We start from the raw sequence: 56,302 nt of genomic DNA, 5'->3' as shown, positions 1-56,302 counted from the left end.
ACGCCGCGTCGAACGGCGTGGCCATCGGTCTGTACGCCAGTTCCTGGGTCGCACGGGGCCGCGGCAGGCCGGCGTTCGGCCGGCTCCTCGGCTTCGCCGGGCTCACCGTGGCCAGCGTCGGCGGAATGCTCGGTGGTCATCTGGCCTTCCGGCAGGCGGTCGGCTCCAACAAGACGGAGCCGATCGACCACCTGGTCGAGCCCGGGTGGCACGCCGTGGGCACCGCCGCGGAATTCCCCGAAGGGAAGGGTGTCCGGCGGATGCTGGGCGCGGTCCCCTTGCTCGTGGTGCGTGAGCCGGACGGCGGGTTCCACGTTCTGGTCGACCGGTGCAGCCACATGGCGGGCCCGCTGTCCCAGGGCGAAGTGGCGGACGGCTGTGTCGAGTGCCCATGGCACAAAAGCGTGTTCCGCCTGGCGGACGGGCGGAACGTAGCGGGCCCGGCCACAGCGCCCCAGCCCACCTTCGAAACCCGGCTGACACAGGAGGGTGCGCTGGAAGTCAGGCTCCCCACCGCTGTCTGAGCCGCTCAAGGCGTGCGGGGCTACGCGACCCTGCGTGCCGTGCTGCTCGGGCTCGGGGCGCGCCCACCGTGCCCGGAGCAGGTCAGGCCGATCAGGTCTCTCCTGCGCCAGGCCCGCTTCACAGGCCGACGGAGGTCACGGGCCGATCGCTTCCTCGATTCGGACAGCGCGCAGCGGGTAGGTGCAAAACGGTATGAAATGGTCCGTGGAGCGGCGGGTGCACGGGGCGGCGCGAGACGTTCCGTGAACCACCCCTCGAACGGCTGTGAGCGGCAAGGAGCTGTCGACTGCTCGACGTCCACCAGGAGGTGCCCACCATGGCGGCGAAGGACGCGCTGAGCGATTACCGCCGCAAACGCGACTTCTCGAAGACACGGGAGCCCAAGGGCCACGCCGCACGGAGCAAGGGCCCTGCGCCGACCTTCGTGGTGCAGATTCACGACGCGAGCACGCTCCACTTCGACTTCCGCCTTGAGGTGGACGGGGTGTTGAAGTCGTGGGCGGTCCCCAAGGGCCCGTCCGGCGACCCGCACGACAAGCGGCTCGCGATGCCCACCGAGGATCACCCATTGGCGTACTCGGATTTCGAGGGTGTCATCAGTGAAGGCGAGTACGGCGCGGGGACGGTGATCGTCTGGGACACGGGCACGTACCGCAGTCTGGCCACCGACCACCACGGCCACGAGATCCCCTTCGCCGAAGCGCTCGACCACGGTCACGCCTCGTTCTGGCTGGAGGGCACCAAGCTGCACGGAGGCTATGCGCTGACCCGGATCCGTACGAGCGCGGATGGTGACCGCGAGGCCTGGCTGCTGGTCAAACAGGACGACAGACACGCCTCCGCACACAGCGCGACCGAGCCCACCCGCGCCCGCTCTTCGCTGAGCGGCCGCACGCTCAAGCAGGTCGCCGACGAAGCCGCGGGGAAGACGCCGTGATGGCCCCGGCCCTCAGCGGCGAGCCCGAGGCGTCCGTACGCCTCGACGACGGGATCCGGCAGCGGGCCACCCACTGGGTACGCCCCGAACTCGTCGCGCAGATCGGCTTCACCGAATGGACCCGCGCGGGCCTGCCGCGCCACCCCCGCTTCCTGGGGCTGCGCGACGGCAAGCGCCCCGCCGACGTGGTCCGCGAACACCCGCAGGGAGGCGGGAAATGAGCTCCGCGGAGACGACGACCATCCGGGCCGGTCGACGCACGGTACGACTGAGCCGCCCCGACAAGGTCCTTTTCCCCGATGACGGCATCACCAAGAGCGACCTCGCGGAGTACTACCGGACCGTGGCCCGGCGCATGCTGCCGCACCTGCGCGGGCGGCCGCTGATGCTGGAGCGCCACCCGGACGGCATCGACGGCGGGGCCTTCATGCAGAAGGACACCCCCGACTACTTCCCCGACTGGATCGACCGCGCGGAGCTGCCGAAGGAGGGCGGCACCGTCACCCACGTCCTGTGCGGCGACACGGCCACCGCCGTCTACCTCGCCGGCCAGGGCTGCATCACGCTGCACCGCTGGCTCTCCCGCGCCGACCGGCCCGACCACCCGGACCGCCTCGTCTTCGACCTCGATCCACCCGAGGACGACTTCGCGGCGGTGCGGGCGGCCGCCCGGCTGTTGCACGACCTGCTCGACGAACTGGAACTGCCGTCCGCCGTGATGACCACGGGATCCCGAGGGCTGCACGTCCTCGTACCCCTGGACCGGCGCGCGCCCTTCGACGACGTCCGCGACTTCGCCCTCGGCACCGCCAACCTCCTTACGGCCCGGCACCCCGACACCCTCACCACGGCCCCCAGGAAAGAGGCCCGACGAGGCCGGCTCTACCTGGACACCCAGCGCAACGCCTACGCGCAGACGGCCGTCGCGCCCTACTCCGTACGAGCCCTTCCGGGAGCGCCCGTCGCGACGCCGCTGGCCTGGGCCGAGATCGACGATCCGGATCTCGACGCCCGGCGCTGGACCCTGGGGACCATTGCCGACCGGCTCGACAACGACCCCTGGCGGAACGCCCTGCGCCGTGGCCGGTCCCTCGCCGCGGCCCGTCGGCGGCTCACCACCCTGCGCGACAAGCCCTGACTCCCGCCAGGGCGGCCTTCCATCGCGCGCCGACGGCAACGTGGCTTGCCACCACCGACCCGCATGAGGAGCGAGGCCCTGATGAACACCAAGGACACGACGGCCGCGCTGCTGCGTGATCACGGCCGCAGCTACGCCGAGGAAGCGGGCATCACCTTGCGCGACAAGCCGTCGCCGCTCTACCAGTTGCTGGTCCTTGCGGTGCTGTGCTCGACGCGGATCAAGGCGGACATCGCGACCGACGCCGCACGCGAACTGTTCCGGGCGCGCCTGCGGACCGCCCGCGCGATGGCGGAGACGGACTGGCAGACGATCGTCGACACACTCGGCCGGGCCCACTACCGCCGCTACGACGAGAGCACCGCGACCGCCCTGCTGGAAGGAGCCGACCTGATCCTGCGACGCTGGCGCGGTGACCTGCGCCGACTGCGGGACGAGGCGGACGGCGACCCCGAACGCGTGCGAGAGCTGCTGCGGGACGTACCTCGGATCGGCCCCGTCGGAGCGGGCATCTTCTGCCGCGAGGCACAGGGAGTCTGGCCCGAACTCCGCCCGTTCTTCGACGACCGGGCCCGGGAGGCCGCCTCCGCGCTGGGCCTCCCCACCACCGCGAAGGGCCTGGCCCGGCTGGTGCCCCCGGACGAGCTGCCGAGACTCGCCGCCGCACTGGTCCGGTCAGGGCTTGAGCACTGAACCCCGGGCCAGGTGCCAGGCCGTGTCGGCGATGCGGCATCACGAGGCCGGCACCGTCGCCGTCGACGTGTTCCACCCCGACACCCGCAGACGCGGCGCGGAACCGTGCAGATCCGCCGTGCGGTACGTCGCCGTCAGGGTCGTCGACTCGCCGGGCCACAGGCTCACCTGGTTGTCCGACCAGCGCACCGGCAGGACCGGGGCGCCGTCCGCGTTCACCAGGTGCACGTCGGTGAGCAGTGCCGGTACCGCTCCCGAGCCCGTGTTCCGCACGGTCACCGTCGTCGTCGACATGCCGTCCGGGCCCGTCGTGGTCGTCGCCGACACAGACACCTTCGCCTTCGGCATCGAGGCCAGGCCCTTGAGGTCGGCGTAGGCCGTCGTCGGCGTGTGGTACCAGTCGGTGCGGGCGTAGTCGAGGACGTCGGCCCTGGTGGAGAGCCAGTACACATTGCGGCTCACCTCCTTGCCGGACGCGTCGGTGAGGACCAGCTTGGCCAGGTATGTGGGGGACAGGCCGCTCACCGACGCCGGGACGGTCAGCGCCGTGGTGCTCGCGCCGTTCCCGGCGACGTTCACCCCGCTCACCGTCCGGTCGTACTTCTGAGTGCCGTCCGTGGTGAAGAGGGTCACCCGTGCGGTGAGCCCGGAGGCCGCGGCGGGCCGGCTGTTGACTACGGACACCGCGCGGTTGTCGTAGGAGTACTGGACGTGCAGCGGCTCGTTCGCCTTCTTCGCGCCGAAGTAGGCGCCACCCTGGTCCAGGTAACGGTCCGTCAACTGCCAGTGCAGGGAGGTCCATCCACTGTTGAACATCCAGTGGACGACTCCGGTCGCCGGCTTCGTCGCGTCCTTGGCGTTGCGGCCGTACGCCTCGAACTGGGCCCGCACGTTCTCGTACTGCGCGAGCTGCGCCTTGCGTACGTAGTCGTCGAGGCCGGTCGGGGTGCCGTAGCGGCCGGCCAGGGCGTCGTCGTACAGCTTGAGCGTGGCGAAGGTGGAGGAGGGGGAGCGGTGGTACTGCTTCGCGGAGGGGGACTTCCACAGGGTGTCGAGTTCCGCCGGTGACATCATGCGGCGCAGGGTGTCGAGGGTGGGGATGTCGGGGCCCGCGCTGGTCTCGGAGTTGAAGCCGGTGGCGCCGCCCTCCCGCTTGTCGTACCAGTAGTACGGCGGCACCCAGTCGTACGGGCCCGTCATCTTCATGCCTGAACTGCCGGTGATCGGCGAGGACTTGTCGGACGCCGCAGCCACGACGGGAGTCGGCCAGTCGGCCGCCTTCAGCGCGTCCACGTAGTTCTTCTCGATCGTCTTGTCGGGGGCGAAGTCGCTGCCGATCAGGAACGAGATCACGCTCGGGTGGTCGCGCAGGCGGGCGGCTTCCGCCGCCATGGAGGCCTTCGCCACCGGGTAGTCGCCCGCGGTCCACTTGTCGCCCGACTCGCCGCCGTTGACCTGGCCCTCCCACTTGTCGCAGCACTCCCAGCCGGGCAGCGTCAGAATGCCGTGGCGGTCGGCCAGGTCGAAGAACTCGTCCGGCTCGATGTGGCCTTCCAGGCGGATGGTGTTGAGCCCGAGGTCGAGTGCGTACGTGAGCCGGTCCTCCACATAGGTGCGGTCCCAGCGCAGATACTCGTCGGGGGACCAGCCGCCGCCCTTGATCAGCAGCGGCCGCCCGTTCACCGAGTACTGGCGAGCGCCGTCGGAGTTCAACGGGGCCTTCACATCCCGGATGCCGAACGACTCGTGTGCCGTGTCGGAGGGGGTGGCCGAGACCGATGCCGTCAGGTTCAGGTCGTACAGCGGCTGCCCGCCCATGCCCGCCGGCCACCACACCTGCGGTGATTTCAGGCGGAGTTGGGGATACGCCGCCGGGGTGAAGGCGACCGGCTTCGTCTCGTGCGCCTTGAGTGTGACCTCCTGGCTGAAGGAGACCTGCCCGATCGTGCCGGATACGGTCGCGGTGACCGGGGCGGCCGAGTCGTTGCGGGCCCGCGCCTTCACGGTCAGGTCGGCGGACGCCAGCGACGGCACGGCGAGCGATGTCACCACGTGCGCGTCGCGCAGCGCGACCTGGCCGCCGCGCCTCACCACCACATCGCGGACGATGCCCATGTTCTGGTCGGGCGGCGGCTGCAGCCAGTCGATCCAGCCCATCGTGAGGTTCTTCCTCGGGTCGTTGGGCTGGATCCGGAAGGCCACCGCGTTCGTGCCCGCCTTCACCAACTCCGTTACATCCAGCTCGTGGTGGGTGTACGCACCGGTGACGGCACCCCTGTCGGCGACCTGCTTGCCATTCACGTACACATCGGCGGCCGAGACCACCCCGCTGAAGTCGAGGTAGGTGCGGGAGGAGGTGTCGGCGACGGTGAAGTCCGAGCGGTACCACCAGGGGACCGTGAAGTCCGCCTTCGGGATCTTCTCCTGGTTGGTCGAGTAGAACGGGTCGGCATACCTTCCGGCCGCGAGCAGCGCGGCCAGCACCGTGGAGCGCGGGCCGGCCGCGACCCAGCCGGTGGCGGGATAGCCGGGGCTCGACACGGCGGCCGGGGCGTCGGCGACCTTGGCCGTCGACTGGATCGCGTATCCGGCCAGGGCGGTCGCGCTCCCCGGCGCCGAGGCGATGGGGGTCACCCGGCCGCGGGCGGGACGGGCGTCCGGCGTCGCCGACGAGGTGCCGGCGGTGAGGGCGAGGATCAGGCCGAGTACCGCGACGGCGGCGGTCCTTCGGCGCGCGGGGGCGGGGCGGTGGAACACGGTGGTCTCCCAGAGGGCTGGTCGGAACATCCGCGCATCGCTACAAGTAAAGAAGCCTTACTAACTTGTGCCAGCAAGCTAGAGGGGATGGGAGAGGCATGTCAATCGCGGGACCCCGCGCACCCGGGCGGGGTTCAGACACAGGCTCTGAGGCGTGACGCGGGGTCCTCAGTGCGCCGAGCGCCGCTCGAAGGCCACGTCCCGTGCCGTGCCGAGCGCCGTCGCCACCGCGCCGAGCAGCACCGCGTCCTCCCCGAGCGAACTCGGCGCCACCTTCGGCCGGAGCGGCGTGAGCGCACGGAGCGTGTCGCGTACGGGGCGAAGGAGTATGTCCGCGCTGTGGCCGACGCCTCCGCCGAGCACCACGAGATCGGGGTCAAGGACGGCGGCGACCACCGCGACGGTGTGCGCGATCCGCTCGCCCTCCAGCTGAACCGCCTCGACGGCGGCGGCGGTTCCGGCCCGGGCCGCGTCGAAGACGTCCTTGGCGGAGAGCGGTCCCGCCATGCCGAGCGAGCGTGCGGCGGCCACGACCGCGTCGCCGGAGACCGCGTCCTCCAGGGTGTCCGGCTTCTGGCGGCCGGGCCACGGCAGGAAGCCGATCTCGCCGGCGCCGCCGTGCGCCCCGGTGAAGAGCTGGCCCTCGCTGACCACGCCCATGCCGAGGCCGGTGCCGATCATGACGTACACGAAGAGCCTGCTGCCCGCACCGACGCCGAAGGTGTGCTCGCCGAGCGCCGCCAGGTTCGCGTCGTTGTGGACCGCGAGCGGTATGCCGAGCCGCTCCCGCATCTGGTCGAAAAGGCCCGGCCTGCCCCAGCCCGGAAGGTGCTGGGCATAGCGGACGCGCCGCTTCTCGGCGTCGTACACGCCGGGGGTGCCGACCACCGCCTGGGCGACCTTGTCCGCGTCCACGCCCGAATCCTCGACGAGTTGGTGCGCGCTGGTGACGACCAGGTCGGCCATCGTCGCCGAGGTGCGGGCCTGGTTGCGGACCTCGGAGCGGGCCACCACCGTGCCGTCGAGGTCGGCCAGCGCGATCCGCAGCCAGGCCCGGCCGATGTCGATGCCGAGCGCGTAACCCGCCGTCGGGTCGGGTGCGTAGAGCACGGCGGCCCGGCCCCGCTCGGGGGTCATCGTGCCCGCCTCGCGGACCAGGCCCGCCAGTTCGAGCGAGGCGAGCGCGCTGGACACCGTGGGTTTGGACAGGCCGGTGTCCCGCGCGAGCTGGGCCCGGGACGCGGGGCCCCCGGCGCGCAGCCGGTCGAGCAGCAGACGCTCGTTGGAGCTGCGCTGCCGCTGCGGGTTCCAGGGCAGGCCGCCACCCTCGTCGCTGCTGGTCATCGCATCATTCTCACGCATCGGTCCGCGCTGGTCACTGACGACCCCTTGACGGTCAAAGTAAAGGTACTTAACTTAAGCACGTCCAACGCCGGGGGAATCCGAACACTGGCGAATCGGCAGTAGCTTCCTCTTCTCGCCCCTCAGCCCCGGGAGGACCCCAGTGTCCGGAACCCCTCCGCCGGCCGGCGGCTTCGTCCGCCGGATCGCACTCTTCCAGGCCACCGCCATCAACATGAGCCAGATGTGCGGGATCGGCCCGTTCGTGACCATCCCGCTGATGGTCGCCGCGTTCGGCGGGCCCCAGGCCGTCATCGGCTTCGTCGCGGGCGCGATACTCGCCCTGGCCGACGGGCTGATCTGGGCCGAACTCGGCGCCTCGCTGCCCGGATCCGGCGGCAGCTACGTCTATCTGCGCCAGGCCTTCCAGTACCGCACGGGCCGGCTGATGCCGTTCCTCTTCGTGTGGACGGCCATGCTCTTCATCCCGCTCATCATGTCCACCGGCGTCGTCGGCTTCGTCCAGTACCTCGGCTACCTCGCCCCGGACCTCGGCAAGACCTCCGGTGACCTGATCGGGCTCGGCATCATCGCCCTCGTGGTCCTGCTGCTCTGGCGCGGCATCGAGCACATCGCCCGGATCACCGCGGTGATGTGGGTCGTGATGATCGCCTCGGTGGCCCTGGTGATCATCGCTGCCGCCACCGACTTCAGCCCGCATCTCGCCTTCAACTACCCCTCGGGCGCCTTCGAGTTGACGAGCAGTCACTTCTGGACCGGATTCGCCGCGGGCCTCACCATCGGCATCTACGACTACCTCGGCTACAACACCACCGCCTACATGGGCGCCGAGATCAAGGACCCCGGACGCACCCTGCCGCGCTCCATCATCTATTCCGTCCTCGGCATCATGGCGATCTACCTGCTGCTCCAGATCGGCACCCTCGGCGTCATCGACTGGCAGCGGATGCTGGACCCGAACGACATCGCCTCCACCTCGGTCGCCTCCGCGGTCCTGGAGAAGACCTGGGGCAAGGGCGCCGCCGACGTCGTCACCGTCCTCATCCTGGTGACCGCGTTCGCCTCCGTCTTCACCGGGCTGCTCGGCGGCTCCCGGGTCCCGTACGACGCCGCCCGCGACAAGGTGTTCTTCCGCCCGTACGCCAAGCTGCACCCCCGGCACCGCTTCCCGATGCTGGGCCTGGTCACCATGGGTGTCATCACCGCCGTCGGCTTCATGATCGGCCGCCACACCGATCTGACCACCCTCATCCAGCTCCTCACCACGGTGATGGTCATCGTCCAGGCGCTCGCCCAGATCCTCGCCGTGACCGTACTGCGCAAGCGGCAGCCGGGCCTGCGCCGCCCCTACCGGATGTGGCTCTACCCGCTGCCGAGCCTGATCGCCCTGTTCGGCTGGCTCACCATCTACGGCTACGCCGACAAGAACTCGCCCGGCCGCCACCCCATCGAATGGTCACTGGCCTGGCTGGCGCTGGGCTGCGTCGCCTTCGTGCTGTGGGCACGCTTCGAGCGGGTCTGGCCGTTCGGGCCGCGCGAGATCCGCGAGGAGTACCTCGACGAGCCCTCGGTGGAGACGCTGCCGGCCTGAGAGCCTGTGCCCGAGTCGGGCGCGCGGGTGGGCCCCCGCCCGGATACCGGGACGGGGGCCCACTCATGTGCCGCGTACGCCATGTGGGTCCGCGCTCACGCGTGGCGTGGTCAACGGCACGTCTCCGTACGCTACGTGTCGCCCCGGCGAACCTCCTCCGTGATCGGGATCGACTTCGAGAGAGGCGAACTCGCGGCCGGAGCCTGCCCGTTGGGGGAGTCGCCGTTCTGGTTCATCGACGCGAGCAGCTGGCGCGCCAGGCCCAGACCCGTGCCGCCCATCGTCAGGGCCTTCGCGAACATCTCCGACATGCCCTCGGCGCCGTTCAGGAGCACCATGTGCTCCACATTGCCGAAGGCCGAAGCGCCCGCTTCCACGATCTGCGGCCAGTTCTCGGCGAGTTGCTGGGCGACGACCGCCTCCTGGTTCTCGGCGAGCGCCGCCGCGCGTGCCTTGATGGCCTCGGCCTCCGCCAGACCCCGGGCCTTCGCCGACTCGGCCTGTGCGAGCCCCTTGGCCTGCGTCGCCGACGCCTCGGCCTCACCCGTCGCCCGGGTCGCCTTCGCGGCCGCGAGCCCGCGCGCCTCGGTGGCCTGGGCCTCGGCCGCCGCGGCCGTTTTGACCCGGGTCGCCTCGGCCGCCGCCGCGAGCTCGGTCTCCTTCGCCTTGGCCTCGGCCGCCGAGATGCGGGCGTCACGCTCGGCCTCGGCCAGCGTCCGCTTCTCGTACGCATGGGCATCGGCGGGCTTGCGCACATCCGCCTGGAGCTGCTGCTCGCGGCGCTGTGCCTCCAGCTCGGCGACCCGGGTCTCCTGGACCACGACCTCCTGCCGGGCGGCGGCGTCCGCGAGCGGGCCCGCCTGCCGGGAGCTGGCCGCGGCCTTGTCCCGCTCGGCCTGGTAGCCGGCCTGCAGGATCTCGCTGTCCCGGGTCGCCTCCGACATCCGCGCGAACGCGGCCTGTTCGGCCTCGGTCGCCCGCAGGTTCGCCTCGGCCTGCGCGATCCGCGCGTCGCGCTGCACCGCGGCGGCGTGCGGCATCGCCAGGTTCTTGATGTACCCGGTCGGGTCGTCGATCTCGTGGATCTGCAAGGAGTCGACGATCAGACCGAGCTTCTCCATCTCCGTACCGCACGCGGCCCGGGTCTGCCCGGTGAGCTTCTCCCGGTCCCGGATCATGTCCTCGACGGTCAACCCGCCCACGATGGAACGGAGATGACCCGCGAAGACGTTGTGCACGCGGTCCGACATCAGCCGCTGCTGATCGAGGAAACGCCGGGCCGCGTTGGCGATCGACACGAAGTCGTCGCCCACCTTGAAGATGACCACGCCCCGCACCTTCAGCGGGATGCCCTGCTGCGTCACGCAGTCCACCGACAGCTCGGTCTCGTTGAGATCGAGCGACAGTTTCCTGACCGCCTGCACACCAGGCAGTACGAGGGTTCCCCGACCGGTGACGATCCGGAACCCCATGCCCTCGCCGAGCCCCTCGGTCCGGTGCTTCGAACCGGAGATGACGAGTGCTTCGTTCGGTTCGGCCACCCGCCACATGAGCTTGAACAGGCCTACCAGAACGATGATGGCGGCGAGAACCAGTCCCGCCGCGACGCCGATGACCATCGGCATACGCCCCCTTCATGCAGTGCCGCTCGGCACTGATGGAGGGAGTTTGCTCCTGGCCGGATCCGGCGTGAAGACGCTGACGGATCCTTGTCGCAATCTTGATGCGCACCGGTGAACGCGCTGGTGAAAGCGATGGCCAAGGTGAGCTCGGATGCGCTCAGCCGTCGTATGCGGCCATGACGTACACCGTGCGCGGAGGCAGGTGTTCCACCACCGTCACGACCGTCCCGGTCTCGATCCGGCCGGTGCCCGGCGCCGGGTGCGCCAGGAAGTGCTCGGCCCCGCCCCGGATCCTGACGATGACCTCGCCCACGAGCCCGGGCCCGACCGTTCCGGTCACCCGCCCGAGCAGCCCCACCATGTCCTCGCTCATCTCGGGAGCGTAACCCGAGCGGCAGAGGGGATATCCAGCCACCGCGAAGCCTGAGCGCGAGCGGCGTGCAAGGCGGTGTCGCCGAGCACGAGCAGCGGAACCAGCCCGCGTGAGGGCCGGGGAGCCGGGGCGGTGACGGTCGGCGGGATGCCGGTGCCGGGGGGAGTAAAGGGCCACGCTGCCCTCCGGGCGTGAGGAGGCGGATGAGGGTGTGCGAACGGTGTGGGAGGGCACTTTGTCCGGCCGGAATTGGTGGGTCCGGGCCGGGAGGTCTCCCGCGTGACCCCGGTGACCGCAAGGGTCGTGGCCATCCGATGAGGTTGTTGGCACGTGTCAATTGCTCGTGTAAGCACTATTCAGCATCGAATTCAAGCCATCCGCTGGACCCCGAGCGGGATGCGTCTGGAAAGATGCCGATCGCGATGAGCCAGACACCCAAGCAGCCTGCTGACCGTCCCGTCCCGACCAGCGCCGATGTGGCCCGCCTGGCCGGGGTCTCCCGGGCGACCGTGAGCTACGTGCTCAACAACACCTCGGCCGTGCGGATCAGCGAACCCACCCGGGTCCGGGTCCGCGCCGCCGCCGAGGAACTGGGCTATGTCCCGCACGCCGCGGCCCGCAGCCTGCGCGCCGGGCACACCCGGATCGTGCTGCTGCCCACGGCGCACATCCCGGTCGGCCCGCTCTACAGCCGGTTCTTCAAGGAGCTCCAGTGGGAGCTGCGCCGGCTCGACTACACGGTCGTCCAGTACGGCAGCCTCGGGCTGGACGCGGACGAGGCGGCCCGCGCGTGGGCCGAGCTGCGGCCGGTCGCGGTGGTCTCGCTGGGCGAGATCGAACTCACCCCGCAGGGCGTCCGGCTCCTCAAGCGTTCGGGTGCGCGGGCGGTCATAACGCTGGGTCCGGAGCGCGTCGAGGGCGCCCACGCGCTCGTGATGGACCAGCGCGAGATCGGCGCGAGCGCGGTGGCCCACCTGTGCGAGCGGGGCCGGCGCCGCATCGGCGTGCTGGTCCCCGCCGAACCGGGCCTCGAACTCTTCTCCAAGCCGCGGCTGGCCGGCGCCCGCAAGGCCGCGCACGGCACCGACGCGGTGATCGAGCCCGTGACGATGGCGTACACGGAGGAATCGGCGGCCGAACTGGCAGGCCGGTGGCGGGAGTTGGGCCTGGACGCGGTCTTCGCCTACAACGACGAGTACGCGATGCTCCTGATGCGTGCCCTCCAGGACGCTGACATCGATGTCCCCGGCGAGGCCGCGGTGATCGGCGCGGACGACCTCCTGCTCGGCAGGCTCCTGCGCCCCCGGCTGAGCACGGTCCACGTGGAGATGGTGACCGGCCGCCACCTCGCCGAGCTGGTCGACCGCGTGGTGCGCGACCCGGACGGCACCCCGGAGCGGCACGACCTGATGGGCGCCAGGGCGCTGCCGCGCGAATCGAGCTGACCCGGGCGGACGGCGTGCGGTCGGGGCGTCGGGTGTTTAGCGTCGGAGCATGAGCAACCAACCTCAGCGCGCCTCCCGCCATCCCCAGCGTTTCGAGATCCTGCTCGTTCCCGAGCACGTCGAGGACCGGGGCGATGCCTCGGTGGCGGACAGCGCCGTGCGCTCCGCCGTCGTCGAGGCGACCGGTGAAAGGGGGGTCTCGGGCTATCCGCGGTACGCCGGGCACGGCATCGTGGCCGAGATCGACTCCGCCACCCGCGCCGTCGAGGCGCTGCTCGTGGACGGATCCGAACTCGACATCGGACTGGGCGTCGTGCTCAGGGAGGTCCCGGGGCGGCCGTGACAGTGATCCCGTTGTGGCCGGGGCCCGTTGACAGCGGACGGCGGTGGGCAGAGACTCGGCGCAGCCATTCATGAACATCACTTCACTGGACGAACGGGCCGCCGTGGTGGCCCCGAACCGATGAAGAGATCCGTGGGAGAGACCCGATGAGCATCCGCGACGTGTACATCGTCGACGCCGTCCGCACCCCGATCGGCAAGTTCGGGGGTGCGCTCGCGTCGGTGCGGCCCGACGATCTCGCCGCGCACGTGGTCAGGTCGCTGGTGGACCGCACCCCGGAGCTCGACCCGGCCCGCATCGACGACGTGTACTTCGGTGACGCCAACGGCGCGGGTGAGGACAACCGCGACGTGGCCCGCATGGCCGTGCTGCTCGCCGGTCTTCCCGTCTCGGTGCCCGGCGTCACCGTCAACCGCCTGTGCGGATCCGGCCTCGAAGCCGTGATCCAGGCGTCCCGCGCCATCGCCGTCGGCGACGCCTCGATCGCCGTCGCGGGCGGCGTCGAGTCGATGTCCCGCGCCCCCTGGGTCGTACAGAAGCCCGAGCGGGCTTTCCCCGCGGGCCACCAGCAGATGTACTCGACCACCCTCGGCTGGCGCATGACCAACCCGAGGATGCCCGCCGAGTGGACGGTCGCCCTCGGCGAGGGCGCCGAACTCATCGCCGACAGGCACGGCATCACCCGCGAACAGCAGGACGCCTTCGCCCTCGACAGCCACCGCAAGGCCGCCGAGGCATGGGCCAAGGGCCTCTACGACGGCGAGGTCGTCCCGTACGGCGGTGTCGATCTGGCCCGCGACGAATGCATCCGGGAGTCCTCCACTATGGAGGCGCTCGCCCGGCTCAAGCCCGCCTTCCGCGCGGACGGTTCGGTGACCGCGGGCAACGCCTCCCCGCTCAACGACGGCGCCGCCGCCCTGCTCCTCGTCGACGAGGAGGGGCTGCGTGCCACCGGCCGCGAGCCGCTCGCGCGCATCCGCAGCTCCGCCGTCACCGGCATCGAGCCCCAGCTCTTCGGGCTCGGCCCGGTCGAGGCGGTCCGCGGGGCGCTCGCCAAGGCGGGCAAGGGCTTCGGCGACCTCACCACCTTCGAGCTGAACGAGGCGTTCGCCGCCCAGTCGCTCGGCTGCCTCGCCGAATGGCCCGGCCTCGACCCGGCCGTGGTCAACCCGCGCGGCGGCGCCATCGCCATCGGCCACCCCCTCGGCGCCTCCGGCGCCCGGCTCGCGGGAGCCGTCGCCCACCAGCTCGCCGCGGCCGGCTCCGGCACGGGTCTGGCAGCCCTCTGCATCGGCGTGGGCCAGGGCCTCGCCCTCGTGCTGGAACGCTAACCGGCTTGGCAGGTAAGGGAGTTGAGTCTCCCCGGGTGCCACGCTGAGGTTTCGTTGAGCGGTAAATCATCTTACGATGGTGCCTGCGCGCTGCGGCCCTCGGTTGCCGGCGGATTCCTCCGGCTGCCGTGATGCGTACGGCACGTCCGTGGCGCCGTGTGCAACTGCCGGGCCTCGTACGTGACGTACGCAGGGCGGGGCAACTGCCCAGCCCAGTACGGGACTTGCTGGTCCTCCGCTTCGGACGACAGACGACTGGAGATCCTTCATGACCCTGCTCGACCCCAAGACGTGGCAGTCCAGGGTGCTCGCCGGGGGTGAGTACGAGGTCGTCGAGCCCGCCACGGGGGAGTCGCTCGGAGCCGTCAGCCTCGCCGCCGGCGAGGATGTCGAAGCCGCCGCGGAGGCCGGCGTCGCGGCGCAGGGCTCCTGGGCGCGCACCCCGCACTTCGCACGCGCGGCGGTGCTGCGCCGGGCGGGCGACCTGTTCGCGCACCACGCCGACGAGCTGCGGGAGTGGCTGATCCGCGAGTCCGGATCGGTGTCCGGCAAGGCGGACTTCGAGCTGCACGTCGCCGCGCAGGAGTGCTATGAGGCCGCCGCCCTCGCCTCGCGGCCGCTCGGTGAGGTGCTGCCGAGCGAACAGCCCCGGCTCTCCTACACCCGGCGGGTCCCGGTCGGCGTCGCCGGTGTGATCGCCCCGTTCAACGCCCCGCTCATCCTCGCCATCCGCTCGGTGGCGCCCGCGCTCGCACTGGGCAACGCGGTGCTGCTCAAGCCCGACCCGCGCACCGCCGTCTGCGGAGGCCTCGCGCTCGGGGCCGTGTTCGCCGAGGCCGGGCTGCCCGAGGGGCTGCTGCACATCCTGCCCGGCGGCGCCGAGATCGGGCAGGCCCTCGTCGCCGACCAGTGCGTCCCCGTCATCTCCTTCACCGGATCGACCGCCGCCGGGCGCCGCGTGGGTGAGGCGGCGGGGCGCCGACTCAAGCGCGTCCACCTGGAGTTGGGCGGGAACTCCGCGCTCGTCGTACTCGCCGACGCCGACATCGAGGGCGCGATCGCGCAGGCTACCTGGGGGTCCTTCTTCCACCAGGGCCAGATCTGCATGACCACCGGCCGCCACCTCGTGCACACCTCGCTGTACGAGGAGTACGTCGAGCGGCTCGCCGCCAAGGCCGACGCGCTGGCCGTCGGCGACCCGTACCGCGAGCAGGTCCACCTCGGCCCGGTCATCGACCGGTCCCAACTCACCAAGATCCACGGCCTGGTGGAGTCCAGCACCACCCGTGGCGCGCGGCTCGCCGCGGGCGGTACCCACCAGGATCTCTTCTACCGCCCCACCGTGCTCGCCGACGTCGACGACCACACCCCCGCCTACGCCGAGGAGGTCTTCGGCCCGGTCGCGCCCGTCCGCTCCTTCGCCACCCTGGACGAGGCCGCGGCCCTGGCGATGGCCGGCCCGTACGGTCTCTCGCTCGGCATCGTCACCCGGGACACCGCGCTCGGCCTGGAGCTCGCCGACCGCATCCCGACCGGGATCGCCCACATCAACGACCAGACGGTCAACGACGAGGCGGTCGCCCCCTTCGGCGGGATCGCGGCCTCCGGGACCGGCGCCCGGTTCGGAGGCTCGGCCAACCTGGACGCCTTCACCGAACTGCGCTGGACCACCGTGCGCCGCCAACCGGCAGGCCATCCGTTCTGACCGATCGCTTCGGAACGAGGTGCGGAGTCGGCTCAAGTAGCCGTCGCCGCAGGCGAGTTGGAGTGGTGCGAGGTGGAGGTCGCGCGTATCGGGACTGCGGAGGGCGCCCGGAATTAGCGTCAATTACAAGTTGACGACCCCCTATCGTCAACTTAAGATTGACGCATGAGTCCACTCGACATCAGCCTCGCCGAGCTGATCGCGCGTCTCGACGAGGAACTGCCCGAAGCCAGCGAACTGGCCCGTATCAGCGAGGCGCGACTGCGCGCCCAGACCCTGTCCGACCTCGGTGACCAGCTCATCGACCACTACGTCAGCAAGGCCAAGCAGACCGGCGCGTCATGGACCGAGATCGGCGACGCCATCGGGGTCTCCAAACAGGCCGCCCAGCAACGCCACGTATCCCCTTTCGAGCGGTACACCAACCTGAACCGGCACAGCATCGTGCTGGCACAGGAGGCCGCCCGAACGCACAAGCACGACTTCATCGGCACCGAACACATCCTGCTCGGCCTGCTCGGCGAACCGCGGGGCCTGGCGTACGAGGTGCTGATCGCCAAAGCCGGGTCGGAGCAATGCGTCCGCGACGCGATCGCCGGAGCGATGCCGCCGGTCGGGGAGAAGGCGCTGCGGGGCCACATCGCGTTCCGGCCGGAGAGCAAGGAGGCCATCGAGCAGGCACGCCGCGCGGCGGCCGACCTCGGTCACGACTGGGTCGGCACGGAACACACCCTCCTTGGCCTGATCCGCACCGAGCGGAGCCCGGCCTCGCGGATCCTGCGCGACCTCGGCTTCACGACCGACGAACTGCGCGAAACGATCAAGACTGAGATCGCCAACCGGTCCGCCGCCCGCGACAAGCAGTAGCGAGGCGACCAGGAGTCAGGGGGGGGCAGAGGCAGGGTCAGGGGTGTTCGGCGGGGCCTGGGCCCTGTGCCCCTGACCCGGTCGCGGACGGCCGTTCGGACATCGCGGCCCCGGCCGCGAGGAGCGGACACCGGTCGGGCATCCTTGGCCGGTGCACTCGGTTCTCTCCGGCTTCCTGCCCATCTGGACCATCACCGCGTTCGGCTGGGTCGCCGGGCGGTTCAACCTGCTCGGCGACCAGGCCCAACAGGTACTCGGGCGCTTCGCGTTCACCTTCGCCATGCCCTCGCTGCTGTTCCTCACGATGGCGAAGTCCCGGCCCGGCGAGCTGACGCAGCCCGGCGTCGCGGTGTTCGCCCTCAGCCTGCTCGCCGTGTTCGCCGCGGGGCTGATCGCGAGCAGGCGGCTCTTCAAGCGCAAGAAGGCCGAGCAGGCGATCGGCGCCATGGCCGCCTCCTATGTGAACTCGGCGAACCTCGGCATCCCCGTCGCCCTGCACGTCCTGCACGACACCTCGTTCATCGTGGCCGCCGCCCTCTTCCAAATGCTGTTCATCACCCCACTGATCCTGGTGCTCATAGAGCTCGACGTACGCCGGGACGCGGGCAGGCGCTGGCCGCGGATGCTCCAACTACCCCTACGCAACCCGGTCGTCGGGGCATCGGCCGCAGGCGTCGCCGTCGCCGCGCTCGGGCTGCGCCTGCCCGCGGAAGTGACCTCGCCGCTCACCATCCTCGGCGGCGGCGCCGTGCCCGCGGCCCTGTTCGCGCTCGGCATGTCGCTCACCGCACGGACCGCGGCCGACCCGGGGGAGCGGGCCGAGCGCACCCTGCTCGTCGCCCTCAAGATCGCCGTACAGCCGCTGCTCGCCTACGCGTTGGGGAGGTGGGTCTTCGGGCTCGGCGGGCACGAACTGTTCGCGGTGGTGCTCTGCGCCGGACTGCCCACGGCGCAGAACGCCTTCATCTTCGCTTCCGAATACCGGCTCGACACGGCCCTCCCCAGGGACACCGTGCTGCTCTCCACCCTCCTGTCGATGGCGTCCCTCTCCCTGATCGCGGTCCTCCTCGGCTGACCGCTCAGCAGGCCTGGCGCCAAACGTCCAGCTTGAGGTTCTTGCGCATCGAGGAGAGCCCGAGCTTGTCGGACTCGGCACAGAACTCCTTGGTGGGCAGCTCGTACTCGACGTGGAACACCGCCTTGTCCGCCTTCACGAACGGCGCGAGCAGGGCGCACTCGCCGTACTGCGCGCACTGCTCGTTGACCGCGAAGTCGAAGGCGGGCAGCAGTTCCGGGATCTGCTGCAGATCGTTCTTGAGGCCCACCGCGAGGCCCCGCGCGTGCGCGATCTCGGAGATCATGCGGTTGTACGCCAGCTGGTCCGCGGCCTTGAGCGGAAAGCCCGTCTTGTTGAGGTAGCCGTCCATGAGGTCCGGCTCGACCGCGTCGAAGCCCTTCTCCCTGCACATGTCGAAGCGGCGCTCCATCAGGGGCCGCAGCACGTCGATGCGCCGGATGTCGAGCCAGCGCTCTCCCTCCCAGCCGTTGTTCTCACCCTGCACCTCGCGCGGGAAGGCGTCCTTGTCGGACCGGAAGTTCTCCCAGGCGCCCGCGTTGATGTAGCAGATCGCCTTGCGGCCCTGGCTGTGCAGCTTGGCGACGTCGGCCGCGGTGTTCTCGAAGCCGTCGATGTCGTACACCGGGACGTCGGGGCCGTCCTGCACCCGGCCGTTGAGCTGCCACTGCCAGGCGGTACCGGGCTTGGGCTGCCAGAGCTTCGCCGGCGCCGAACCGCTGGGGGAGGGCGACGGAGAGGCGGGCCGGCTGGGCTTGGGCTTCGTGGAGGGCGAGGGGGCGGGCGCCGTCGGACGCGGGGTGTCCGGGCCGTCCGCGTCGTCGTCCGGTGAGCCGGACGAACAGGCTGTGGCGAGCAGGAGCAGGGTGACGGCGGTGCACAGCAGCGCCATCGGATTGCGGGCCAGGGTGCGGTTCATGGCGTCTTTCCGGGAAGCACGGGCGGCAGCGCCGCCCACGGATTGGGTAGTTCGCGTTCGACCACGCAGCACACGCCCGCGCCGCGGTCCCCGGTCGTCCGCAGGGCGAGCGCGAGGAGCGCCCCGGGCACGCCGTACACCAGGTGGCACAGGCGCTCCGGTGGCTGGCGGTCGGCCCAGCCGGGCCGGGTGAAGGCGGACACATAGGTGTCCCAGTGCCCTTCGAAGGTGACAAGGAGATCCGCGATGCGCAGATAGCCCGGCGCGGGATGCACCCCGGGGTTGAGCACCACGGTGGACGCACCCGCCCGCCGCGCGGCCCGGGCGGCCTGCCGCACGAACGGCAGACCCGTCCGGTCGGCGGGCGCCCGGTCCAGGAAGCAGCCGTCGGCCCCGTACCAGGCGCGATGCCGCTCCACGTCCCGCACTACGTCCGCCAACGGCCGGGCGCCGTAGTCCAGGTCGACATAGCCGAGCACCCGGACGCCGGCCGAGCGCAGCGCCTCGACCGGCCCGGCGAACGCCGGGTCCAAGGCGCTGCCCGGCCCGTCCGCCGCGTTGAGCACCACCCCGTAGAGGCCGGCCGCCGCCTCGGCGAGCCGCTGCCAGGCGGCCGGGTCCTCGGCGGGGTGGACGTAGAGCGGAACGAGCAGCATCAGTGCACCGGTTCCCGGTCCGGCTCGGCCCGCACGGCCGCCCACAGCGCGGACACCGAATCGGCGAGGGCGTACCGCGGAGACCAGCCGAGGGTGGTCCGGGCCGCGCTCGGGTCGGAGCACTGCCAGGGCACGTCCGCCGAGCGGGCCGAGCCCTCGGCGTTCTCCTCGATGTGGCCCTCGAACCCCGCGGCGCGGGCCAGTTCGTGCACCAACTCCCTTACCGGGACGGCCTGGCCGCGCGCGATGTTGAGGACCGGGGGCAGCGGGTCGCCCTCGGTCGCCGCGAGGACCGCGGCATGGGCGACATCCCGCGCGTCCACGAAGTCGCGGTGCGCGGACAGGTCGCCGAGCCGAACCGAGGACCGGGGCCCCAGGTCGCGCAACTGCCGGGCGAGGCGGCCCGGCAGCCCGGCGGCGGGCGCGCCGGGGCCGACCGGGTTGGTGATCCGCAGCACCACGGCGTCCAGACCGGAGGAGGTGACGGCCAGCGTCCCCGCCAGCTTGGTGGCGCCGTACAGCGTGGTCGGGCGGGCCGCGGACTGCTCGGTGACGCGCTCGCCGATCCCGCTCGGCCCGTACTCGGCGGCCGAGCCGAAGTGGACGAGCCGGGCGGTCGGGGCGGCCTCGCGCAGCGCCGCGCACAGCACGGCCGGGCCCCGGACGTTGACCTCGGCCAGCGCCATCGACTGCGGTCCCACCGCCCCGGCGCAGTTGATGACGGCGTCGGGGGCGTACGAGAAGAGCCGCTCGGCGAGCGGGCCGGGGTCGACGGTGGCGAGATCCACGGCGAGGTCCGCCGTCGGGCCCCGGCCCGCGCCGAAGTACCGCACGCCGGGCAGGGCGCGCAGCTCCCGGGCGACATGGCCGCCCAGGTAGCCGCTGTGTCCCAGTACGAGAATGCGCATGGGCGCCTCAGGCCCCCTTGAGCAGGAGGGAACGGTGGGTGGTGAACTCGGCGTTCGCCCGGTCGTAGTCGTCGGGGCGCCCGATGTCCAGCCAGTACCCGTCGAACGCGTAGGCGTGCGGCGGGGTTTCGGCCTTCAGGAGGTCGAGCACCAGCTCGTCGAAGCCGAGCGGCAGGCCCTCGGTGTAGCCGGCCAGGGTGTCCAGGGACAGGCCGTACACGCCCATCGACACCCGGTAGTCCATGCTGGGCTTCTCGGTGAAGCCCACCACCTTGGTGTCGTCGGTGGTCAGCACCCCGAAGTCGATGTGCACCTTGCGGGCGTACGTGGCGATCGTGAGCGGGGCGCCGCTGGTGCGGTGCCGGGTGAGCACATCCGCGTAGTCGAGGTCGGTGAGGATGTCCCCGTTCATGACGAGGAAGGACTCCGGCAGCCGGTCCCGCATGGTGAGCAGCGGGCCGATCGTGCCGAGGGGACTCTCCTCGGTGCTGTAGTCGATGTTCAGACCCCAGCGTTCTCCGTCGCCCACATAGGCCCGGATGATCTGGCCCAGGTGGCCGATGGCGATGGTGCAGCCGGTGAACCCGGCGGCCGCGAGCTGGCGCAGCACGATCTCCAGGATCGCGTGCTGGTCGCCGATCGGGACCAGCGGCTTGGGCAGCGCCGTGGTGTACGGCCGCAGCCGGACGCCCTTGCCTCCGGCGAGTATCACTGCGTGCATGGGAGCCTCCCTGAGAATGGGACTGGCGGGGTCAGATGTTGTAGATGCCGGTCTTGTAGCGGGCGAGGTTGCCCGGGTCGCGGAAGAACTCCGCGGTCCGCTCCAGGCCCGACTCCAAGCCGAACCCCGGCTGCCAGCCGGTGGCTTCGGCGAGCCGGCTCGCGTCCGCGACGAGCCGCATCACTTCGGAGTTGGCGGGCCTGATGCGCTGCCCGTCCTCCCGTACGTCGAGTTCGGCGCCCATCACCTTGCCGATGAGCCGCACCAGGTCGCCCACCGAGATCTCGGTGCCGGTCCCCGCGTTGAACGTCCGCCCCACGACGCGCTCGGCGGGGGCGGTGCCCACGGCGAGGAAGGCCCGCGCGGTGTCGGCCGCGAACGTGAAGTCGCGGGTCGGCCGCAGATCGCCCAGCGTGATGGTGCGCGAGCCCGCCGCGACCTGACCGATGACGGTGGGGATCACGGCGCGCATCGACTGGCGCGGCCCGTAGGTGTTGAACGGGCGCAGCGTCACCACAGGCGTGCCGAAGCTCGCGTAGTAGCTGTCCGCGAGCCGGTCCCCGCCGGCCTTCGAAGCGGCGTACGGGGACTGGGTGTTGATGGGGTGGTCCTCGGTGATGGGCACGGTCTGCGCGGTGCCGTACGTCTCGCTGGTCGAGGTGTGCACCAGGCGCGGCGTCTCAAGGGCGCGGACCGCTTCGAGCACGTTGAGCGTGCCGGTGACGTTGGTGTCCACATAGCTGTGCGGGGCCTGGTAGGAGTACGGGATCGCGATCAGCGCCGCCAGGTGGTAGACGGCCTCGGCGCCTTCGGCAAGACCCCGTACCGAGCCGGGGTCGCGGACGTCGCCCAGGACGATCTCCACCTGGTCAAGGACGTCGGCGGACAGGGTCTCCAGCCAGCCGTAGGACGAGAACGAGTTGTACTGGGCCATCGCGCGGACCCGGTGCCCGGAGGCGACGAGGGCCTCGGTGAGATGGGAGCCGATGAAGCCTTCGGCTCCGGTGACGGCGACAAGCGGTGTGGAAGTCAACTGCCGCTCCTTTCAAGGTGGTTCGATACTTTTGGTGATCATTCAATTGCGGTGCGTGAGGCTCGTGTCCCGCCCTGTGCCGGGCGGGGCGCCGGGGTCAGGCGTGCGCGGTCGGCCGGCCGAGCAGGTGCAGGGTGGTGCCGGTCAGGGTGAGGGCGGCGGCCGCACAGCAGAGCAGTTCGGTGAGCGGTCCCGGGGGCGGCGCGAGCAGCCCGGCCGAAGCGACCCCGCCCGCGGCCGCCAGGCTGACGGCGGCCGGCGGCCAGGCGATGCCGAACGCCTGGAGCAGCAGCGCCGTCCACAGCAGTGCCGCGAGCGCGAGCAGGGGCGCGGGCTCCGCGCCGGTGAGCAGCGCCGCGGGGAACAGCGGGAGCAGATAGACGAGGAGACAGCCTCCGAGGACGGCGGCCGAGCGCCACCGGAACGCGGCCGGGGTGGCCGTCGCGCGCAGCGCCGCGACCGACAGGCCCCGGTAGCGGTAGAGCAGCCATTCGGCGGGTCCCATGCTGAGCGTCAGCGCGATCACCGCCGGCGGATGGCGCTGACCGGCGAACGCCACGAGCACACCGGCGGCCAGGCCGAAGAGCCCGTACGGCAGGGACGCCACGAGCCGGGTCGCGGCCGGGGCGGTCGCGGCGGGTTCCTTCAGCGCCTCCCGCAGACAGTGGCCGACGGCCGAGACCACCAGGATCAGGGTGAGCAGGCACAGCCCCACCCGCAACAGCGAGCCCGGCTCCCGGAACGGCAGGACCGCGGCCCCCGCGATGATCGGGGCGAGCGCGCCGAGCAGAAGCCGCTCGCGTGCCAGGACCAGGAGGATCCCGGCCGCCGCGAGATAGCAGGACTGGCCGGCCACGAAGAACGCCGCTTTGCTCGGCCCCACGATCGCGAAGCCCGTGGCGCAGGCCAGCAGTGCGCCGAGCGGCGCCCCCGCAGCCAGCGTGCGGGCCGCCTCGGCCCGGCCCGAGGCCATCCGCAGATAGGCGCGGTGGCCGAGCCCCTGCCCCCAAGCCCAGGAGACGAGTCCCGCCACGACCAGGGCGAGCACCGCCCGGTCGCTCTGCCACAGCCGGGCGGTCAGCGGGTAGGCGAGTCCGGGCAGCGCGAACAGGGCGCCGCGCAGCGCGCACCGCACCGGGTCGGGCTTCCAGGGGTCGGCGGCCGCGGGCGGCTCCGGGAAGCTGCGCGGCACCCGCCGGTACAGGTCCTCGGCGAGCGCGAACAGATTGCGGTGACCGTACTCGTCCGCGATCTGCTGGGCCGTCAGGCCCTCGGACTCAAGCAGCGCCGCGACCTCGTAGGCGTGCACCGCGGGCCCTATCTGCTCGGCGAGTTCGGCGGCCAGCCGGTCCACCGCCGCGTCCTTGCCGGACCTGGCGGGCGCCCGGCCCGGCAGGCGCAGCGTCATCGTGGACTCTGTGGCGAGCCGGAGCGTCAGGGTGTCGTCGCGGCCGTCGGGCGCCTCCAGACGGATGGGCCCGCTCATCCGGCCACCCGGCTCAGCTCGGCGGGGACCAGGCGCAGGGCCATCGTGCTGTCCTCGCTGTGTTCTCCTCGCCGGACCGGGACAACTGCCCCGCCGCGTACGGAGAGTTCGAGATATATCGCCCGGAACGTGTCGACGGTCTGGCGCAGCGTGAACTGCTCGACGACCCGTAGCCGCGCCGCTTCCCCCATCGCCGCCCGGCGCACCGGATCGCCGAGGAGTTCCAGGGCTGCCGCGGCCATCGCGTCCGCATCGCGCGGCGGCACCACCAGACCGGCCGGACCGACCGCCTCGCGCACCCCGCCCACATCCGTGGAGACGGTGGCCCGGCCGCAGCTCATCGCCTCGATCAGCGTGAAGGGGAAGCCCTCGCTGATGCTGGACAGCATGACCACGTTGCCCGCGGCGTAGGCGTCCCGGATGTCGTCGACGCGGCCCTCGAAGGTGACCGCGCCGCCCTGGCCGAGCGAGTCGGCAAGGGCCTCGCACCGCTCCCGGTAGGCCTCGCCGCCCCGGGGCGTGCCGCCGAACAGGCGCAGGGTGGCCTCGGGGAGTTCACCGCGTACCTTGGCGAAGGCGCGGATCAGCGTCTCCAAATCCTTGATGGGGTCAACTCGCCCGGCCCAACTGAGAGTTGGGGCGGACGGCTCCGGTCCGGCGGGCGGGAACGCCGCCGGGTCGACGCCGTTGTAGACAGTGCGGATCAGCTGGGGATCGGCCCCGCCCTGCTCCTCCCACAGCCGGTTGTACTGATTGCCCGGCGTGATCAGCGCGGCCCGCCGGTACGTCTCCTCGGCGAGCAGCCGGAAGAACCCGAGAAGCACCGCCTTGACCGGCCAGCGGTACGGAGCGGTCCGGTATCCCAGATAGCGCTCGCGCAGATAGACCCCGTGCTCCGTCAACAGCAGGGGGACGCCGTGGAGTTCGGCCCCCGCAAGACCCGGCAGGACGGCCACTCCGCCACTGACCGCGTGCGAGACGCCCTGGCTGGGCGGCGTCGCGGCGAGCGGCCGCAGCGCGTGCTCCAGGAGCCCGGTCGCGGTGACCGCGTCGTGCAGGGTGGGCCGGGCCTCGCGCACCGCGAGCCCCGGCCGGTTCCACACCTCGGTCATGACCCGGATCGCCCCGTCGCCGCGCAGCGCGGGACTGAGCGAGCCGTCCCTTGCGGCCCGGGCCATCTCGTACAGCGCCGGACCGAAACCGCTCTCCGCCGACGGGTCGAGCAGTGCGGTCAGGAAGCGTTCGTAAGCCGTCATCAGGCGCCGCTCCTGGCGGCCCCGCGGGGCCGAACCGGTGGGCGCGGGGCCCCACATGGGGACCGAGGCGGCCTCGGACGCGTGCGGCGGGAGTTCCCACACGGTGGGTTCGCGTCCGGTGCCGGTCACCGCGATGATGTCGAAATCGATGTCGGGCATTCCGGTGACGAGCTGGTCGCACCAGACGCTCACCCCGCCGTGGCTGTGCGGATAGGTGCCCTCGGTGAGCAGGGTGACCCGCGCCGCGCCGGAGCGCGGCGCGCGGTGTGGAACGTGCATGCATGCGCTCCGCGGCTGAAGAGAGCGGTGGGTGGTGAGAGCCTGTGTCTGGACGCCGTCCGGATCGGACGCCGCAGGCCCGGGCGGGGTTCGGACACAGACTCCGAGGCGGCCCGGCGGCCCGCCGCCGCGGCGGCGGCAGGCGTCCGGAACCTCGGTGGACCGGTGTCAGCGCCGCTCGGCGCCGTACGGAACCGGCTTGGTGACACCGGCGGGGACCGGCGTGCGCGGTGCGCTCTGCGGCGTCGCGGACTCGGCGGACGGCGCGCGGCGGGACTGCGGTGCCAGGGCTCTGGCGAGGGCCGGGACAAGGGCCAGCGAGACGCTGCTCTGCCCCGACTGCGGCGACACCCAGCCGGACACGCTCCCGGCGTAGGCCTGGCCGAACGCCGAAGTGCCACTCCCCAGCACCTGGTTGGTGCCCTTCGGCATCGTCGCGGTGACGGCCACGCCCGCCGGGGCCTGCACGGTCACGCTGTCGCCGATCCGGTACCCGGTGACCTGGCCGGCCTTCACCGCGGTGTTCCAGGCGGCCCGGTCGCGCAGCTCGGCGCCGATGTCCTTCATCCGCAGGTTCACCAGCGGGGCACTGGCCGCGTACAGCGCCTTGTACTGGTCGAGCACCCCGTCGAGCACGGGATAGCCGATCCGGTCCTCGGCGAGGTTGGACTGGTGGATGAAGTGCGGCCGGGGGTCGTTGCCCAGGACGTGGCCGAGGGCGACCTGCGTCTCCAGGGGCACGATGTGGCCGGCGTACCCGGTGGCCGTGTTCAGCGGCGCGGGCAGGCAGGTGGTGTTCGGCAGGTCGTCGCACAGGCCGCTGCCGCCCTGCGTGCGGCTGGTGTAGATCCAGTTGTACTCGTCGACCTGCTCGGCGGCGTGGCCCGCGTTGTAGAAGATGTTGATCGGGTAGCGGGCGACGGTGAGCGCCTGGCCCACCTGGCGCTGCTCGGGGTCGCGCGACATGTCGGCGCCGAGCCAGCCGATCTTGTTGGCGGTGATCGCGGGGGCCAGGTACGGGTTGTCCTGCGGCTGCTGCGGCAGGAGCTTCATCCCCGAGTGCTCCCCGGTGATCAACTCATCGGATTCGACGGGCAGTCCGACGCCCTGCGCCCATCGTTGGTTGTCGGATATCTCCTTGGATATCTCGGCCTGGCTCACGTACTTGGTCGAGCCGTCGGGGTTGGTCGCGCACTTCCACGGGACGACCGAGACGTTCTGCTCGCAGCCGAGGAAGGCGTGGTCGTAGGTGTGGTTGACCCAGCGGAAGTCGCCCTTGTTCAGGGCCAGTTGGTCCGCAAGCGTGTCCGTCCCGCTGTGGTTCTCGCGGTACTCGACGCTGCCGCCGCCGTTGTAGGCGAGGTCGAGCGTGAAGCCCCGGGACTTCTCCCAGGCCACCGCGTTCTTCACATCGTCCGGGGTCATCCGGATCGAGTCCTGGACGCCCTGCCCGGGCGGGCAGTCCACGTCGCCGGGCGTGCAGTTGAGGTTCGGGTCCCAGCGGTCGTCGCCGGCGAACACGTCGTCCACGTGGACCGCGAAGTAGTTCCGCGAGGCGCCGAGCCGCACGTTCTGCGTCATCCAGTCGACGATGCCGCGGGCGAGCAGCTTGAACTGCTCCTGGTACTGGTTGTAGGCGAAGGTGACCACCAGTTCCCGGCGTCCGTCGTGGCGGTACTCGCCGACGAGGGTGCCGTTGCCCGAGCTGCCGGGAATCGGCGCCTGGACGTAACTCGTGAAGTCGGCGCCCGCGGCCGGCTGCGCGAGGAAGGCGTAACTCTCGCTCACGGAAGGGGAGTTGTCCTCGAACGGCACGGTCCCGTTGAGGTACCCGAACGGCCCGGTGCTCCGGCCGGCCGCCGTCACCTGGGCCTGGAGCCCGTCCACCGAGCCGCTGTAGCCGCTGGTGGCGGCGGGCTGCAGACCCACCTGTGGACGCGCGTAGGTGTAGGCGTCGACCTGCGGGATCGCATACGACTTCTCGTACGCGACGAGCGCTGCCATTTCGGCGGAGCCGGCCGGGAACGGGTTGTCGTTCGGCAGTACCACGGCCTGGAACTTGGCCCGGGGCGAACCGTTCACGGTGTCGGAGAGGAACGCCTGGTCGATGACGGGACGCCCGGACTTCCCCAGGTCGACCACGGTGTACGGAGTGCCTTCGCCGTCCAGTTCCGCGGTGATGGCCTCGGTGGCGGGGCCGCCGTCCGAGACGACGAGCACCTTCAAGTCGATGCGCGGCGCGGGCGTCGCCGAGTACGCCGGCGCCGCCGGTAAGCCCGTGGCGAGCAGAACCCCGCCGACCGCAAGGCCGGTGATGTGTCTGCTGCGGTGTGTGTTCCGCTTCACGCGGTGAAGTCCCCTCCCCTGGAGGTCCGTTCGGCTCCCCTGCCTGTCCGGACCCCGCCCCCGGCGCAACGGTCACGCCCTGGTGAGAAGGGCCCGCCGTTTCCGCTCTGTCGCGTCACATAGTGCGGCTCTTCGAGGAGTTTTCGAGTGGCTAATGTGAAACATGACGAAAAACCGTGGCTGCTGTGGTGGGGCGCAGACCGGGTGCACAGGAAGATTTGCGGGCTTCCGGACGGTCTTGGCGGGGTGTGCCGGCAGGGGGAAATCCGAGGGGCCGGGCGGAGTAACCGCTTTCGGCATCGGGGGCGCACGACGGCGCGAACCGCCAATGGTCCAGACAACTCGGCTTTCCGGGGAGTATCCGATTTTCGGCCACGCGAGCGAAACATCTACTCGAATACGAGCCGCGGAGGTTAAATCCCGGACACACGGAACCGGCCGACCCGGGGGGATGGGCCGACCGGCGTCCGTGGGCCGCGGACAGGAGCGGCCGAGGGGTGGTCAGTGAGCGACGGCCGGGGCGGGAGCGGCGCAGTTGACGTGCATCGTCGGGGAGTTGAAGACGCCGTCCTTGTGGCTCTGGCTGTTGTTGAACTCGTAGTAGACGTACGAGTAGAACGCGATGTCGCCGTTGCAGCCGGAGGCCGTGGCTATCTGCACCGGGATGGTGACGGTGCGGCTGGTGCCCGGCGCGACCGGGACCGAGTAGTTCACGCCGAGCGTGGTGGTGCCCGTCCCGGTGCAGGTCACGCCCGTGCCGGAACACGAGGCGAGTGTGTACTTGAGGTCGGTGCGCTGCGTGGTCTGCCAGGTCGGCTGGACAGACTGGTAGACGAACCACACATCGGTGGTCTGGTTGTTGGTGAAGGTCATCTTCAGATCGACCGTGCCGCCGGGCGTGGCCGCCGTCTGGTCGGCGCTGAAACTGACGTCCGCGGCGGCTTCGGCGCTCGCCGACTGGCTCACGCCGAAGAGGGCGAGGGAGGAGGCGAGGGCCGCGGCGAGGCTGAAACGCCTCAGGTGTGTGATTCCCATGAGGACGGAGAGTAGGAGGAAGCACACACGACGTCCGCCGGATCCCCACATTGTGGAGCACCTCCTGGCTCGAACCCCGCGGGCGTGAACTGGTCGCGGATTGGCGCCGGTTGACCTCTTGACCTCACCTCGCGTACAGCGTGGAGAGGCACGCCCGGTGCCCGCGGACGGTCGGCTGACCGGTAACCGACGCACCCCGTCGTGCCCAGCAATGGCGCATTCCGCCCCCGGTCAACGCCACGGCCCCCACCCCCGGAGGGGAGGGGGCCGTGATGAGCGGGAGAGCCGGGCTACTTCTGCTGGGCCGCCTCGACCGACTTGCGGACCTCGTCCATGTCCAGACCGCGCGCCTGGCCGATGACGTCCTCAAGGGCCGCCTCGGGCAGCGCGCCGGGCTGCGCGAAGACCGCCACGTTGTCGCGGACGATCATCAGCGTCGGAATCGACCGGATGTCGAAGGCCTGCGCCAGCTCCTGCTGGGCCTCGGTGTCCACCTTCGCGAAGACCAGGTCGTCGTGGCGCTCGGACGCGGCTTCGTACACCGGGGCGAACTGACGGCACGGGCCGCACCAGGAGGCCCAGAAATCGATCAGCACGAATCCGTTCTCGGACACGACCGAGTCGAAGTTCTCTTTGGTCAGCTCGACAGTCGCCATCACACACACCTCTTCCCGGCCCCGGGGGTGGGACCGCCTCGCACAACCGCGTGCGCCGCCGCGGTATTCCGTCCTGGACGTGTGCCCCTGTGGCCACCGAGTACACCGCACACCAGACTGTGCCTATGACGGAAGCCGAGGAATACGACGTGGTGGTGCTGGGTGCGGGACCGGTCGGCGAGAACGTCGCCGACCGGGTGCGGGCGGCGGGCCTGAGCTGCGCGGTGGTGGAGAGCGAGCTGGTCGGCGGCGAGTGCTCGTACTGGGCTTGCATGCCCAGCAAGGCGCTGCTCCGCCCGGTGGTCGCCCGCGCCGAGGCCCGCAGGGTGCCGGGCCTGCGCCAGTCGGTGCAGGGCCCGCTCGACGCCCGGGCGGTCCTCGCCCACCGCGACGAGTACACCTCCCACTGGAAGGACGACGGGCAGGTCGCCTGGCTCGACGGCATCGGCGCCCACCTCTACCGCGGCCACGGGCGCCTGTACGGGACCCGCAAGGTCAGCGTCACCAGCCCCGAGGGCGAGCACCACGTCCTCACGGCCCGGCACGCCGTCGCCGTGTGCACCGGCAGCCGCGCCCAGCTGCCGGACCTGCCGGGGCTCGACGAGGTGAACCCCTGGACCAGCCGCGAGGCCACCAGCGCCCAGGAGGTGCCGGGGCGGCTCGTGGTGGTCGGCGGGGGAGTGGTGGCCGCCGAGATGGCCACCGCCTGGCAGGCGCTCGGCGCACAGGTCACCCTGCTGGTGCGGGGCGAGGGGCTGCTGCCGAGGATGGAGCCGTTCGCGGGCGAGCTGGTCGCCGACGCGCTGCGCGAGGCGGGCGCCGAGCTCCGCACGCACACCTCGGTCACGGACGTCGTACGCAATGTGGCGACCGGCGCGGTGACGGTGTCGGTACGCGGCCCCGAGGGCGACGAACGCCTGGAGGCCGACGAGATCCTCTTCGCCACCGGCCGCGCGCCCCGCACCGACGACATCGGCCTGGAGACCATCGGCCTGGACCCCGGCTCCTGGCTGCCCGTCGACGACTCCTGCCGCGTCGCGGGCAGCGACTGGCTGTACGGGGTCGGCGACGTGAACCACCGTGCGCTCCTCACCCACCAGGGCAAGTACCAGGCCAGGATCGCCGGAGCGGCCATCGCGGCCCGCGCCGCAGGAACCCCGGTCCTGGAGAGCGACCGCTGGGGCGCCCACAACGCGACCGCCGACCACGCGGCCGTCCCCCAGGTCGTCTTCACCGACCCCGAGGCCGCCTCGGCGGGGCTCACCCTGGCCGAGGCGGAGGCCGCGGGCCGCCGGGTGCGCTCCGTCGACTACGACATGAGCGGCGTCGCGGGCGCCGGCCTCTACGCCGACGGCTACCGGGGCCGCGCCCGCATGGTCGTCGACGAGGACCGCGGCATCCTGCTCGGCGTCACCTTCGTCGGCCCCGGCGTCGGCGAGCTGATCCACTCGGCGACCGTCGCCATCGCGGGCGAGGTACCCCTGGAGCGTCTGTGGCACGCGGTCCCGTCGTACCCGACGATCAGCGAGGTGTGGCTGCGCCTCCTGGAGACGTACCGGGGCTGAAGCGCGCCCGGCCCTGCGGCCGACGGATTTCGGACACAGCCTGTTACGCGGCGAAGGACCTGCGGCGGACGGAGCTCGGACCCAGGCTCTTACGCTGCGAACGCGTCCACGCCGGTGAGCTCGGCCGACAGCGCCCACAGCCGGGCCGCCTGCTCGCGGTCGGTCGCGTGCGGGCGTACGCCGCTGGTGAGCGCGTCGTGGTCGAGCTCGCCGTCGGCGACGCCTGCCGCGCCCGCAGCCGCGGGTTCCGCTACGTCGCAGTCCTCGCAGTAGACGCCGCCCAGGCCCGCGAGCTGCGAGGAGGTCGCCGCCCACACCTGGGTGGCGGCGCCCTGTTCCGGGGTCTTGAAGTCGAAGGACCAGTCGCCCCGCGCGTCGACCCAGCCCGCGGCGATCCGCTCCTCGGCCGAGACGTGGCGCACCAGCGGGGTGTGGATCTCGCCGGGGTGCACGGAGAACGCCCGCACGCCCGCGTCCCGGCCCAGGGCGTCGAGATGCACGGCGAACAGGACGTTGCCGGTCTTCGCCTGCCCGTACGCCTGCCACTTGTCGTAGCCGAGGGCGAAGTGCGGGTCGTCCCAGCGGATGGCGGAGAGCTGGTGGCCCCGGGAGGAGACCGCCACGACGCGGGCGCCGCCGCCCGCGGCCAGCGCCGGCCACAACCGGTTGACCAGCGCGTAGTGCCCGAGGTGGTTGGTCGCGAACTGGGCCTCCCAGCCCGGCCCGACCCGGGTCTCGGGGCAGGCCATGACCCCTGCGCTGTTGACCAGGATGTCGATGGAGCGGCCGGAGGCCAGGAAGCGGTCGGCGAAGGCGCGCACGCTGTCGAGGTCGGCGAGGTCCAGCGTGTCGACCTCGACGCCGGGAATCCCCGCCACGGCGGCTTCGGCGACGTCGAGCCGCCGGGAGGGAACCACGACGCGGGCACCCGCACCGGCGAGCGCGCGGGTCGTCGCCAGGCCGATCCCCGAGTAGCCGCCCGTGACGACGGCGAGCCTCCCGGAGAGGTCGGTCCCGGCCAGTACGTCCGCGGTGGTGCTCCGGGCCCCGAAGCCCGATCCGATCGTGTGCTGAGGGGTGTGCTGTTCAGAGGTGGTCATGGGGAGGAACCTAAGAGTTGAAGTGCACTCTCAGTCAACTCCCCTTCCGCGCAAGCCCATTGACCTCAACGCCCCTCCAGATCGCTCTCCGGTTCCGGCGCCTCCCTGGGCTCGGGCGCGTTCCCCTGTGCGGTCGGGTCGGCGGCGACGGGCTGCCACACACGTGGCCAGCGGCGCTGGACGAGGGCCGCGAGCAGACCCGCGACGATGCCGGTGATCATGGGCTCGCCGTGACCGTCGCCGAGCAGCAGCAGGACCGCGCCGTCCACGACGATCGCGGCGGCCAGCAGGTAGTGGCGCCTGCCCGGGCGGATGAGCAGGGCGAGCCCGGCGATGCTGGTGGCGAGCCGGAAGGTCAGCCCCGAGTTGCCGCCGCCGGGAGGCCCGTGGACCAGGAACGTGTCCACGCTGAACACGAGCATCAGGGCCGGAACGAACGCGAGCAGCATGCGGGTGCCCCACACGCGCTCGGCGGCGAAGCCGATGAGGGCCAGGACGAACAGGTTGAACGCGGTTCCGCCGACCCCACCGTCCTGCACCATGAACGAGGTGTACGCCCGCCACCACTGGCCGTGGTCGATGATTTTGTCCGAGTCGCGGTGCAGGGCGTCGTAGATCCCCGGGAACGCGAACTGGAGCAGCGAGGGGATCGCCACGAGCAGCCAGAGCCCGATCGCCACCTTCGGCGGCTTGCGCAGGCTGAACGTCCGCTGCGGCAGCCCGTCCATGACCTTCATGACCAGGACGATCATTAAGACGTACAGAGCGGGCGACAAGAAATGGTCGGTCATGACCCTTATCTACCCCGCGTCCCCCCTGTCCTTGCGACACCACGCGGTATCGGCCACGCCTCGCTCACACCTCGGACACCCGCTGCGGTGCGGGACGTCCGCCCTCAACGGGGCGGCGGGGCCCGCGAATTCGGCCTGATCCCGCCGCGAGTACGAGCGTGACGGCGATCGATGCCAAGGCCATGACAGCCATGGCCGTGCCGGGCGACGTGCGCTGGGCGACCGTGCCCGCGAGGGCCGCGCCGATGCCCTGGAAGGTGAGCATGCCCGAGGAGTGCAGCCCGAGCGCCTGCCCCGTCATGCCCTCCGGGACCAGGGCCACGAGCCGCTCCTGCTGAAGCAGGCTCGCCGCGTATCCGACGGAGGCCAGCGACACGGCCGCGACGGCGAGCGGCAGAGGCGGACGCAGGGCGAGCACCGGATAGGGAGCGGCGAGCAGCAGCAGAAGCGGTACCGGCAGCCGACGCCGCCAACCCGCCCCCAGGAAGCGGCCGGTGACGGTGTCCCCGGCCAGCATGCCGACGGCCGCCGCGGCGAAGAGCAGGCCCGCGTGATCGGGTGCGTACGACACGAAGAGGGATTCGCAGCCGACGATCAGACCGTTCGGCACCCACAGGCCGAGGTAGAGGCGGCGACGCGAACTCGACGCCCACAGACGGGTGTTGACACGCCAGGTCTCGGCGATCGAAGGGCGGCCCGAGACCCGCGGCGGCCGGCGGGCGAGCCGCAGGCGGGCCACGGCCGCCGCGGCCAAGTGCAGGGCCGCGCCCGCGAGCAGGGCGCCGCGCGGGGAGAGCGCGGCCACGAGGACGCCGCCGCCGGCGAACCCGCAGATCTGCATGCTGCCCGCGCTCATGTTGAGCACCGAGCGGCCCAGGACGTAGCGGTCCCTCGGCAGGATCTCGTCGAGCAGTCCGTAGCGCACCCCGCCGCCGACCGAGGCGACCAGGCCCTGACAGAGCAGGACCGCGAAGACGGCACCGACGGGCAGGCCCGGCACGGCGAGCAGCGCCGTGCTCGCGGCGAAGGCCAGCGCGATCGCGGTCGTCGCGGCGCGCGGCGCCAGCCGGTCGGCCGCCGACATCAGCAGGCTCGCGCCGATCACCTGGGCGAAGGAGGCGCCGAACATGCTGAGCGCGGAGAGCAGCGGCGAGGCGGTCGTCGCGTAGACGAGGGTGGCGAGCGCGAGACCGCTCACCGTCGCCGCGGCGACCTGGACGGAGGACACGAGGAAGAAGGGGGCGAACTCGGGCGTACGCAGGAGCTCCCGGTAGGTGGGCATGGCGGGGAGTCTTCGGGGCCGCGCGGCGCGGGCGTTACTGTTTCGCGGGGAGGCGAAACCATGGGGTGGTGGCAGGTCGGCGCGGACACCCTCGCGGGGAGCCGGTTCGTCGTCTCGCCGCTGGCCGAGACCACCGCGACCCTCTTCGCGCTGCTCTCCCCGACGGCTCACCACTCCGGCGAGCGGGCCTGGCTCGATGCCCAACTGCCCGCGTTCCGCGCACTGTTGGCGGCGGATCCGGTCACCGCGCAGCTCGTACGTGCCGTGCGCGGTGCCCGCTGGACCGCGGACTACCTCGTGCCCACGCCGACCGGCGAGGGCGAGCGGTCCTTCCACGAGGAACTGGCGGAGATCCGTGCCACCCCTGCGGACACCGTGCACGCCGACCTGGTCGAGACGATCGGCGGCCCGCTCCCCGCCGTGCTGCACCGCGCGGATCTGGCGGACCGCACGGCGGACCTCCTCGACTGGCTGTGGACGCGGGTGGTGCTCCCGGACTGGCCGCGCCGACGCCGGATCATGGAGGCCGACATCATCGCGCGCACCGGGCAGTTGAGCCGGGGCGGCTGGGCCGCGGTGCTCGACGACATGCGGCCCGGGATGCGCTGGCTCGGCGAGAGCCGGCTCCAGATCAACGTGCACGACTATCCGCCCCAGGACATCTCGGCGGCCCAGCTCCTGTTCCTGCCGGTCACCTCGCGCCCGTGCTGGGTCACCTGGGACGACCGGGGCCACTACGCCGTCGTGTACTCGTGCACGGGCGTGCTCGCCGAAGCGGGCCGGGCGGCGGCGCCCCAGGCCCTGGGCGCGCTGCTCGGACCGGCTCGCGCGGGGGTGCTCCTGCTGCTCGGCACCCCGAAGAGCACGAGCCATCTGGTGGCGCTGACCGGCCAGGGCCTCGGCTCGGTGGGCCGCCACCTCAGGATCCTGCTCGACGCGGGTCTGGTGGGACGGCGCCGCTCGGGCCGGTCGGTCCTCTACTACCGGACTCCGGCGGGGGACGTCCTCGTCGCGGCACCGGGCGGCCTTGGCGGAGCAGGCCGGGCATGAGATGAATGGGCTCGTGAGTAATACTCTCCCCATGAATTCACGTGTTACGGGTGGGGAGGGCGGGGTGACCGTCCGTCGGGCGACCGCCCGTGACGCCAAGCGGCTGACGCGCCTGGTGCGCACCTCCAGCGCCTACGAGGGTCCGTACGCGCCGATGATCGCCGGGTACCGGGTGGGCCCGGACTACATCGAGACCCACGAGGTCCATGTGGCCGTCGGCCCGGACGGCCGGGTGCTCGGCTTCTACGCGCTGATCCTGAGCCCGCCCGAACTGGACCTGATGTTCGTCGCGGACGACGCCCAGGGCCGCGGCATCGGCCGCCTCCTCATGGACCACCTGAAGGGCGAGGCGCGCGCGGCCGGGCTCGACAGCGTACGGATCGTCTCGCACCCGCCCGCCGAGGGCTTCTATCTCGGCGTGGGAGCGAAGCGGACCGGCACGGTGGCGGCCAATCCGCCCGCCGTGATGTGGGACCGCCCGGAGCTCGAACTCCCCACGTCCTGAACGGAGTTGCCTGCGGAGCCGGTCGGGGCGGGGCGATCCGGCGGCGGTCAGAGGGTAATCCGGTCGCCTGACACCGGTCGATATGTCGCAAAAGCGGGCTTAGGTTGTGAATCGGCTTGGCAGACCGCTCACGGCTGCCGCCCGCGGAGAGCGACACCTCCGCGTGAGGGGACCGCGTGGTCCCGAGCAGGCCGAGATGAGGGCGACATGGCGCACAGGGCGGGACGGCCGGAAGGCGGCGGCGTTCAGGGCGGGCGGAACGAGCCGGACGCGGCGGCTCCCCCCGGCGCGGCAGCGCCCGGCCGACGGAGCCTCGCGCCGTGGAGACCCCGGAGCACGCTGACGCCGCATCAGCTCAAATGGCGCAAGCGCACCACGCGCAGCGCGCTCGCGGCGGGTCTGCTGTGTGTCGGCACCGTCGGCTACTCGGTGGGGGAGGCGCTGACCTACCCCGGTGACGACAGCACGGCGGCCCGCCTGGCCGGCTGGGCCCGCGAACACAGGCTGGGCGCGGTCGTCGACAAGCTGGAGAACCTGCAGTACGAACTCGACCCGCCCAAGGTCGGCGGTTCCCTGCCCAGCGAGGCGCTGGCCCGCATGAAGGCGACGGCCCCGGCCATGCCGATCCATCACCAGGAAGTTCCCCTGCGTGCCTCGATGCCGCCGCTGGTCACCCCGGCCCTGCCGGGCGAGGGTGTGTGGCGGGTGCTCAGCACCGCGCACGGCGAACCGGTGGTGCAGGGCACCTACGTACGGCCCGACAGCGACCACACCTCCTACCAGGCGGCCGTCGCCTGGATCAGCGGCAAGAAGGCGCGCTTCGAACTGCACCCCGGAGTGCGCGAGCCCGGCGGCACCTTCTCCGTACCGCCCAACATCCCGAAGGGGCGGCGCGCCGGCCTCCTCGCCACCTGGAACGGCGGCTTCAAGATCACCGACGGCGGCTCGCGCGGCGGTTTCTACCTCGACGGCGAGAAGTCCGGGGAACTGCGCAACGGCGCGGCGTCGGAGGTCTTCTACAAGGACGGCTCGATCAGGATCGGCAAGTGGGGGCGCGACATGGGGATGACGCGTGACGTGGTCGGAGTGCGCCAGTGCCTGGAGCTCATGGTCGACAACGGCAGGGTCGTGCCGGAGATCGACGTCGACTCCAAGTGGGGCGCCACCGACCAGAGCCGGATGTTCGTGGAGCGCTCGGGGGTCGGGGTGACCGCGCAGGGCGACGTCATCATGGTCGTCGGCCAGGCCCTCACCGCCCGCACCCTCGCCGAACTCATGCACCAGGCGGGCGCGGTGCGCGCGATGCCGCTCGACATGAACCGCGCCTGGCCCTCCTTCATGAGCTACGACCCCACCAGCAACCCGGCGAACCCCAAGCCCACCAACCTCCTCGACTTCGAGAACCCGCCGGAGCGCTACTACAACCAGGCGACCAGGGACTTCGTCGCCGTATACGCGAAGTGACGAGCATCTATTTGCATAGATGCGCAAATAGGCGTACGGTCGTCCGGTAGCCAGGAGGAGCACGGGAAGGGGGTGAGGACATGGAGCGAAGTCGCAGCAGTGCGGACCGGCATCGGCCGCGCGACCCCCTGTCCCCACCCCCCTCCGGCCTGCGGTAGCGCCTCTCGGCGCGCCGCCGGGCCGGCGCGTCCGGCCGCTCCCGGCCGGGTGAGAGGAGCTCCCGTGTCCACCCTCACCACCTTCGACTTCGCCCTGCGGCTCGCCGTCGGCGTCGGCTGCGGCGCCCTGATAGGCATCGAGCGGCAGTGGCGCGCCCGCACCGCCGGGCTGCGCACCAACGCCCTCGTGGCCGCCGGGGCCACTCTGTTCGTCCTCTACAGCGAGGCGGTCGGCGACGAGAGCAGCCCCACCCGGGTCGCCTCCTACGTCGTCTCCGGCATCGGATTCCTCGGCGGCGGCGTCATCCTGCGCGACGGTGCCTCGGTGCACGGCCTCAACACCGCGGCCACGCTGTGGTGTTCGGCCGCACTCGGGGTGCTGGCCGCCTCGGGCCGACTCGACCTCGCGCTGCTCGGCACCGCCACCGTCCTCGCCGTACACCTGCTGCTGCGACCGGCCGGACGGCTGATCGACCGGGCACCCGCGCCCCGGCACGACCCCGGCTCCGAGGCCGAGGACGTGCGGGACGAGGTGCGCGCGACGATTCCGTGCTGCCGGCCGGTCGCGGAGCGGGCGCCCGTCAGGTTGCCGGCACGCCGACCTGGGACCAGGCCTTGAGTACCGCCTGGATCTCGTCACCGTCGCCGAACAGGCTGCGCGCGGACGCCGCGGTCAGCCGCGCGAAGTCGGCGAACTGCGCGTCCGTGCCGAGTTCGCCGCCGGTGAGCGTGGCGTACCAGATCTTCCCGGCCCGCTCCCAGGCGTTGCCGCCGAGAGCCGTGGCCAGCAGGTAGAACGCGTGGTTGGGGATGCCCGAGTTGAGGTGCACCCCGCCGTTGTCGCGGCTCGTGCGGACGTAGTCGTCCATGGTGGCCGGCTGCGGGTCCTTGCCGAGCTGCGGGTCGTCGTACGCCGTGCCGGGGGCCTTCATCGAGCGCAGCGCCTCGCCGTGGATGCGGGGGCCGAGCAGCCCGGCACCGATGAGCCAGTCGGCCTGGTCGGCGCTCTGGCCCAGCGCGTACTGCTTGATGAGCGAGCCGAACACGTCGGAGACGGACTCGTTGAGCGCGCCCGACTGGCCGAAGTAGTCCAGGTTCGCGGTGTACTGCGTGACGCCGTGGGTCAGTTCGTGGCCGATGACGTCGACGGGCAGCGTGAAGTCCAGGAAGAGCTCCCCGTCCCCGTCGCCGAACACCATCTGCTCGCCGTTCCAGAAGGCGTTGTCGTACTTGTCGCCGTAGTGCACGGTCGCGATCAGCGGCAGCCCGGAGTCGTCGATGGAGTGGCGCCCGAAGGCCTTGAGATACAACTCGAACGTGGCACCGAGCCCGGTGTGCGCCCGGTTGACGGTGGCGTCGGCCGAGGGCTGATCGCTCTCGGCGTGCACCTTCGTGCCGGGCAGCGTCGCCTGGTGCCCGGCGTCGTAGATGGTGCGCTCGGGCTTGTCGGACGGCGTGCCGGTGGGGGCGGCGGCGCCGCGAACCGTGGTGATCCGGCGCTGGGTACGCAGCTGGGCGTCGTGCTCCAGGGTGCGGCGCGCGGGCTCGTACACGGTGGGGTCCTCGTCCTGGGCGAGCCGGTCGAGGATGTGGGGAGGTACGACGTGGCAGATGGCGGGTTCGTTCATGGGCAGCAATGTGGCACAGGGTGACCGGGCTGTCACCGGCAGCAGTTGAGTTGGCTGGAATGTGCCGTCCGGCGGGCGCCCCTCGTCAGGGAGGGGCGCCCGTGCCGTCAGGCCCCGGCGGGGAAGTCGCCCGCCATGGCCGCGGCCACGCGCAGATACGGCGCGGCCTCGGCCGGGCGGCCCTGGCGCTCCAGGGTGCGGCCCAGCATGAGCGTGGCGTACTGCTCGACGGGGTCGCGTTCGAGGACGGCGCGCAGTTGTGTCTCCGCCTTCTTCAGGCGGGCCGAGTGGTAGTAGGCCCGCGCGAGCAGCAGCCTGGGCGCCACCTGCTCGGGCACCTCGGCGACCAGGCCGGTCAGGATGTCCGCGGCTGTGACGTACTCCTTGGCCTCGAAGAACAGTTGGGCGCGCGCCCAACGCTCGCCGGGCGTCCCGAACTCGTAGTAGCTGTCGGTCACTTCACTGCGTGCAGAGGACATCGGCTCGTCCCGTCCGGGCCCCGGACTCGGGGCCGTGCACCCGGCTCAACACGGCGATGTTGTTGAACATTCCACCAGATTGGCGGGGTGTGATCTCGTCGGCGGGGGCTCGGGCGGGGCACGGGGCGCGGGGGGTGTCCGAAACGCTCTGACCGCTTCGTGGAACGTACTTGACTACACCTGTGTAGACGGCTCACAGGCTCTGTGATTAAGGTATGCCTTCGCTAACTGAGGCGAGGCACGCCTTTGCGGGGGTGGGGAGAACGGCATGTGGGACGACGCGTTTCCGAGCTTCTTGATCGGTTTGAGGGAGGGGCTTGAGGCAGGGCTGATCGTCTCGATCCTGGTCGCCACGCTCGTGCGGGCCGGGGCCAGGTCCCGCCTGCCGCAGGTGTGGACGGGGGTACTCGCGGCGGTCGCCCTGGCGATGAGCTTCGGTGCCGTGCTCACCTTCACCGCCGCCAGCATGTCCGGGACCGCCCAGGAGGCGTTCGGCGGCACGCTCAGCGTCATCGCCGTCGCGTTCGTCACGGCGATGGTGTTCTGGATGCGCCGATCCGCGCGCAGCCTCTCCGGTGAGATCAAGGAGAAGGTCACCGGGGCGCTCGCCATGGGCGCGGGCATGCTCGTCGTCACCTCGTTCCTCGCGGTGGGCCGCGAGGGCCTGGAGACCGCCCTGTTCCTGTGGACCACGGCCCGCGCGGCCGGCGAGTCCGCGGGCCCGATGGCCGGCGCCGGGACCGGCATCGTCATCGCCGCCGGGCTCTGCTGGGGCCTGTACCGCCGGGTCCTGAAGATCAACCTCACGAAGTTCTTCACCGCCACCGGCGCCGTCCTCATCGTCATCGCCGCCGGAGTACTCGGCTACGGCCTGCGCGACCTCCAGGAAGGCGGGGTGCTGCCCGGCAAGACCGCGTACGCCGTGGATCTGAGCCAGAGCGTCGACCCGGGTGCCTGGTACAGCACGCTCGTCCAGGGTGTGTTCAACCTGACGCCGACGATGACGTGGCTTCAGGTCGTCGCCTATGCCGGCTACCTCGGTGCGGTGATGACGCTCTTCGTACGGGGTGTGCGGACGGCTGCCGTGAAGCCTGTGGAGTCGGGGGAGTCCGCCAAGTCCGGCGCGGGCGAGCCCGCCGAGGCAGCCGCAGAGGGCAAGCCCTCCGAAGCCGGTGCCGAAGGCAAGCCCGATGAGCCCGAGGGGCCTGCGCGGCGCCGCCCCGCCTGGGTGATCCCGGTCGCTGTCGTCGCCGTCCCCGCCGTCGTCGCGGGTGCCATCGTCGTCTTCGGCGGGTCCAAGCCCGCCGACGCGCAGACGATCGCCGTGTCCGAGAAGGAGTGCGGCAAGGGATTCACCGCGCCGAAGCCCGGCCGCCAGACCTTCCAGATGCACAACACCGGCGACAAGGCATCCGAGGTCTACCTCATCGATCCGGCGAGCAACGCGGTGTACGGCGAGATCGAGGGCCTGGCCCCCGGTACCACCCGCGACCTGGTCGCCACCGTCGCGGGCGGCTCCTACGCCTGGCGCTGCGTGCCCACCGGTGGCAAGGCCGTGACCTCCGCGTCCGTGCGCGTCAGCGGCGGCGCCGCGGGCAAGGCGGTCGTGCCGGTCTCCGAGACCGACCTGGCTGCGCCCCTCACCTCGTACAAGCAGTACGTGAACCAGGGCCTGACCACCCTGGTCGCCCAGACCAAGCAGCTCAGCGACGACATAGCGGGCGGCAACCTCGACGCCGCGCGCACCGACTGGCTCACCGCGCACCGTACGTACTCCTCGCTCGGCGCCGCCTACGGCACCTTCCAGGACTTCGACAAGAAGATCAACGGGCGCACCGCCGGGCTCCCGGACGGCGTGACCGACAAGGACTTCACCGGCTTCCACCGGGTCGAGTACGGCCTGTGGCACGGCCAGTCGGCGAGCGACCTCGCCGCGCCCGCCGCCCGCCTCGCCGAGGATGTGACGGGCCTTCAAAAGGCGTTTCCCGCCCAGGACTTCGACGCTGCCGACCTGCCGCTGCGCACCCACGAGATCCTGGAGAACACCCTCCAGTTCGAGCTGACCGGCGACGCCGACCAGGGCAGCGGAACCACGCTCGCCACCGCCGACGCCAACCTGGCCGGAACGCGCGAACTCCTCGGAGTGCTGCGCCCCCTGCTCGCCTCCCGTGACGCGCAGCTCCTCCCCAGGGTCGACGCCGACATCGCTCGCGTGCAGAGGCTGCTCGACTCGGCCCACCACGACCAGAGCTGGACGCCCGTCGACAAGCTGGACGGCGCCGGCCGCGCCCGCCTGAACGGCGCGACCGGGCAACTGCTCGAAGACCTGGCCCCGGTGCCGGACCTCCTGGAGATCCGGAAGTCCGCCTGATGCACGCCGAACGACCTGCCGCACGCCCCGAAGGGAACTCCGACATGCCCGCCGAAACTCCTGCTCCGCAAGGCGGTTGCCCCGCCGGACGGCGCTCGTTCGTCAAGACGGCCCTGGGCGCGGGCGCGGCCGGTGCCGTCCTGGCCGGCGGGGGATTCGCGCTGAGCCAGACCGGTACCGGCGAGGCGCGCGCGGCCGGCACCGCCGACTCGGGAAAGGTGCCCTTCCACGGCGCCCACCAGGCCGGCATCGTCACACCGCAGCCCGCGGCCGCCACCTTCGTCTCCCTCGACGTCATCGCCGACAGCCGACGGGACCTCTCCGACCTGCTGCGCACCATCACCGAACGGGCCCGCTTCCTCACCGCGGGCGGCGCCCCCGCCGACCTCGGCGTCGGCGCCCCGCCGTCCGACAACGGCATCCTCGGCCCGGAGGTCCCCGCCGACGCGCTGACCGTGACGGTCGGCGTCGGCGCCTCGCTCTTCGACGACCGGTACGGACTCGCCAAGGCCAAGCCGGTCCGGCTCACGCCCATGCGGACCTTCCCCAACGACAACCTGAAGGCCGCCGAATGCCACGGCGACCTCTCGCTCCAGATCTGCGGCGCCCGCCAGGACGTGGTCCTGCACGCGCTGCGCGACATCGCCCGGCACACCCGCGGCGCCATGCAGATCAAGTGGCGCATCGACGGCTTCCAGAACGCGCCGCGCCCCACCGGCGCCCAGCGCAACCTGCTCGGTTTCAAGGACGGCATCGTCAACCCGGACGTGAAGTCCGCACGGGAGACCGACCGGCTGATCTGGGTCGGCGACGCGCTGGGCGAGCCGTCCTGGGCGGTCGGCGGCAGCTACCAGGTCATCCGCATCATCCGCATGCTCGTCGAGTTCTGGGACCGGGTCTCGCTCACCGAGCAGGAGAAGATGTTCGGCCGCCGCAAGGACACCGGCGCCCCGCTGGACGGCGCGGTCGAGACCGACAGCCCGAACTACGCGAAGGACCCGCACGGCAACGCGATCCCGATGGACGCGCACATCCGCCTCGCCAACCCCAGGACCGCCCAGACCGACAACACCCGTATCCTGCGCCGCGGTTACAACTACGACCGGGGCATAGACAACGTCGGCAACCTCGACATGGGCCTGGTCTTCTGCAGCTACCAGCAGGACGTCAAGCGGCAGTTCGAGGCGACCCAGGAACGGCTCATCGACGAACCGCTCGTCGACTACATCTCCCCGACGGGCGGCGGCTACTTCTTCGCGCTGCCCGGCGTCAAGGACTCCTCCGACTGGCTGGGCCGGGGCCTGCTCGCGACCTGAGGCCGAGCCTCCGTGCCGCGTCGGCGGTGGGCGCGCCCGGCCGCGTACGTGTGGCGGGACCACTGGTCGCGGCGAGTGAGCGTGGCTGAGGCCCGCTCAGCCGCGTTTACCGCCCGCGCCATTGGCCATCCCCGATCACCGGGGACGCGTTCGCGGACCGTGTCGGTCGCCGCGGGTTCGACGGCCGCCCGGGTTGTGCCAGGAATCCGGGGCTCCGCGCCCCGACAGGGATTAGGTTGACCGCATGAGCAATCTCGATCGCCAGCCCGCGCTCGCCGTCTGCGGCGGACGCGGATTCGTCGTGGCCGAGCCGGTGCGCGAGCTTCTCTCGCCCCGCACCGTGCAGCTCGGCGAGTCCACCGAGGTGCGCAGGCTGCTGCCGAACCTCGGCCGCCGGATGGTCGGCGCCTGGGCGTTCGTCGACCACTACGGCCCCGACGACATCGCCGACGAACCCGGCATGCAGGTGGCGCCCCACCCCCACATGGGCCTGCAGACCGTGAGCTGGCTGCACCAGGGCGAGGTGCTGCACCGCGACAGCCTGGGCAACCTCCAGACCGTACGCCCCCGGGAACTCGGCCTGATGACCTCGGGCCGGGCCATCAGCCACTCGGAGGAGACCCCCAAGTCGCACAGCCGCTTCCTGCACGGAGCCCAGCTGTGGGTGGCCCTGCCCGACGCCCACCGCCACGTCGAACCGCACTTCCAGCACCACGCCGACCTGCCGCACGTCACCGCGCCCGGCATCGACGCGACGGTCATCCTGGGCGAACTCGACGGCGCCGCGTCACCGGGCAGCACGTACACGCCGATCGTCGGGGCGGACCTGGCCCTCGCCGCAGGCGCCGAAACGCGGCTTCCGCTGAACCCCGATTTCGAGTACGCCGTCCTCGCCATGTCGGGCGAGGCTCACGTGGACGACGTACCGGTCCTCCCCGGCTCCATGCTCTACCTGGGCTGCGGCCGCACGGAACTCCCCCTGCGAGCCGTCTCCGACGCGGCCGTCATGCTGCTGGGCGGCGAGCCGTTCGAGGAGGAGATCCTGATGTGGTGGAACTTCGTGGGCCGCTCGCAGGAGGACATTCAGCAGGCCCGTTCGGACTGGATGACGGGGTCGCGCTTCGGCGAGGTGAAGGGGTACGACGGCGCCCCCATCCCGGCACCGGAACTCCCGGCAGTGCCCCTGAAACCGCGGGGGCGGGTGCGCTGAACTGGGCGTATGCCCGAGCGAACGTCGTCGAGCGCGCGGCGTAGTTGCTCGGCGGCGGGTATCGCGTTGGGGCACTGGGGCATGACCAGGATCTCGATCTCCATACCTCCACGATCGCGCGCGGCGCGTCCCGCCGCGCAGCCCCTGATCGTGGCGGCGGGTGACCGGAAGCAGCCACGGCGACGGTCGTTGTGCCGCGAGGAGGTCAGTCGTGGGGAGGGAGGTCGCCGAGCTGGTGGTCGGCGGACCGCAGGGCCTCGTCGACCAGGTGCTTGATGTGTCCGTGCCGCAGGGCGTAGATCACGCGGCGGCCTTCTTTGCGGGTGGTGACCAGGCCGGCCAGGCGGAGGCGGGCCAGGTGCTGGCTGACCGAGGGGCGGGCGACTCCGCATGCCTCGGTGAGGGTCGTCACATCCGCCTCGCCTTCGGCCAGGCGCTCCAGGAGGGCGAGGCGGGTGCGGTCGGCCAGCAGTCCCAGGACCTCCGCGGCCACGGCATACCGCTCCGCCGGTCCGCCTTCGTCTCGCTGTTGCGGGCCTTGCGCACCTGATAGGTGCATGCGTGCACTCATACGCACATAATGGTGCCGTGGGTGGCCGGTGTCCAACCGGCCTGCCCTGTCGACCCCTGATCCGGAAGGCGTGAGCTGTCGTGAGCGACCAGAGCACCCCCCACCAGCCTCACCGCCACGACCGCGGACACGACCATCAGCACGGCCGCCGAGAGCAGCAGCACCACGGCGGCCACGGTTCCGGAGCGGGCCGATGGCCGCGGTTCAGGCACCGGATCGCACACCTGGTCAAGCCGCACAGTCACGACGTCGCGGACAAGGTCGACTCGGCCATGGAGACGTCCGCCGAGGGGATGCGCACCCTGTGGATCTCCCTCGGTGTCCTGGGTCTGGCGGCCGTTTCGCAGGCCGTCGTGGTGGTGGTATCCGGTTCGGTCGCGCTGTTGGGGGACAGCATCCACAACGCGGCCGACGCGCTGACCGCGCTTCCGCTCGGCGTCGCCTTCATGCTCGGGCGGCGGGCGGCGACCCGCCGGTTCACCTACGGCTTCGGCCGCGCCGAGGACCTGGCCGGCGTCCTCATCGTGCTCACGATCGCCGCCTCGTCCGCGCTGGCCGCCTGGGCCGCGATCGACCGGCTGCTGAACCCTCAAGGAATCAGCCACCTGCCGGCGGTCGCCGCCGCTGCGCTGATCGGTTTCACCGGCAACGAGTGGGTGGCCCGCTACCGCATCACCACCGGCAAGCGGATCGGTTCGGCCGCGCTGGTCGCCGACGGTCTGCATGCCCGCACCGACGGCTTCACCTCCCTCGCGGTCCTGCTCGGCGCCGGCGGCGCCGCACTCGGCTGGCGCCTGGCCGACCCGATCGTCGGCCTCATGATCACCACTGCGATCCTCGCCGTCCTCAAGAGCGCCGTCCGGGAGGTGTTCCGCCGTCTGATGGACGCGGTCGACCCTGCCCTGGTCGACACCGCCGAAACCGCCCTGCACCAGGTCGAAGGCGTCCTGGAAGTCGGGGAGCTGAGGATGCGGTGGATCGGCCACCAGCTGCGAGCCGAGGTCGCCATCGTCGTGGCGGGCGATCTCAGCGTCCGCGACGCGCACCGGGTCGCCGTCGACGCCGAGCACACCCTCCTGCACGCCGTCCCCCGGCTGACCGCCGCCCTCGTCCACGCCGACCCTGCTACCAGCCACGACGAGGCGGACCCGCATACGCCTCTGGCGCACCACCACGCGCACGCCTGACGGCCCCCGCCCCTCACGGGAGACCGGGACGCCGCCTCCTCCTCACCGCCCTGGGCATCGGAGGCAGCTGACATGACCGGGCAGCGGCGTCAGGTGCCCGTCTGCCCGGGACCGTGTCGGGTGGGCCACGTGCGGGTGTCGCGCGGTTCGACGTACGGCTCCGTGCCCTCGGACAGCCCCCCGGCCATGGCCCGCTGGCGGGCGAGCTCGGCGTCGAACTCCAGGCCGAGGAGGATGGCCAGGTTCGACAGCCACAGCCAGACCAGGAAGACGATGACCCCGGCCAGCGCGCCGTAAGTCTTGTTGTACGAGCCGAAGTTGGCGACGTACACCGCGAATGCCCCGGAGGCGAGCAGCCACAGCAGCACCGCGAGGACGCTGCCCGGACTCAGCCAGCGGAAGCCGGGGCCGCGGACGTTGGGGGCCCGCCAGAACAGCAGGGCGAGCATCACGACGAACAGGCCCAGCAGTACGGGCCACTTGACCACGGACCAGATCATGACGGCTGTGTGCCCGATGCCGAGGACCCGGCCGGCGCGCTCGGCCAGCGGCCCGGTGAACACCACGATCAGCGCGTTCGCGGCGAGCAGGAGCATGAGGGCCAGGGTCAGCAGGATCCGCAGCGGGGTGAGCTTCCACACCGGGCGGCCTTCAGGAAGGTCGTAGACAGCGTTGGCGGCCCGGATGAAGGCCGCGACATAGCCCGAAGCGGACCATACCGCCGCGGCCAGGCTCACGGCCGCCACCAGCCCACTGCCACCGCCGCTTCCGCGCAGTTGCAGCACAGCCTGGCTCAGGAGGTCGCGCACCGCGCCCGGCGCCAGTTGCCTGAGGTTGTCGAGCACCGCACTGGTGGCGGACTCGCCGATCGCCCCGAGGAGGGAGACGAGCACCAGCAGCGTCGGGAACAGGGACAGGACGCCGTAGTACGTCAGCGCGGCGGCACGGTCGGAGAGGTCGTCGTCCAGGAACTCCCGGCCCGTGCGCCGCAGCACCGCCCACCACGAGCGGGCCGGCAGATCGGTGGGCTCGTCCGGAGCGGCCTCCTCGACCTCGGGGCCCGGACCGGCCGGCCCTCCCGCCTTCTCCGCCTCGCTCCGGCGCCGTCGCCTGCCCAGGAATGTCATACGGGCACGGGTTGCCCGCAGCGGGCCGACGAATCGCACGGGTTCTCCGGTTCCGCGACGCCCGCACCGTGTCGTACCGGTCGGGGATCGTAGGCAGGGCCCGCCTTCAAGGGCTTGGGGAGGAGCGGCGCTCGTGAGATGGTGAAAGTGATGGACCAGCCTGGTTCCGTCGGTTGAGGCTTCGGTGACCCGTCTGAAGCGGGCCGCAGCATGCACGCTGGTGCCGTATCGCGGCTTTGAACGCCGGACATGTTCACGGCACCCGCCGTGCTCCGGACCCCGAGTTCCCCTTTCCCATCCAGGGACTTGGTCTTCCAAGGCTGCCGCCCCCTGCCAGGGGAGAAGCCTCATGAAGCCCTACAACGCCCAGGTTCAGCTCCTTGGTTCCTTCGCTGTGCTGACCCTGTGCCCCGACGAGCCCGGCCGGCTCGTAAGCCCACCGGAGCGCCTGAGGCGCGTCCTGGCGCTGATTCCCGCCTCCGTCGAGGCCTTGGTGTTCGACTCCAGCCGCCTGTCCGACGAGGACCTCAGCCCTGCCACAGCGGCGGTCATGACCTGGGCGGCGGAGCGGCCGGCACCGCTGACGGTCGTCGCCTCGCCCGGCTTGGGCGCGGAGGAGGCGGACGCCGCTTCGCGTGGCGACCACCCGTCAGATTCCAGGCTGCCCTCACCTGCCGCTGTCCAGGAGATTCCGCCGGCCCTTGCGCTGCGTGCTCTGCGGCAGCGGGCCGCGGGCATCTCCCGTGCTCACCAGGAAGACCACCCGTGTGCGCGATGACGACCGACGTGCCGTGGTCCGGGATTCCCGCGCATCTGGCGGGCGCGGCGGTGGGAGTATGGAAGGACGGGCCTTCCGGCTGGAGGTGAAGAGCCGTGGCCCCTGAGCCACCCGAGGACGACGACGAGCGCCGCACGGTGCCCCGCAGAGCCCAGGACGACGGCGAGCGCCACACTGTGCCCGGCAGCGCCGAGGACGGCGACCGAATGAGCAAGTGGTTCGCAGGTGCCATCGGTGCCATGGCCAATGTGGAAGCGCCGGCGGCTCTGGGCCGGGTGTGCGTCGACCTCCTCGACATCAGCGGCGCGTCGATCTGTCTGTACGGCGAGGACCTGGGCGTGCGAACCCTGTGGTGGTCCAGCGACCGGGTGGCGGGTCGGCTCGCAGAGGCGCAGTACACCCTGGGCGAGGGGCCGTGCCTGACCGCCGTCTCCCAAGGCGCTCCCGTCTTCGCGGCCGATCTCACGCGTGGCCGGGATGCCGAACGGTGGCCGCTGTTCGCCCAGCAGGCCGTCGACCTCGGCGCGCGCGCCGTGTTCTGCCTGCCGCTGGGCGACGACGGACACACCTTCGGTACCTTCGACCTCTACCGGAGCACCCCCGGGCCGCTCTCGGAAGGAAACCGCTCGTTCGCGTTCCCCGCCGCCGAGGCCATCACCACGGCCCTGGTTGCCCTCCAGGTACACGGAGCCCGGACCGGAGTGGGTGACGCATGGGTGTCGGCGGCCGAGACGGAACACGAGGAGGTTCATCAGGCCACAGGAATGATCATGGTGCATCTCGGGGTCGACCCCACGCATGCGCTGGCCCGCCTGAGGGCCCACGCCTTCTCCCACGGACAGACCGTGACGGAGGCGGCTTTCGACGTCATCGCCGGGAGGATCAGGTTCCATGACTAGGCTCGCCCCCATCGACGGGCCGGAGCAGGGAAGCGGTGACATCGGCATGACCACCCGAGAGCAGCAGCTCACCGAGGCCTTCGTCGCACTCAGCGACACCTTCGACGACGCCGTCGACCCCCTCGTCCTTCTCGGCCGCCTCGTACGGCACAGTGTCGCTCTGACCGCCGTCGACGCGGCCGGCGTGATGCTCGTCAACGCCCGCGGATCACTGCGCCCCGCCGTCTCGACCGAGTACGCGACCGAACTCACCGAGATCTGGCAGGCCCAGATCCAGCAGGGCCCCTGCGCCGAAGCCTTCACCACCGGCCTCCCGGTCCACGCCGCCGACCTCGAATCGCACAAGGACCGGTGGCCCCACTTCGCCCTCCGCGCCCAGGCGGCCGGATACCAGAGCGCTCACGCCCTGCCCGTCTTCCTCCGCGGCCAGACCATCGGCGCCCTCAACCTGCTGGCCCACCACCCCGTCGCGCTCACGGCAGCGGAAACACGCCTCCTGCGCGCCCTCACCGACGTCGCCGCCACCGCTGTCATCTCCTGGGACCACCACCCGCTCGGCCCCCAGGACATCACCCGCCGCACCCAGTCCGCACTGTCCGGCAAAGCGCTCTTCGACACCGCCAGCGGCATGCTCGCCGCCACCGCCGACATCACACCCGCACAGGCGGGCAGCCACCTGCACGCCTATGCGCTACACCATCACCGGCGCCCGACCGACATCGCCGACGACCTCGTACACCGCCGCATCACACCCCAATCCGTCCTGCCGCCGGGCAGCCCGTAGGCCCAAGCCGTGCGGTCGCGCAGCGGACGCCGGACGAGGCCTCCGTTCGGTGCGGGCGGCTATCCGGGTGCTCGGACGCCGGTAGGCCTGGCAGGGGAGTGCCGTGTGACGCTTTGGCGCAGGGCCTTCTGCACGGGGGCGGGCGGGGGCGGGCCGTGGACGGTGTCCAGCAGGCTCTGGGCGAGGCGGTGGAGTTTGGTGTTGGTGTGCTGGGAGACGTCGACCAGGACGTGCCAGGCCTGGTCGGGAGTCAGCTGGTAGGAGGCCATGAGGACGCCACGGGCCATGTCGATGACCGGCCGTGTTTGCAGGGCTTCGCGCAGCTGGTCCGTTTCGCTCGGGGAGCTCGGGGAGCTCTGGCTGTGGCCGGGCGATTCGGGTTCCCGCTCGTACTGGACCGGGGAGGGCGTCTCCGTGCCGAAGGTGAGCCCGCTGGCCGCGGTGAGCAGGTCGAGGGTGTGGGTGAAGGTGAGCAGCCGTATCAGGGGGGCGCCGGCGGCGCGCACCATGAGGGTTTTGTCCTGGTCGAGGGCGCGGTGGCGGACACGTAGCAGGGCGTTGAGGCCGCAGCAGTCACAGAAGGTCACGCGGCTCAGATCGAGGTCGATTCCGCTGCGTGATGTGTCCAGAGCCGCAGTGAGCACGCTGTTCAGCTGCGAGGCGGTATCAATGTCGATTTCACCGGACACGACGACGATCACACGGTCGTCGCACGGGTACATCGCCGCTTCGAGGTCTGGCGTCAGCGGGCAGCCGGCGGGCTCCGCCGTGAGCCGTGTGCAGGGGTCGCTGATGCCGGCCCGGTTCGTGGCAAGTCTCTGGTCGGCCATGGCACCGCTCCCCATGCCTGAGGTGGACCTCGCTCCTACGACTACCAGGCTCCGCCCGTCGGCATCACCCGTCAAGTGATACATGAAATCGACTTCGTCCACTGGAAGGCGCGAAATGCTCGTCGTACGGTGGGGGCATGGGCCTGGTACCTGAACCGCACAGCGGTTGGACATTCCTGACCAACCACGCCCGGGTGATGGTGGCGATCGCGGACAACCCCCGTGCACGCATCCGCGACATCGCCGCGTACTGCCGACTCACTGAACGGGCGGTGCAGAGGATCATCACCGACCTGGAAACCGACGGCTACCTGTCCCGCACCCGCAACGGTCGGTCCAATGCCTACCGCATTCAGCCGGACACCCCGCTGCGCCATCCGGCCGAGGAAGGCCTGAGTGTGGCCACGCTGCTGTCCGTCCTCGCCCACCGCACCGCCCACCGCACCGCCCACCCTGAGCGCGTCACCGCCGATCCCACTCATGTCTGACAGCGCTGTGACCCGACGTGTCGGTGATGTGCTCGACATGCTCGCTGGACCAGCGGGACAGGTCGGTGGCCACGTGGCGCAGTACACGTCGCTCTGGATGGCCGCATGGACAACAGGTGCCCGTTTCCCATGCCGGGCATAGGGGCATGCTCACGCCCTATCCGCCGGGCATCCCCGCGGCGCTGCCCGGCGAACGGCTCAACGCGGACGTCCTGAGGTATCTGCGCAGCGGCATCGACGCGGGCATGGTCGTCCCGGACGCGGTGGACTCGCAGGTGCGCAGCGTACGGGTCGTGGCGGACGACTGACCGAGACGACTGACAGAGACGGCCGACCAGTGGCACGTTCCGCTCCGCCGTACGGTCGACTCCAAGCCGAAGCCGAAGCCGAAGCCGGGTCGGCTCGACGGCAGAAGGCGACACAGCTCTTCCCATCCCATCGAACTCATCCGGGCCCATCCGGGTCTGAACGCAAGGAATCATGGTGACCGGCACACCCGTTCCGTTGAGCCCCGCGAACCTCCCTCCACCGCAGGCGCTGCGTGAGTACGCGCTGATCGCCGACGGGGAGCGGGGAGCCCTCATCGGACCGCACGGGGACATCGCCTGGATGTGCATGCCGCGCTGGGACTCCGACGCCGTGTTCAGCACCCTCATCGGCGGGCCCGGTCACTACGCGCTCGGCCCCGTCGGCCGGTACGTCTGGGGCGGCTACTACGAGAACGGCACCCTCATCTGGCGCAGCCGCTGGATCACCGAGCACGGCATCGTGGAGTGCCGCGAGGCCCTCGCCCTCCCCGCGGACCCGCACCGGGCCGTCCTGCTGCGCCGGATCCACGCCGTCTCCGGGGTAGCCCGTCTCACCGTCAGCCTGGCACCCGCCGCCGGTTTCGGCTCCGAGCGGTCCCACCTGCCGCACCGTGACGAGGACGGCACGTGGAGCGCCCGCACCGGAAGCCTGCGCTGGCGCTGGAGCGGCGTACCGGAAGCGCGTCCCGCCCGGTTCGGCCACCGCGGTGGCCTGGCGGCCGCGCTGACACTCCAGCCGGGCGAGCGGCGCGACCTCGTCCTGGAAATGTCGGAGCACGCTTTGCCGGACGCCCCTGACGCGGGCAGCCTGTGGGACGGCACGAAAGCGGCCTGGGCCGGCGAAGTCCCCTCCCTTGAACACACGCTCGCACCCGAGGACGCACGGCACGCCTATACCGTGATGCGCGGCCTCACCAGCGCGTCGGGCGGCATGGCCGCGGCCGTCACCACCAGCCTTCCGGAACGGGCCGAGGCCGGGCGCAACTACGACTACCGCTATGTCTGGATCCGCGACCAGTGCTACGCCGGGCAGGCCGTGGCTGCCGCGGGCGCCCACGCCCTGCTGGACGACGCCGTACGTTTCGTCGCCGCCCGCCTCCATCAGGACGGGCCCGCGATGGCGCCCGCCTACACGGTCACCGGGGAGCCCGTCCCCAGCCCGCGCGAGCTCGGTTTCCCCGGCTACCCCGGCGGCGGCAGCCGAGTGGGGAACCGGGTCAGCCGCCAGTTCCAGCTCGACGCCTTCGGTGAGGCGCTGCTCCTGTTCGCCGCCGCCCACCAGCACGGCCGCCTGGACGCCGACGGCTGGCGGGCGGTGGACATCGCCGCCGACACCGTCGCCCGGCGCCGCGGCGAAGCCGACGCGGGCATCTGGGAACTCGACGAGCAGCACTGGACCCACAGCAGGCTGATCTGCGCCGCGGGGCTGCGGGCCGTCGCCCAGGTGGCCCCGTCCGTCGGCAAAGCCGCCGCCTGGGCCTCCCTCGCCGACACCATCCTCGCGGAGACGACCGCGAACAGCCTTCATCCGTCGGGCCGTTGGCAGCGGTCCACGCGCGACAGCGCACTGGACGCCGCACTGCTGGTGCCGCCGCTGCGCGGAGCGCTGGCGGCCGACGACCCGCGCACCGTCAGCACCCTGCGCGCCTACACCACGGAACTCACCCGTGACCACTACGCCTACCGCTTCCGCCACGACCAGCGCCCGCTGGAAGAGGCCGAGGGCGCCTTCCTGCTCTGCGGCTACCTGATGGCGATGGCCGAACACCAACACGGCAACCAGGCCGAGGCCGTGCGCTGGTTCGAACGCAACCGTTCCGCCTGCGGTCCGCCGAGGAGTACGGCATCAGCCAGCGCCAGCTCCGCGGCAACCTGCCCCAGGCCTTCGTCCACGCCATCATGCTGGAGAGCGCCGTCCGCCTCACCGCCCCGCCCGGCCCCCGTCCATGACGAGGGAGGTGCGGAAGGTGCCCCAGTTCGCTGACCCTCTCCTCGATCTGGCGCGCCGCCGCCGGGAACCCGCGGTGGTGCAGACCCTGCGATCCACGGCGGCCGCGGTCATCTCCTATGTGGTGGCTCTCCAGCTGAGCAGCGAACCCGCACCGCTCACCGCGCCGTTGACGGCTCTGCTCGTCGTGCAGGTCACCCTCTTCACCACCCTCGTCACAGCCGTGCGCAGGGTGAACTCCGTGGTGGCGGGCGTGCTCCTGGCCATCGGCTTCAGCTCCCTGGTGGGCCTGACCTGGTGGAGCCTGGGGTTGATCATCCTTGTGGCGCTGGTGGTGGGGCGCTTCGTGAAGGTGGGTGAATTCGTTCCCGAGGTGGCGATCAGCGCGATGCTCGTCCTCGGTGTGACACGGGTTTCGGCGACCGCCTGGGACCGCGTCCTGGAGACACTGATCGGCGCCGGGGTCGGCATGCTGTTCAACGTGCTGCTCGCGCCGCCCGTCTGGGTCGAGTCCGCGGGCGGGGCCATCGAGGAGCTCGCCGCTCGGATGCGGCGGCTGCTGCTGGACCTGGGGGAGGAGGTCGGCGGTCACACGCCGGTGGCGCAGGCGGCCGCGCGGCTGCACGAGGCCCGGCGGCTCGACCACGACATCGTGCGGGTGGACGCCTCGCTGCGACAGGCCGAGGACAGCCTCCGGCTCAACCCGCGCGTCAAAGAAGGGCTGCTGTCGCGGGTGGTGCTGCGCACCGGTCTCGACACCCTGGAGATCTCGGCGGTGGTGCTCCGAGTGGTGTGCCGGTCCTTCACCGACCTCGCCAAGGAGCGTACGGAGGAACGGCTCTTCGAGCCGGAGGTGGGGCACGCCTTCAAGGACGTCTTCGAGCATCTGGCCCGGGCCGTGCAGAGCTTCGCCGTACTGATCACCACGCAGGTCAGCGCCAACGCCGAGGAAGCGGAGGAACGGCTGGCGGCCGAGCTGTCAGCTGGGCGCGCGAGCCGGGACCGGGTCGCCGATCTCCTGCTCGCCCAGGTGCGGCGGCACCCCCGGCAGTGGCAGTTGCACGGCGCGCTGCTCGCGGAAGTCGACCGGGTCCTCGACGAACTCGACGTGGAGAAGCGCTCGCAGCGCCTGGTCGAGGAACTCGACCGGCAGTCGCGAGAACAGCGGGAGCGCTATCGCCTCGTCGGCCGCGTCCGACAGCGCCTGCGGCTGCGGGAGCCGGAGGAGGAGCGGCCTGCCTGACCCCGGTCGCGCCCCCCTGAGCACGGCCGCGAGTCGGCCGGCGTACGGGGCCGGGGGCAGCATTCGTACTCGGGCATCGCGGAGCCACCTCAGGCGGTGTTGCTTCGGTCTGTGATGAGGTCGAGTACCGCGGGGATGCCGCCGTGGGTGAAGGCGTGGAGTTGGCGGTCTGCTCCGGTTCCTTCGCGCAGGAGCCGGTGCAGGAGGGAGTTGACTTGTCGTGTGTCGCCGGCGGTTTCGAGGGCGGGGTGGATGTGGGTGGCGAGTGTGCAGATGACGTCGCCGCATTTGCGGAGGTGTCCGGTGGGGTCGATGAGTTTGCCGGTGAGGCCGTCGCGGGCGGCGCGCCAGGTGGCTGCCTGGAGGAGTTCGGCGGGGAGTTCCGGGAGGGGCTCGCCGTCCTTTTCCTCGCGCATCGCGGTTGTCACCAGGGCTCGTACGATTCCGGCGAGCATGACGGTCTCGTCGACCCTCAACTGGACGTCCAGGCAGCGGATTTCGATGGTGGGGTAGCGGTCGGAGAGGCGGGCGTGCCAGTAGAGCTGGCCGTTGTCGAGGATGGCTCCGGCGGCGTTGAGGGCGTTGACGCGGGTCTCGTAGTCGTCGATGCCGGCGAAGGGTGGCGGGGGACCGCTGACCGGCCATCGGCTGAAGACGGGGGTGCGCCAGCTGGCGAATCCTGTGGGGCGGCCGTCCCACAGGGGGGAGTTGACCGACATGGCGAGGAGGGTGGGGAGCCAGACGCGGATGCGGTTGAGTACGGCGATGCCGGTTTCGCGTTCGGGGATGGCGACGTGTACGTGCATGCCGTTGATGAGTTGCTCGTCGACGAGTTGCGCGGCATTGGTGTGCATGGCCTGATAGCGCGGTTGGTCGGTGACGGGCACGGGGGCCGGGCCGGCGCAGGGTGCGGCGGCGACGGGCGCCAGGCGGCAGCCGAGGTCTTCGGCGGCGGCCGCGACCGCGTGGCGCAGGCGCAGCAGATGGCCGCCCGCCTCGTCCAGCGTGGTGCAGACGGGGGTCGCCACCTCCACCTGGGCCTGGAGCAGTTCTGGCTGGACCTCCCCGTCGTCGACCACGGGCCCGAGGTCGGCGGCGGCGCGTACCTCTTCCGACAGGGCGACGGGAAGGGCGGTGACCGGGTCCACCAGCAGGTACTCTTCCTCGATCCCAAAGGTGATCATGGCTTCCGGGCAGCCCGTGGATGCCCCGCGAACCGGTTCCACGGCGGTGGTGCCGCCTTCGAGTACGACGTCGACAGGGCCCTCGACGAGCGGGGGCCCCTCGCGGCGCGGCTGGACGCGCACGGTTTCGTCAGACGAGCCGTTCGGCACGGATCACCACCAGTTCCTCTGTCGTCTCAGCGTCGTCGATCAGCCCCTGCCGCGCCAGCCATGCGCTGGACGAACGGAAGATCCCCGTCTGTTTCGGGTCCGCATTTCGAGGAAGGCGACAGAGAGGTACCGGTGAACGGTCCAGGCCGATAGCAGCCCGAATGTGAAATGGAGTGAAGCAGTGGCTGTCGTGAAGAGTTCGCTGTCCGACTCGGAACTGAAGGTGGTCGGCTCGGCACTGCAGGGAGCGCTCGTCGATCTGGTCGATCTGTCCCTCGCGGCCAAGCAGGTGCACTGGAACGTGGTCGGCCCGCGGTTCCGCTCCGTACACCTCCAGCTCGATGATGTGGTGACCACGGCGCGGCAGCACTCGGACACCGTGGCGGAGCGCGCCGCGGCGCTCGGAGTGAACCCGGACGGCCGCGCCGCGACCGTGGCCGCCGGCAGCGCGATCGGCACGGTTCCCGAAGGCTGGATCAAGGACTCCGAGGCGGTGGAGGCCATGGTCGTGGCCCTGGGCAGGATCGTGGACCGGATGCGTGAGCGCATCGCGGCCACCGACGAGCCCGACCCCGTGAGCCAGGACCTGCTCATCACCTTGACCGCGGACCTGGAGAAGCACGCCTGGATGTTCCAGGCGGAGAACAGCTGAATGCGCGGGCCCACACGGGCGGGGCGGCCTGAGCGGGCCGCCCCGCCCGTGTCACCCGGCCCGGACAGGATGCCGAGATGCCGGGCGAGCCGAGCTGTATGAGGGTGGATGTGCGGTCAGAGCCGGTGTCCGAACCCCGCCCGGGTCCGCGCGGGGGGGGGGGAACGGCGGGAGG

The 56,302-nt window shown here is 71.4% G+C and carries 50 protein-coding genes and 2 pseudogenes (1 of these 52 cut by a window edge); 29 read left to right on the top strand and 23 right to left on the bottom strand.

The features are described from left to right. The 5 genes and pseudogenes from ACWC2B_RS24775 to ACWC2B_RS24755 form a co-directional block, all read left to right on the top strand. A protein-coding gene (locus ACWC2B_RS24775; protein WP_450720097.1) for a Rieske 2Fe-2S domain-containing protein crosses the window boundary here: on the top strand, positions 1-524 show its 3' portion. It extends 418 nt beyond the left edge of the window; the window shows 524 of its 942 coding nt (coding positions 419-942); the start codon falls outside the window, past its left edge; the stop codon is at positions 522-524. A gap of 317 nt (positions 525-841) precedes the next feature. Further along, the gene (locus tag ACWC2B_RS24770) at positions 842-1,462 is read left to right on the top strand and encodes a DNA polymerase ligase N-terminal domain-containing protein (protein ID WP_450720095.1); all 621 of its coding nucleotides are present in this window, start codon (positions 842-844) and stop codon (positions 1,460-1,462) included. A 62-nt stretch (positions 1,463-1,524) separates the two neighbouring features. Further along, positions 1,525-1,683: pseudogene (locus ACWC2B_RS24765) on the top strand (ATP dependent DNA ligase); the annotation flags it as partial. Continuing rightward, on the top strand, positions 1,680-2,600 hold the full coding sequence (gene ligD / locus ACWC2B_RS24760; protein WP_450720093.1) for a non-homologous end-joining DNA ligase: 921 nt from the start codon (positions 1,680-1,682) through the stop codon (positions 2,598-2,600). The pseudogene ACWC2B_RS24765 and the gene ligD, both read left to right, overlap by 4 nt. A gap of 81 nt (positions 2,601-2,681) precedes the next feature. After that, positions 2,682-3,293, top strand: coding sequence for an endonuclease (locus ACWC2B_RS24755; protein ID WP_450720091.1), 612 nt, complete (start codon positions 2,682-2,684; stop codon positions 3,291-3,293). A 39-nt stretch (positions 3,294-3,332) separates the two neighbouring features. On the opposite strand, the gene ACWC2B_RS24750 is transcribed toward ACWC2B_RS24755, so the two are convergent. Further along, positions 3,333-6,080 carry a glycosyl hydrolase 2 galactose-binding domain-containing protein gene (locus tag ACWC2B_RS24750; RefSeq protein ID WP_450720089.1) on the bottom strand — a complete coding sequence of 916 codons (2,748 nt, stop codon included), beginning with the start codon at positions 6,078-6,080 and terminating at the stop codon, positions 3,333-3,335. Between the two features lie 138 nt (positions 6,081-6,218). Beyond that, positions 6,219-7,394 (bottom strand): ROK family transcriptional regulator, encoded by a 1,176-nt coding sequence (locus ACWC2B_RS24745; protein ID WP_450720087.1) that lies wholly within the window; start codon positions 7,392-7,394, stop codon positions 6,219-6,221. Positions 7,395-7,554: 160 nt separating this feature from the next. On the opposite strand from ACWC2B_RS24745, the gene ACWC2B_RS24740 reads away from it, so the two are divergent. Further along, entirely contained in the window at positions 7,555-9,003 is a 1,449-nt protein-coding gene (locus tag ACWC2B_RS24740) for an APC family permease (protein ID WP_450720085.1), read from the top strand. 131 nt (positions 9,004-9,134) lie between these two features. Here ACWC2B_RS24740 and ACWC2B_RS24735 read toward each other — a convergent pair whose 3' ends face one another. After that, entirely contained in the window at positions 9,135-10,628 is a 1,494-nt protein-coding gene (locus tag ACWC2B_RS24735) for a flotillin family protein (protein ID WP_450720083.1), read from the bottom strand. 154 nt (positions 10,629-10,782) lie between these two features. Next, positions 10,783-10,986: a hypothetical protein gene (locus ACWC2B_RS24730; RefSeq protein ID WP_450720227.1), complete on the bottom strand. Its 204-nt coding sequence runs from the start codon at positions 10,984-10,986 to the stop codon at positions 10,783-10,785. Positions 10,987-11,420: 434 nt separating this feature from the next. Between ACWC2B_RS24730 and ACWC2B_RS24725 the strand changes: the two genes are divergently transcribed. From ACWC2B_RS24725 to ACWC2B_RS24700, 6 genes are all read left to right on the top strand, one after another. Beyond that, the gene (locus ACWC2B_RS24725) at positions 11,421-12,443 is read left to right on the top strand and encodes a LacI family DNA-binding transcriptional regulator (protein WP_450720081.1); all 1,023 of its coding nucleotides are present in this window, start codon (positions 11,421-11,423) and stop codon (positions 12,441-12,443) included. A gap of 49 nt (positions 12,444-12,492) precedes the next feature. Next, a complete protein-coding gene (locus tag ACWC2B_RS24720) occupies positions 12,493-12,786 on the top strand; it encodes a hypothetical protein (RefSeq protein WP_450720079.1) in 294 nt (97 codons plus the stop codon). 146 nt (positions 12,787-12,932) lie between these two features. After that, positions 12,933-14,117 (top strand): thiolase family protein, encoded by a 1,185-nt coding sequence (locus ACWC2B_RS24715; protein ID WP_450720077.1) that lies wholly within the window; start codon positions 12,933-12,935, stop codon positions 14,115-14,117. 268 nt (positions 14,118-14,385) lie between these two features. Further along, positions 14,386-15,822, top strand: a complete 1,437-nt coding sequence (locus tag ACWC2B_RS24710; protein WP_450720075.1) for a benzaldehyde dehydrogenase — start codon at positions 14,386-14,388, stop codon at positions 15,820-15,822. A gap of 165 nt (positions 15,823-15,987) precedes the next feature. Next, positions 15,988-16,689 (top strand): Clp protease N-terminal domain-containing protein, encoded by a 702-nt coding sequence (locus ACWC2B_RS24705; protein WP_450720073.1) that lies wholly within the window; start codon positions 15,988-15,990, stop codon positions 16,687-16,689. A gap of 151 nt (positions 16,690-16,840) precedes the next feature. Beyond that, positions 16,841-17,764 carry an AEC family transporter gene (locus ACWC2B_RS24700; RefSeq protein WP_450720071.1) on the top strand — a complete coding sequence of 308 codons (924 nt, stop codon included), beginning with the start codon at positions 16,841-16,843 and terminating at the stop codon, positions 17,762-17,764. A gap of 4 nt (positions 17,765-17,768) precedes the next feature. On the opposite strand, the gene ACWC2B_RS24695 is transcribed toward ACWC2B_RS24700, so the two are convergent. The 10 genes from ACWC2B_RS24695 to trxA form a co-directional block, all read right to left on the bottom strand. After that, entirely contained in the window at positions 17,769-18,683 is a 915-nt protein-coding gene (locus ACWC2B_RS24695; RefSeq protein WP_450720069.1) for an endo alpha-1,4 polygalactosaminidase, read from the bottom strand. Continuing rightward, positions 18,680-19,342, bottom strand: coding sequence for a spherulation-specific family 4 protein (locus ACWC2B_RS24690; RefSeq protein WP_450720225.1), 663 nt, complete (start codon positions 19,340-19,342; stop codon positions 18,680-18,682). The genes ACWC2B_RS24695 and ACWC2B_RS24690 overlap by 4 nt, the downstream gene beginning before the upstream one ends. Then, the gene (locus ACWC2B_RS24685; protein ID WP_450720067.1) at positions 19,339-20,247 is read right to left on the bottom strand and encodes an NAD-dependent epimerase/dehydratase family protein; all 909 of its coding nucleotides are present in this window, start codon (positions 20,245-20,247) and stop codon (positions 19,339-19,341) included. Before ACWC2B_RS24685 ends, ACWC2B_RS24690 begins: the two co-directional genes overlap by 4 nt. Before the next feature lie 7 nt (positions 20,248-20,254). Beyond that, entirely contained in the window at positions 20,255-20,968 is a 714-nt protein-coding gene (locus ACWC2B_RS24680; protein ID WP_450720065.1) for a nucleotidyltransferase family protein, read from the bottom strand. Between the two features lie 31 nt (positions 20,969-20,999). Next, positions 21,000-22,001, bottom strand: coding sequence for an SDR family NAD(P)-dependent oxidoreductase (locus tag ACWC2B_RS24675; RefSeq protein WP_450720063.1), 1,002 nt, complete (start codon positions 21,999-22,001; stop codon positions 21,000-21,002). A 97-nt stretch (positions 22,002-22,098) separates the two neighbouring features. Next, positions 22,099-23,487 carry a hypothetical protein gene (locus ACWC2B_RS24670; RefSeq protein WP_450720061.1) on the bottom strand — a complete coding sequence of 463 codons (1,389 nt, stop codon included), beginning with the start codon at positions 23,485-23,487 and terminating at the stop codon, positions 22,099-22,101. Continuing rightward, a complete protein-coding gene (gene pelF / locus ACWC2B_RS24665; RefSeq protein WP_450720059.1) occupies positions 23,484-25,022 on the bottom strand; it encodes a GT4 family glycosyltransferase PelF in 1,539 nt (512 codons plus the stop codon). Before pelF ends, ACWC2B_RS24670 begins: the two co-directional genes overlap by 4 nt. Before the next feature lie 168 nt (positions 25,023-25,190). Then, complete coding sequence (locus ACWC2B_RS24660; protein ID WP_450720057.1) at positions 25,191-27,368, bottom strand: hypothetical protein; 2,178 nt, start codon at positions 27,366-27,368, stop codon at positions 25,191-25,193. Between the two features lie 501 nt (positions 27,369-27,869). Further along, positions 27,870-28,403, bottom strand: a complete 534-nt coding sequence (locus tag ACWC2B_RS24655; RefSeq protein WP_450720055.1) for a hypothetical protein — start codon at positions 28,401-28,403, stop codon at positions 27,870-27,872. Positions 28,404-28,693: 290 nt separating this feature from the next. Next, entirely contained in the window at positions 28,694-29,059 is a 366-nt protein-coding gene (gene trxA / locus ACWC2B_RS24650; protein WP_053725340.1) for a thioredoxin, read from the bottom strand. 125 nt (positions 29,060-29,184) lie between these two features. On the opposite strand from trxA, the gene ACWC2B_RS24645 reads away from it, so the two are divergent. Next, entirely contained in the window at positions 29,185-30,624 is a 1,440-nt protein-coding gene (locus ACWC2B_RS24645; RefSeq protein ID WP_450720053.1) for a dihydrolipoyl dehydrogenase family protein, read from the top strand. Between the two features lie 89 nt (positions 30,625-30,713). Here the strand turns inward: ACWC2B_RS24645 and ACWC2B_RS24640 are convergent, their stop codons facing one another. The 3 genes from ACWC2B_RS24640 to ACWC2B_RS24630 all read right to left on the bottom strand — a co-directional run bounded on the left by ACWC2B_RS24640 (position 30,714) and on the right by ACWC2B_RS24630 (position 33,797). After that, complete coding sequence (locus ACWC2B_RS24640; RefSeq protein ID WP_450720051.1) at positions 30,714-31,724, bottom strand: SDR family NAD(P)-dependent oxidoreductase; 1,011 nt, start codon at positions 31,722-31,724, stop codon at positions 30,714-30,716. Positions 31,725-31,789: 65 nt separating this feature from the next. Then, positions 31,790-32,515: a hypothetical protein gene (locus ACWC2B_RS24635; RefSeq protein ID WP_450720049.1), complete on the bottom strand. Its 726-nt coding sequence runs from the start codon at positions 32,513-32,515 to the stop codon at positions 31,790-31,792. 64 nt (positions 32,516-32,579) lie between these two features. Beyond that, the gene (locus tag ACWC2B_RS24630) at positions 32,580-33,797 is read right to left on the bottom strand and encodes an MFS transporter (protein ID WP_450720047.1); all 1,218 of its coding nucleotides are present in this window, start codon (positions 33,795-33,797) and stop codon (positions 32,580-32,582) included. Between the two features lie 60 nt (positions 33,798-33,857). Here ACWC2B_RS24630 and ACWC2B_RS24625 point away from each other — a divergent pair, with 60 nt between their 5' ends. From ACWC2B_RS24625 to ACWC2B_RS24610, 4 genes are all read left to right on the top strand, one after another. Further along, complete coding sequence (locus ACWC2B_RS24625) at positions 33,858-34,847, top strand: transcriptional regulator (protein WP_450720045.1); 990 nt, start codon at positions 33,858-33,860, stop codon at positions 34,845-34,847. A gap of 31 nt (positions 34,848-34,878) precedes the next feature. Continuing rightward, positions 34,879-35,352, top strand: a complete 474-nt coding sequence (locus ACWC2B_RS24620) for a GNAT family N-acetyltransferase (RefSeq protein WP_450720043.1) — start codon at positions 34,879-34,881, stop codon at positions 35,350-35,352. 207 nt (positions 35,353-35,559) lie between these two features. Then, positions 35,560-36,816: a phosphodiester glycosidase family protein gene (locus tag ACWC2B_RS24615; protein ID WP_450720041.1), complete on the top strand. Its 1,257-nt coding sequence runs from the start codon at positions 35,560-35,562 to the stop codon at positions 36,814-36,816. Positions 36,817-37,038: 222 nt separating this feature from the next. Next, positions 37,039-37,593: an MgtC/SapB family protein gene (locus ACWC2B_RS24610; protein WP_450720039.1), complete on the top strand. Its 555-nt coding sequence runs from the start codon at positions 37,039-37,041 to the stop codon at positions 37,591-37,593. On the opposite strand, the gene ACWC2B_RS24605 is transcribed toward ACWC2B_RS24610, so the two are convergent. Both ACWC2B_RS24605 and ACWC2B_RS24600 read right to left on the bottom strand, forming a co-directional pair. After that, on the bottom strand, positions 37,556-38,602 hold the full coding sequence (locus ACWC2B_RS24605; protein WP_450720037.1) for a M4 family metallopeptidase: 1,047 nt from the start codon (positions 38,600-38,602) through the stop codon (positions 37,556-37,558). The genes ACWC2B_RS24610 and ACWC2B_RS24605 overlap by 38 nt on opposite strands. Before the next feature lie 107 nt (positions 38,603-38,709). Continuing rightward, a complete protein-coding gene (locus tag ACWC2B_RS24600) occupies positions 38,710-39,081 on the bottom strand; it encodes a tetratricopeptide repeat protein (protein WP_450720035.1) in 372 nt (123 codons plus the stop codon). A 268-nt stretch (positions 39,082-39,349) separates the two neighbouring features. Here ACWC2B_RS24600 and efeU point away from each other — a divergent pair, with 268 nt between their 5' ends. The 3 genes from efeU to ACWC2B_RS24585 all read left to right on the top strand — a co-directional run bounded on the left by efeU (position 39,350) and on the right by ACWC2B_RS24585 (position 43,978). Further along, positions 39,350-41,452 (top strand): iron uptake transporter permease EfeU, encoded by a 2,103-nt coding sequence (efeU, locus tag ACWC2B_RS24595; protein ID WP_450720033.1) that lies wholly within the window; start codon positions 39,350-39,352, stop codon positions 41,450-41,452. Between the two features lie 44 nt (positions 41,453-41,496). Next, entirely contained in the window at positions 41,497-42,768 is a 1,272-nt protein-coding gene (efeB, locus tag ACWC2B_RS24590; protein ID WP_450720031.1) for an iron uptake transporter deferrochelatase/peroxidase subunit, read from the top strand. A 244-nt stretch (positions 42,769-43,012) separates the two neighbouring features. Next, positions 43,013-43,978: a pirin family protein gene (locus ACWC2B_RS24585; RefSeq protein ID WP_450720029.1), complete on the top strand. Its 966-nt coding sequence runs from the start codon at positions 43,013-43,015 to the stop codon at positions 43,976-43,978. Between the two features lie 205 nt (positions 43,979-44,183). Here ACWC2B_RS24585 and ACWC2B_RS24580 read toward each other — a convergent pair whose 3' ends face one another. Then, positions 44,184-44,549, bottom strand: a complete 366-nt coding sequence (locus ACWC2B_RS24580; RefSeq protein WP_450720027.1) for an ArsR/SmtB family transcription factor — start codon at positions 44,547-44,549, stop codon at positions 44,184-44,186. Between the two features lie 80 nt (positions 44,550-44,629). Here ACWC2B_RS24580 and ACWC2B_RS24575 point away from each other — a divergent pair, with 80 nt between their 5' ends. Further along, on the top strand, positions 44,630-45,736 hold the full coding sequence (locus ACWC2B_RS24575) for a cation diffusion facilitator family transporter (protein WP_450720025.1): 1,107 nt from the start codon (positions 44,630-44,632) through the stop codon (positions 45,734-45,736). 89 nt (positions 45,737-45,825) lie between these two features. Here ACWC2B_RS24575 and ACWC2B_RS24570 read toward each other — a convergent pair whose 3' ends face one another. Next, positions 45,826-46,863: a YihY/virulence factor BrkB family protein gene (locus ACWC2B_RS24570; RefSeq protein ID WP_450720023.1), complete on the bottom strand. Its 1,038-nt coding sequence runs from the start codon at positions 46,861-46,863 to the stop codon at positions 45,826-45,828. A gap of 349 nt (positions 46,864-47,212) precedes the next feature. On the opposite strand from ACWC2B_RS24570, the gene ACWC2B_RS24565 reads away from it, so the two are divergent. From ACWC2B_RS24565 to ACWC2B_RS24555, 3 genes are all read left to right on the top strand, one after another. Continuing rightward, on the top strand, positions 47,213-47,641 hold the full coding sequence (locus tag ACWC2B_RS24565) for a hypothetical protein (RefSeq protein WP_450720021.1): 429 nt from the start codon (positions 47,213-47,215) through the stop codon (positions 47,639-47,641). A 95-nt stretch (positions 47,642-47,736) separates the two neighbouring features. Continuing rightward, the gene (locus tag ACWC2B_RS24560) at positions 47,737-48,540 is read left to right on the top strand and encodes a GAF and ANTAR domain-containing protein (RefSeq protein WP_450720019.1); all 804 of its coding nucleotides are present in this window, start codon (positions 47,737-47,739) and stop codon (positions 48,538-48,540) included. Further along, positions 48,533-49,324: a GAF domain-containing protein gene (locus tag ACWC2B_RS24555; protein WP_450720017.1), complete on the top strand. Its 792-nt coding sequence runs from the start codon at positions 48,533-48,535 to the stop codon at positions 49,322-49,324. Before ACWC2B_RS24560 ends, ACWC2B_RS24555 begins: the two co-directional genes overlap by 8 nt. A gap of 59 nt (positions 49,325-49,383) precedes the next feature. Here the strand turns inward: ACWC2B_RS24555 and ACWC2B_RS24550 are convergent, their stop codons facing one another. Further along, the gene (locus ACWC2B_RS24550) at positions 49,384-50,154 is read right to left on the bottom strand and encodes an ANTAR domain-containing protein (RefSeq protein WP_450720015.1); all 771 of its coding nucleotides are present in this window, start codon (positions 50,152-50,154) and stop codon (positions 49,384-49,386) included. A gap of 137 nt (positions 50,155-50,291) precedes the next feature. Between ACWC2B_RS24550 and ACWC2B_RS24545 the strand changes: the two genes are divergently transcribed. From ACWC2B_RS24545 to ACWC2B_RS24530, 4 genes and pseudogenes are all read left to right on the top strand, one after another. Beyond that, positions 50,292-50,642: a helix-turn-helix transcriptional regulator gene (locus ACWC2B_RS24545; protein ID WP_450720013.1), complete on the top strand. Its 351-nt coding sequence runs from the start codon at positions 50,292-50,294 to the stop codon at positions 50,640-50,642. Between the two features lie 146 nt (positions 50,643-50,788). Continuing rightward, positions 50,789-50,950: pseudogene (locus ACWC2B_RS24540) on the top strand (Orn/Lys/Arg family decarboxylase); the annotation flags it as partial. Positions 50,951-51,122: 172 nt separating this feature from the next. Beyond that, positions 51,123-52,934 carry a glycoside hydrolase family 15 protein gene (locus ACWC2B_RS24535; RefSeq protein ID WP_450720011.1) on the top strand — a complete coding sequence of 604 codons (1,812 nt, stop codon included), beginning with the start codon at positions 51,123-51,125 and terminating at the stop codon, positions 52,932-52,934. Continuing rightward, on the top strand, positions 52,897-54,141 hold the full coding sequence (locus ACWC2B_RS24530) for an aromatic acid exporter family protein (protein WP_450720009.1): 1,245 nt from the start codon (positions 52,897-52,899) through the stop codon (positions 54,139-54,141). The genes ACWC2B_RS24535 and ACWC2B_RS24530 overlap by 38 nt, the downstream gene beginning before the upstream one ends. Positions 54,142-54,230: 89 nt before the next feature. Here ACWC2B_RS24530 and ACWC2B_RS24525 read toward each other — a convergent pair whose 3' ends face one another. Further along, complete coding sequence (locus ACWC2B_RS24525; protein ID WP_450720223.1) at positions 54,231-55,325, bottom strand: carboxylate-amine ligase; 1,095 nt, start codon at positions 55,323-55,325, stop codon at positions 54,231-54,233. Positions 55,326-55,656: 331 nt separating this feature from the next. Here ACWC2B_RS24525 and ACWC2B_RS24520 point away from each other — a divergent pair, with 331 nt between their 5' ends. Next, positions 55,657-56,127: a Dps family protein gene (locus ACWC2B_RS24520; protein WP_450720007.1), complete on the top strand. Its 471-nt coding sequence runs from the start codon at positions 55,657-55,659 to the stop codon at positions 56,125-56,127. The last annotated feature ends 175 nt before the right edge of the window (positions 56,128-56,302 follow it).

The organism is Streptomyces sp. NPDC001415, from assembly GCF_053597395.1.
Note: the sequence above shows the minus strand (reverse complement) of the source record. Positions and strands in the feature narration are given on the sequence as shown.

Excerpts from the sequence above, each read along its gene's own strand:
- ACWC2B_RS24770 (WP_450720095.1), top strand. The coding sequence starts at position 842 with ATGGCGGCGAAGGACGCGCTGAGCGATTACCGCCGCAAACGCGACTTC.
- ligD (WP_450720093.1), top strand. The coding sequence starts at position 1,680 with ATGAGCTCCGCGGAGACGACGACCATCCGGGCCGGTCGACGCACGGTA.
- ACWC2B_RS24755 (WP_450720091.1), top strand. The coding sequence starts at position 2,682 with ATGAACACCAAGGACACGACGGCCGCGCTGCTGCGTGATCACGGCCGC.
- ACWC2B_RS24750 (WP_450720089.1), bottom strand. The coding sequence starts at position 6,080 with ATGTTCCGACCAGCCCTCTGGGAGACCACCGTGTTCCACCGCCCCGCC.
- ACWC2B_RS24745 (WP_450720087.1), bottom strand. The coding sequence starts at position 7,394 with ATGACCAGCAGCGACGAGGGTGGCGGCCTGCCCTGGAACCCGCAGCGG.
- ACWC2B_RS24735 (WP_450720083.1), bottom strand. The coding sequence starts at position 10,628 with ATGCCGATGGTCATCGGCGTCGCGGCGGGACTGGTTCTCGCCGCCATC.
- ACWC2B_RS24730 (WP_450720227.1), bottom strand. The coding sequence starts at position 10,986 with ATGGTGGGGCTGCTCGGGCGGGTGACCGGAACGGTCGGGCCCGGGCTC.
- ACWC2B_RS24725 (WP_450720081.1), top strand. The coding sequence starts at position 11,421 with ATGAGCCAGACACCCAAGCAGCCTGCTGACCGTCCCGTCCCGACCAGC.
- ACWC2B_RS24720 (WP_450720079.1), top strand. The coding sequence starts at position 12,493 with ATGAGCAACCAACCTCAGCGCGCCTCCCGCCATCCCCAGCGTTTCGAG.
- ACWC2B_RS24715 (WP_450720077.1), top strand. The coding sequence starts at position 12,933 with ATGAGCATCCGCGACGTGTACATCGTCGACGCCGTCCGCACCCCGATC.
- ACWC2B_RS24710 (WP_450720075.1), top strand. The coding sequence starts at position 14,386 with ATGACCCTGCTCGACCCCAAGACGTGGCAGTCCAGGGTGCTCGCCGGG.
- ACWC2B_RS24705 (WP_450720073.1), top strand. The coding sequence starts at position 15,988 with ATGAGTCCACTCGACATCAGCCTCGCCGAGCTGATCGCGCGTCTCGAC.
- ACWC2B_RS24695 (WP_450720069.1), bottom strand. The coding sequence starts at position 18,683 with ATGAACCGCACCCTGGCCCGCAATCCGATGGCGCTGCTGTGCACCGCC.
- ACWC2B_RS24685 (WP_450720067.1), bottom strand. The coding sequence starts at position 20,247 with ATGCGCATTCTCGTACTGGGACACAGCGGCTACCTGGGCGGCCATGTC.
- ACWC2B_RS24680 (WP_450720065.1), bottom strand. The coding sequence starts at position 20,968 with ATGCACGCAGTGATACTCGCCGGAGGCAAGGGCGTCCGGCTGCGGCCG.
- ACWC2B_RS24670 (WP_450720061.1), bottom strand. The coding sequence starts at position 23,487 with ATGAGCGGGCCCATCCGTCTGGAGGCGCCCGACGGCCGCGACGACACC.
- pelF (WP_450720059.1), bottom strand. The coding sequence starts at position 25,022 with ATGCACGTTCCACACCGCGCGCCGCGCTCCGGCGCGGCGCGGGTCACC.
- ACWC2B_RS24655 (WP_450720055.1), bottom strand. The coding sequence starts at position 28,403 with ATGGGAATCACACACCTGAGGCGTTTCAGCCTCGCCGCGGCCCTCGCC.
- trxA (WP_053725340.1), bottom strand. The coding sequence starts at position 29,059 with ATGGCGACTGTCGAGCTGACCAAAGAGAACTTCGACTCGGTCGTGTCC.
- ACWC2B_RS24645 (WP_450720053.1), top strand. The coding sequence starts at position 29,185 with ATGACGGAAGCCGAGGAATACGACGTGGTGGTGCTGGGTGCGGGACCG.
- ACWC2B_RS24640 (WP_450720051.1), bottom strand. The coding sequence starts at position 31,724 with ATGACCACCTCTGAACAGCACACCCCTCAGCACACGATCGGATCGGGC.
- ACWC2B_RS24635 (WP_450720049.1), bottom strand. The coding sequence starts at position 32,515 with ATGACCGACCATTTCTTGTCGCCCGCTCTGTACGTCTTAATGATCGTC.
- ACWC2B_RS24630 (WP_450720047.1), bottom strand. The coding sequence starts at position 33,797 with ATGCCCACCTACCGGGAGCTCCTGCGTACGCCCGAGTTCGCCCCCTTC.
- ACWC2B_RS24625 (WP_450720045.1), top strand. The coding sequence starts at position 33,858 with ATGGGGTGGTGGCAGGTCGGCGCGGACACCCTCGCGGGGAGCCGGTTC.
- ACWC2B_RS24620 (WP_450720043.1), top strand. The coding sequence starts at position 34,879 with ATGAATTCACGTGTTACGGGTGGGGAGGGCGGGGTGACCGTCCGTCGG.
- ACWC2B_RS24615 (WP_450720041.1), top strand. The coding sequence starts at position 35,560 with ATGGCGCACAGGGCGGGACGGCCGGAAGGCGGCGGCGTTCAGGGCGGG.
- ACWC2B_RS24605 (WP_450720037.1), bottom strand. The coding sequence starts at position 38,602 with ATGAACGAACCCGCCATCTGCCACGTCGTACCTCCCCACATCCTCGAC.
- ACWC2B_RS24600 (WP_450720035.1), bottom strand. The coding sequence starts at position 39,081 with ATGTCCTCTGCACGCAGTGAAGTGACCGACAGCTACTACGAGTTCGGG.
- efeU (WP_450720033.1), top strand. The coding sequence starts at position 39,350 with ATGTGGGACGACGCGTTTCCGAGCTTCTTGATCGGTTTGAGGGAGGGG.
- efeB (WP_450720031.1), top strand. The coding sequence starts at position 41,497 with ATGCCCGCCGAAACTCCTGCTCCGCAAGGCGGTTGCCCCGCCGGACGG.
- ACWC2B_RS24585 (WP_450720029.1), top strand. The coding sequence starts at position 43,013 with ATGAGCAATCTCGATCGCCAGCCCGCGCTCGCCGTCTGCGGCGGACGC.
- ACWC2B_RS24580 (WP_450720027.1), bottom strand. The coding sequence starts at position 44,549 with ATGAGTGCACGCATGCACCTATCAGGTGCGCAAGGCCCGCAACAGCGA.
- ACWC2B_RS24570 (WP_450720023.1), bottom strand. The coding sequence starts at position 46,863 with ATGACATTCCTGGGCAGGCGACGGCGCCGGAGCGAGGCGGAGAAGGCG.
- ACWC2B_RS24565 (WP_450720021.1), top strand. The coding sequence starts at position 47,213 with ATGAAGCCCTACAACGCCCAGGTTCAGCTCCTTGGTTCCTTCGCTGTG.
- ACWC2B_RS24555 (WP_450720017.1), top strand. The coding sequence starts at position 48,533 with ATGACTAGGCTCGCCCCCATCGACGGGCCGGAGCAGGGAAGCGGTGAC.
- ACWC2B_RS24550 (WP_450720015.1), bottom strand. The coding sequence starts at position 50,154 with ATGGCCGACCAGAGACTTGCCACGAACCGGGCCGGCATCAGCGACCCC.
- ACWC2B_RS24545 (WP_450720013.1), top strand. The coding sequence starts at position 50,292 with ATGGGCCTGGTACCTGAACCGCACAGCGGTTGGACATTCCTGACCAAC.
- ACWC2B_RS24535 (WP_450720011.1), top strand. The coding sequence starts at position 51,123 with ATGGTGACCGGCACACCCGTTCCGTTGAGCCCCGCGAACCTCCCTCCA.
- ACWC2B_RS24530 (WP_450720009.1), top strand. The coding sequence starts at position 52,897 with ATGACGAGGGAGGTGCGGAAGGTGCCCCAGTTCGCTGACCCTCTCCTC.
- ACWC2B_RS24525 (WP_450720223.1), bottom strand. The coding sequence starts at position 55,325 with ATGATCACCTTTGGGATCGAGGAAGAGTACCTGCTGGTGGACCCGGTC.